Consider the following 54,940-nt stretch of genomic DNA (forward strand, 5'->3'; position numbering starts at 1 on the left):
CACCGGGGCCCGGTGCGTGCTCACGAGCTCCGCGATGACCTCGTTCAGCGGCTCCAGGACGTAGGAGAACGTCAGCGGCACCGGCCGCTCGGCCCCCGCGACCTCGGCGACGGGACGGCCGGTGCGCTCCGTGACGTCCTCGCGCAGCCGCGTCGTGTCGCCGAGCGTCGCCGACATCAGCAGGAACTGCGTGTGCGGCATCTCCAGCAGCGGGACCTGCCACGCCCAGCCGCGCTGCGGGTCGCCGTAGAAGTGGAACTCGTCCATGACGACCTGGGTGATCGCGTCGTCGGCGCGGGACCCGTCGGGCCCGGCCGCGTCGGAGCCGTCGGTGCCGGAGCCGCGCAGGGCGAGGTTCGCGAGGATCTCCGCGGTGCAGCAGATGATCGGGGCGTCCGCGTTCACGGCGGAGTCACCCGTCATCATGCCGACGTTGCGAGAGCCGAACGCGGCGACGAGGTCGAAGAACTTCTCGCTCACCAGCGCCTTGAGCGGCGCGGTGTAGAACGTGCGGCCGCCGAGCCCGGAGCGGCGCGCGGCCAGCGCGGCGAACTGCGCGCCCATCGCGACCATCGACTTGCCCGAGCCGGTGGGGGTGGCCAGCACGACGTGCGAGCCCGTCATGATCTCGAGCAGCGCCTCCTCCTGGTGCGGGTACAGGTCGCGGCCGGTCGACGACGCCCACTCGCCGAAGCTCTCGAAGAGCACGTCGGGGTCGGGAGCACCTCCGGTCGGGGCCGGCAGGTGCGGCAGGAGGGTCCCGGCGGGGCGGGGCGCGGGGGTGGTCTCGGCGACGTGGGCGGAGGTCGGGGAAGTCATGGTCGGGCCAGTCTTCCAGGCCGCGCCCGGAAACAACGAGCGTGCTGGCTTGTTCCTCATGTCGGCCGGATGCGGAACAAGTCAGCACGCACGTTGCCGTGGGTCTCAGCCGAGGTCCCAGAGGTGGCGGTAGAAAGCGATCCGCCCGGCGTCGGGCGCGATGCCGTAGGCGTCGAAGAACGCGGGCTCGTACCCGTCGCCGTAGTTCCACTCCAGGCTGTAGCTCGCGACGGCGAGGTCGGCCCACCGGTCGGCGACGCCCAGGGCGTCCAGGTCCACGTGCGCGGCCCACGAGCCGTCGTCGGCCACCAGGGTGTTGGGCGCGCAGGGGTCGCCGTGGCACACGACGAGGCGGTCGACGGGCGGCAGCTCGCCGACCTCCCGGCGGGTGTCCGGGGACAGGCGGGCCACGCGGTCGCGGATCGACCAGGTGAACGGGCAGTCGCCGGTGGGCAGGGCGTCGTGCATCGCGCGCAGGCCGGCCCCGACGGCGCGCGCCGCGGCCTCGGGCCGTGCCCGCCAGTACGGGTCGACGGCGGACCGGCCGGCGAGGGCGGCCGTCACCAGCCAGGCGCCGGACGCGTCGTGTCCCTGCGCGAGCACCCGCGGGACGGGCGTGTACCGGCCGGCCCACGCGAGCCGCTCGGCCTCGGCGCCGAGGTCGAGCTCCGGCGTCCCGGCGGGGACCCACTTGACGAAGCGGCCGTCGCCGGAGCCGGTGAGCCGGAACGTCAGGCCGCCCAGCTCGTTGCGCCACACCGGCACGACCTCGTCGCCCGCGGCGAGCTCGCGGACCGCGTCGGGCACGGCGACGGGTGCGGTGGGGATCTGGGCGATCACGCGCGACATGCGGGCATCGTCGCATCTCCGGGGTGTCGGGGTCCCGCGCTCTCGGCCCGGCAGGATCGGCCGGACCGGGGTGTCAGTCCGGTGCGGCGACGGGCTCGACCGTCCCGCGCGGGGCCGCCCGCCGGGTCGCGGCCTCGCCCTGCTGCACCACGACGACGCCGGTCAGCAGCACGAGCCCGCCGAGCAGCTGGACCGGGCTCGGCAGCTCGCCGAGCAGGAGCCAGGCGAAGAAGACGGCGCTCACCACCTCGAGCAGCCCGACGAACGACGACGGGCGGGCGCCCAGCCGTCGGCCGGCCCCGACGCCGGTGACGTAGGCGACGCCGGCCGTCACCACGCCGAGCACCGCGAGCACGAGCCACGTGGGCACGACCGCGCCCGCCAGGTCGACCGGGTCGGCGGACGCCGTCACCGGCATGACGCCCACGGCGGCCAGGAGCCCGAGGACGGCGGCCCCCACGACGAGGCCGCCCGCGGCGAGGCTCAGCGGCGGCAGCCCGGTGTGGGCGCGGGCGTTGAGGAGGAAGTAGGCGGAGACCCCGACCATCGCGCCGAGCGCCCACGCCACGCCGACCGGGTCGAGCCGCGCCCCGGTGAGGTCGAGGACGAGCACCAGGCCGACGGCCGCGAGCGCGATCCCGGCGACCGTGGTCCGCCCCGGGCGCTGGCCGTGCCGCAGCCAGAGCCACGTGACGACGGCGGCGGGCGACGAGTACTCGATGAGCAGCGCCGGGCCGACCTGCATGTGCTGCACGGCCGCGAAGTAGCAGAACTGCGTGGCGGCGACGCCGAGCGCGCCGTAGACGAGCAGGAGGCGCACGTTGCGCCGCACGGGCCCCCAGTCGCCGCGGAGGGCGACGACGCCGAACGGCAGCACGACGAGCGCCCCGATCCCGACGCGGACGAGCACGACCGCCCCGGGGCTCCAGCCGGTGGCGAAGAGCCCGGCGGCGAACGGGCCGGAGAGGCTGAAGGTCACGGCCGAGACCGCGGCCAGGATCAGCCCGGTCCCCAGGGCGGACCGTGAGGTGTCATGTGCCACGTCGCTCATGGGTCATGACGCTAGGTCCGTCTCATGTAACGTGTCAACATGGTCTTCGCGCATGACACCGAGAGCTCGCTGCTGGCCGCGGTGGACCTCGTCAACGCCGAGGAGCCGCCGTCCACGATGACGACGGTCGCCGAACTGGAGGCGTTCTACGCCCGCCACGGGTACACCGGCCGCCTCGACGGGACCGACCACGAGCTCGCGCGCGTGCGGGCGCTGGCACCGCGGCTGCGCCGGCTCCTCCTGGCGGACCGGGACCACGCGCCCGGGCTGGTCAACGAGCTGCTCGCCCAGGAGCACGCCGTCCCCCGGCTGGTGCGGCACGCGGGCCAGGACTGGCACCTGCACGCCGTCGCCGCCGACGCGCCGCTGGACACCCGCATCGTCGTCGAGACCGCGATGGCGATGATCGACGTCGTGCGCGCCGACGAGCACTCGCGGCTCGCGGTCTGCGCCGACGCGGACTGCGACGGCCTCGTGCTCGACCTGTCCCGCAACCGCTCGCGGCGCTACTGCTCGGTGGCGTGCACCAACCGCAACGCCCAGGCGGCGCTGCGCGCCCGCCGCGCGGGGGCGGCCGCGGGCTGAGCCCGCACCCCGCCGGCACCTGCTCGCACCGCCCGGACGTATCTGCGACCGGGGCCGGGCGCTCCCTCGCAGGCGAGGACGCCGGGTCCCGCGGACCGAGACTCGTCCGGCCCGGCGCCGTGAAGGAGACCACCCATGTCCGTCACGACCGACAAGGCCCTCGACCCGTGGCCGATCGTCAAGAGCGGTGCCCGCTTCCACCCGGTGGCGTCCGTGCAGCACCTGCTGAACGAGCACGGGCACGACCTCGAGGTGGACGCGTCGTTCGGCCCGCTCACCGAGGCCGCGGTGCGGGCCGCGCAGCGCGACTTCGGCCTCGAGGCGGACGGCGTCGTCGGCCCGCTCACCTGGCAGGCGATCGTCGTGACCGTGCGGCACGGCAGCCGCGGCCACGCCGTGCGCGGCGCGCAGCAGGAGCTCGACACCCGCGACGGGTTCGACGTCGTCGTGGACGGGGTCTTCGGGCCCCGGACCGAGCGCGCCGTGCGCGCGTTCCAGTCCGCGCTGTCCGCGTTCGGCGTCGAGGTCGACGGGATCGCCGGGCCGGTGACCTGGCGGGCGATGGTCAGCGGCATGGTCTCCCACTGACGGCGGCCCGCCGACGCGGCTGGGCAGACCCGGCTGGGCAGGCCCGGCCGCAAGCCCGGGCGCTCGGACCAGGAGTAACGTCCACGCTCGATGACCGCCACCGCCACCGCCCTCGTGCTCGTCGCGGCGGTGCTCCACGCGGTGTGGAACGTCGCCGCGAAGCGCGTCGAGGGCGGGTCGCGGGTCTTCGTGTGGTGCTACGCGACGGCGGGCGCCCTGCTCTGGCTGCCCGTCGGGCTGGTGCTCCTGGCGCGCGACGGCTGGCAGGACGTGCCGCAGCTCCTGCTCGCCTCGGCCGTCTCGGGCCTCCTGCACAACGTGTACGGGATCGTGCTCAACACCGGGTACGCCCGGGCGGACCTGAGCGTCGTGTACCCCACGGCCCGCGGAGCCGGGCCCCTCATCACCATGGGCGTCGCGCTCCTCGTGCTGGGCGAGCACGTCGAGCCGCACCACGTCGCGGGCGGCCTCGTCGTCGTCGCGGGCGTGGCGGTCGTCGCCGGCGCGGGCGCCCCGAAGCTCGTGGCCGACCGCGGCGGCGCCGGCCTCCGCTGGGGCGTCTACACCGGCGCCACCATCGCGGCCTACACGCTGTGGGACGGCTTCGCCGTGACGACGCTCGGCCTCGACCCCGTCGTCTACTTCGCGTTCTTCGCCGCCTGGCAGTCCATCACTCTCACGCCGGTGCTCGGGGGACGTGCCCGCCGCGCCGAGGCCCGCGACATGGTCCGCCGCCACCTGAGGGAGATCGTCCTCATCGGCGTGCTCTCCCCGCTGGCGTACATCCTGGTGCTGGTCGCGATGCAGACGGCGCCGATCGCCCTGGTGGCCCCCGCCCGCGAGTCGAGCATCGTCGTCGGGACGCTGCTCGCGTGGTGGCTGTTCAAGGAGCCCCGGCCGGCCGCGAAGATCGCCGGGTCGGTGGTCGTCGTCGCGGGCATCGCCCTGCTCTCGGTCTGACGTCCTCGGCCCGGCGCTCGCGGGCCGACGCCGGTCTACGGCGCGGGCGGCAGCAGGGCGTCGCAGACGTCCAGGAGCCGGGCCCGCAGCCCCTGGCCGCGCTCGGCGAAGGCGCGCTGGCGGCGGACGTATTCCGCCTTGCCGTCGGGCGTCTCGATCGGCACGGCCTCGACGCCGTAGGCGGACACGTCGTACGGCGCGGCCGCCATGTCCGTGTACCGGACGTCGCGCGCCAGCTCGAACGAGTCGAGCAGCAGGTCGCCCGGGACGGCGGGCCCGAGCTTCTGGGCCCACTTGTACAGGTCCATGGTGGCGTGCAGGCAGCCCGGCTGCTCCATCGCGGGCTGGCGCTCGCGGGTGGGCCGCAGCTGGTTGCGCTCGCGGGCCTCGGGGGTGAAGAAGCGGAACGCGTCGAAGTGCGAGCAGCCGATGCGGTGCGACTCGACGACGGCGTCCGTGCCCTCGTGGCCGAGCCGCAGCGGCAGCGGGTGGCGGTGGTCGCGCCCCGCCGCCCGGTCCCGGTAGACCATCGCCCACTCGTGCAGCCCGAAGCAGCCGAACGTGCCCGGCCGCGACGCCGTGGCGCCGACCAGGGCGCGCACGTACCGCACGGTGTCCCCGCGGTCCGCGAGGAACGCGTCCGCGTCGAGCGTGGCGCCCGTGCCGCCGCCGGGCAGCGCGACCTCGCGGTACCAGCGCCACCCGGCGTGCTCGGCGGCGTCGGCGAGGACGACGCCCGCCCCGGGGTGCCAGCGGCGCAGGTGCGACACGCGGGTCGGGTAGTAGGTGAACAGGAAGTCCTCGATCGCGTGCGCCTCGCCCCGGTCGCGGGCGTCGCGCCAGACGGCCGTCAGGGCGTCGGCACGCTCCGCGTGGGCGGCCGCCGTCGGCCCCCAGGCGCTCGCGGGCACCGCCGCGTCGCCCGCTGCGCGGGGCGCGCGGCGGGTCGTCGGGGACGCGGGGGAGGGCACCGTCCCAGGGTACGAGCCGCGCGCCGGGCCGGTGGCCGCGGACGGGGCTAGCGTGTGCGACATGCCGCACACGCTCGGGCTCCGCCAGGTCGACGTCTTCGCCTCCGGTCCGTTGACCGGCAACCCGGTCGCCGTCGTGCACGACGCCGACGACCTCACCGACGACCGGATGGCGGCCTTCGCCCGGTGGACCAACCTGTCGGAGACGACGTTCCTGCTCGCGCCCACCCACGCGCGCGCGGACTACCGCGTACGGATCTGGACGCCCGGCGGCGAGCTGCCGTTCGCCGGCCACCCCACGCTCGGCACGGCGCACGCGTGGCTCGAGGCCGGCGGCGTGCCCCGCACGGAGGGCGCCGTCGTGCAGGAGTGCGGGGTCGGGAACGTGACCCTCCGGCGCGGCGCCCCCGGCAGGCCCGACGACGGCCGGCTCGCCTTCGCCGGACCGCCGCTGCTGCGCTCCGGGTCGGTGGCGCCCGAGGACCTGGCGCACCTCGCGCGCGCCCTGCGCGTCCCGGTGAGCGACGTCGTCGACGCGGCCTGGGTGGACAACGGGCCGGGCTGGGTCGCGGCGCTGCTGCCGGACGCGGCCGCGGTGCTGGCGGTGGAGCCCGACCTCGCCGCCTTCGGCGACCTCAAGATCGGCGTCGTCGGGCCGTACGAGCCGGGGGAGTCGGACGCGGCCGTCGAGGTGCGCGCGTTCGTGCCCGGCCTCGGCGTGGCGGAGGACCCGGTCACGGGCAGCCTCAACGCCGGGATCGGCGAGTGGCTCGCCGGGCCGGTCCTGCCGGAGTCGTACGTCGCGTCGCAGGGCACGGTCCTCGGCCGGCGCGGGCGGGTCCACGTGCGTCGTGACACGGACGGCGTCGTGTGGGTCGGCGGGGACACGGTGACCACGATCAGCGGGTCGGTGACGCTCTGACGTCCTCTGCCCGGTCGGCCGCCCGGTCGGCTGCGTGGTCGGCCACCGACCCGAGCAGCCGCTCGAGGGGCCCGCGCCCGAGCAGGAACCGCCACGCCGTCGCCGCGACGAGGGTCACGACCACCAGGAGCACGAGCGGCCCGTTCGTGGTCGACTCGAGCAGGTCCCAGCGCCAGATGGCGACGATCTGCAGCGAGTAGACGGTCAGGGCCATGGCGCCGGTCGCCGCGAGCGGCGCGAGCACCCACCGTCCGACCCGCCCCACGTACAGGCACAGCCCCACGACGGCGACGGCGAAGCCGCCGGAGCCGACGACCTCGAACGTCGTGTCGTGGTGCGGGCCCGCCAGCGCGAGGTACGCCGCCGCGGGCCACGGGTCGTCCCAGCCGTAGGGCGTCGTGGTGAGCAGGCTGGACGTGGTGGTGACCTGCAGGTCGATCGCCTCGGCCCCGCCCGCCGCGGCGACGAGCCGCTCGGACACGATCCCCGCGACGGCCACGGCGGCGAGCCCGCCGACCAGCAGCCCGCGCCGCAGCCGGGGCGAGCGCAGGTCGCAGCGGCCGATCGCCATGCCCGCCAGCACGTACGCCATCCAGACCACGGCCGGGTAGTGGCCGGTGAGCACGAAGTCGGTCACGGAGCCCGACCCGTCGCGCGGCAGCCGCAGGCCCGCGCGGGCGAGCACCTCCGGGCCCCAGTGCGCGAGCACCGGCCCGACGAGGGCGATCGTGGTGGCGAGCGCCGCGAGCCGCGGTGGGCGCCAGCGCAGGAACGGCAGCGCGAGCACGAAGTAGGCGGCGTAGAAGCCGAGGATCAGCGCGACCCGCGTCCCGAGCAGGTCGAGCAGCGCGACGAGCCCGAGCAAGAGCGCGGCCCGCACCAGCAGCCGGGTGCGCGCGCGGGTCAGGGCGGCGCCGGTCGCGGGCCGGGTGCCGCCGGAGACGATCGCGATCGAGACCCCCGCGACCAGCGCGAACAGGATGGACGAGCGGCCGTGCGCGATCGACAGCCAGCCGGACAGGGTGCCCAGGTCGTCGGAGGTGACGCCGACGTGCGCGGTGAACATGCCGAGGACGGCGATCCCGCGGGCGACGTCGATGCCGGGCACGCGGCCGGGCCCGCCGGTGAGGTTCGCGGTGTGGCGGCGCCACCAGCCGCCCGCCGGCGTGGGCGGAGCGGTCGGGGCGGGGTCCGCGACGGGTCCCCGGGGCGCGCCCATGGCGCCAAGGATGCCACCCGGAGCCGTCCCACGGCAGGCCGCGCGTCGTCCGCAGGGTGAGAACCCGCCGGTGGGGAGGCGTCCGGGTCACTACCGTGGGGCCCATGAGCGACCAGCCCTCGGCGTCCGCCCCCGACCTGACCGGTTCGGAGTTCGCCGGCGCCGATCTCAACGACGCGATCGAGGCCCCCAGCACCCACCACACGGTGCCCAGCAAGGAGTCGGAGTCGTACACGCACGGCCACCACGAGTCCGTGCTGCGCTCCCACCGCAGCCGCACCGTGCAGAACTCGGCGGGCTTCCTCATGCCGCACCTGCGCGACGACATGTCCCTGCTCGACGTCGGTTGCGGCCCGGGCACGGTCACCGCCGACTTCGCCCGGATCCTGGCCGGCGGCGACGTGGTCGGCGTCGACGCGTCCGAGAACGTCCTCGACGCGGCGCGCGAGCACGCCGCGGCGCTCGGCTACGCCAACGTCCGCTTCGAGCAGGCCAACGCCTACGAGCTGCCCTTCGACGACGACGTGTTCGACGTCGTCTACGCCCACCAGCTGCTGCAGCACCTGTCCGACCCGGTCGCGGCGCTGCGCGAGATGAAGCGGGTCGCCAAGCCCGGCGGGCTGGTCGCCGTGCGCGACGCCGACTACGCGGCGATGGCCTGGTACCCGGAGTCGAACGGCCTCGAGGAGTGGAACACCCTCTACCACGAGGTCACGCACGCCTACGGCTTCGAGCCCGACGCCGGACGCCGGCTCATGTCCTGGGTGCAGGAGGCGGGCCTCGGGGGCATCGTGCCGTCGGCGTCGTCCTGGTGCTACGCCACGCCCACCGACCGGCAGTGGTGGGGCGAGCTGTGGGCCGAGCGCTGCGTGGAGTCCAACTTCGCGGTCCAGGCCAAGGAGTCCGGCCTGGCGGACGACGTGGCGCTCGAGCAGATCGCGCAGGACTGGCAGGCCTGGGCGCAGGCGCCCGACGGCTGGTTCGCCATCCTGCACGGCGAGGTGCTCGCCCGCGCGTGAACCGTCGCGCCAGTACGCTGGGCGCGTGCGCATCGCGAGATTCACCACCGGAGACGACCCCCGCTTCGCCCTGGTCCAGGCCGAGGGCGACAAGACCTTCCTCGCCGTGCTGGGCGGTGACCCGCTGTCCATGCCGGCGATGCCGACGGGGGAGCGGATCGAGCTCGGCGACGGCGTGCGGCTGCTGGCGCCGGTCATCCCGCGCTCCAAGGTGGTCGCGGTGGGCAAGAACTACGCCGACCACGCGAAGGAGATGGGCGGCGAGGTGCCGGCCACGCCGCTGCTGTTCTTCAAGCCGAACACGTCCGTCGTCGGCCCGGACGACCCGGTCGTCCTCCCCGAGTTCACGCGCGAGGTCAGCTACGAGGCCGAGCTCGCCGTCGTGATCTCCAAGGTGTGCAAGGACGTCGAGCCCGAGAACGCCCGGTCGTACGTGCTGGGCTACACCGTCGCGAACGACGTGACCGCGCGTGACGCCCAGCGCACCGACGGCCAGTGGGCGCGGGCCAAGGGCTTCGACACCTCCTGCCCGCTGGGGCCGTGGATCGACACCGACCTCGACCCGGAGGACGTCGGCGTGCGCAGCTACGTCAACGGGGAGCTCAAGCAGGACGGCCGCACCGCGGACATGGTCTTCGACGTCCCGTTCCTCGTGTCGTACATCAGCAAGGCGATGACCCTGCTGCCGGGCGACGTGATCCTCACCGGCACCCCCGCCGGCGTCGGGCGCATCGACCACGGCGACCGCGTCGAGTGCGAGGTCGAGGGGATCGGCACGCTCGCCAACCCCGTGTTCCGCCGCGACTGACGTGACGGACCTGCGAGCCGACGCCCGGTCCGTGCTCCGGCGGGCGGCGCCGGCCACGGAGCACCAGCGGGCCCTGCGCGACCGGTTCGTCACGCACCTCGACGACCACCCGGACGGCGCGTGGCGCACCTGCCGGCCGGACCACCTCACCGCGTCGACGGTCGTGCTCTCCGCGGACGGCGCCCACGTGCTGCTCACCCTGCACGCCAAGGCACGCCGGTGGTTCCAGCTCGGCGGCCACCTCGAACCGGGGGACCGCACGCTGGCGGGTGCCGCCCGGCGGGAGGCGGTGGAGGAGTCGGGGATCGACGTCGAGCTCGATCCCGTCCCGGTGCACCTCGACGAGCACGCGGTGCCGTTCTGCGGTCCTGACGCCGAGGCGCACCATCTGGACGTGCGCTTCGTCGCCGTCGCCGCCGACGGCGCCCGACCCGCGGCGAGCGACGAGTCCCTCGAGCTGCGCTGGTGGCCCGTCGCCGACCTGCCGAACCCGGACCTGGCGGAGCCGGTGGCGCTCGCCGTCGCTCGCGTGGGCGCCCGACAGGGGCTCGCCGACCGCGGCTCGCGGTAGCGGTCCCCGCCGATGCCGGCCGGGGCCCGGGGCCAACTACGCTGTTCCCGTGATCCCCGCACCTGGTTCTTCCGACGTCCGTGTCCGCTTCGCCCCGTCCCCGACGGGCATGTTCCACGTGGGCGGCGGCCGCTCGGCGCTGTTCAACTGGGCGATGGCCAAGCAGTCGGGCGGCACGTTCGTGCTGCGCGTCGAGGACACCGACGCGGCGCGGAACAGGCCCGAGTGGACCGACGGCATCCTGACGGCGCTCGCCGCGCTCGGCATGCACGCCGACGACCCGACGTTCGAGGGCCCCTACTTCCAGTCGCAGAACGTCGAGAAGCACCGCGCCGCCACCGGGCGCCTGCTGGAGGCGGGCCGCGCCTACTACTGCGACTGCACGCGCGACGACGTCGCCGCCCGCACGGGCAACCCGCAGTCGGGCTACGACGGGTTCTGCCGCGACCGCGGCCTCGCCTACGAGCCCGGCCGGGCGCTGCGCTTCCGCACGCCGGACGAGGGCGAGACGCAGGTCGTGGACCTCATCCGCGGCAACCCGGTCTTCCCGAACTCCGCCATCGAGGACTTCATCGTCGCCCGCGGCGACGGGTCGCCGGTGTTCCTGCTCGCCAACGTCGTCGACGACCTCGACGAGGGCATCACGCACGTCGTGCGCGGCGAGGAGCACCTGTCGAACACGCCCAAGCAGCAGCTGCTGTGGGAGGCGCTCGGCGCCACGCCGCCGGTCTGGGCGCACCTGCCGGTCATCGTCAACGAGAAGCGGCAGAAGCTGTCCAAGCGCCGCGACAAGGTGGCGCTCGAGGACTACCTCGCCGAGGGCTACCTGCCCGACGCGATGGTCAACTACCTCATGCTGCTCGGCTGGGCGCCGGGCAACGACGAGGAGATCCTGCCGTTCGACGAGCTGGTCTCCCGGTTCCGCATCGAGGACGTGAACAGCGCGTCGGCGTTCTTCGACGTCAAGAAGCTCACGTCGTTCAACGGCGAGTACATCCGGGCGCTGTCGCTCGACGAGTTCGTCGCCGCCGTCGACCCGTGGCTGCACGCCCCGCACGCGCCGTGGACGGAGGAGCAGTACGACGCCGCCGCGTTCGCCCGTGTCGCGCCGCTCGCGCAGTCGCGCGTCGCCCTGCTGGCCGACATCACCGACAACGTCGACTTCCTGTTCCTCGACGTGCCGGTGGACGACGAGCGGTCGTGGGCCAAGGCGATGAAGCCGGGCGCCGCGGAGCTGCTCGCGGACGCCCGCGAGGCGATGGCGGCGCTCGGGACGTGGGAGGCCGAGCCGCTCAAGGACCTCGTCACCCAGGTGGGCGAGAAGCACGGCCTCAAGCTGGGCAAGGCGCAAGCGCCGGTGCGCGTCGCGGTCACGGGCCGGACGGTGGGGCTGCCGCTGTTCGAGTCGCTCGAGGTGCTCGGGCGCGAGCGCACGCTGTCGCGGGTCGACGCCGCGATCGCGCGCCTCGCCGCCGCACCGGCAGCGGACGCCCCGGCGTGACCGGGCGCGTCGACGGCGTCCTGCTCGACGTCGACGACACGCTCGTCGACACCAAGGGCGCGTTCGCTGCGGCGCTCACCGCCGTCGCCGTGGAGCACCTGCCGCACGTCCCGGCCGACGAGTACCCGCGGCTGCTGGCGCACTGGCGCTCCGACCCGGGCGGCCACTACCGGCGCTACACGCGCGGCGAGACCGACCACCGCACGCAGCGACTGCTGCGCGCCGACCTGCTGCACCGCACGTTCGGCGGCGAGCCCGTCACCGAGCACACGTTCGCCGACTGGGACGCCCTCTTCTGGGGCACCTTCGAACGGTCGTGGCGCCCGTTCGACGACGCCCGCCCCGCGCTCGACGCGCTGCGGGCCGGCGGGGTCGCGGTGGGCGTCGTCACCAACGCCGCCACCGAGCTGCAGGAGCGCAAGCTGCGCGTGGCCGGGCTGGCGGACCTGCCCGTGCTCGTGGGCGTGGACACCCTCGGCTACGGCAAGCCGCACCCGGACGTCTTCACCCAGGGCGCGCGCCTGCTGGGCACCTCCGCGGCGCGCACCGCGTACGTGGGCGACGAGCCGGAGGTCGACGCGCGCGGCGCGCACGACGCCGGCCTGGTCGGCGTCTGGCTCGACCGGCCGGGCGCGCGCCGGGACGGCGAGCACGACGTGGACGTCGCGGCGATGCGGGGTGCCGGGATCGTCGTCGTGCCCGGACTGGCGGACCTGGCCGCGGCCCTCGGCCTCTGACCCGCGGCCGTCAGGGGGCGAGCAGGAGGACCGCGGCCAGCCCGATCCCGGTGACGGCGACGGCGCCCAGCGCCCCGAGCAGGAGCGGCCGGCGGGCGGTGCGCGCCAGGCGCGGCACGTCGACGCCCATGCCCAGGGCGAACATCGCGGCCACGAACAGGACGGTCGTGACCTGGGTGGCGGCGTCCGTCACCGCCTCGGGCAGGACGCCCGTGCTGCGCACCAGCACCGCCGCGAGGAAGCCGAGCACGAAGCCGGGGACGGGCGCCGCGCGCGACCCGGTGCCGCGACCGTCCTCGGCCGCGCCGCGCGTTGACCGCCGCGCGAGCACCGCGCCGGTCCCGGCGACGATCGGGGCGAGGAGCACCACGCGCGCGAGCTTGGTGACGGTCGCGGTGGCGAGGGCCGCCGCCGAGACGGTCCCGGCCGCGGCGACCACCTGCGCGACCTCCTGCACGCTGGCGCCGATCCACAGGCCGGCCTGGTGGTCGGTGAGGCCCAGCGCGCCCGCGAGCAGCGGCAGCGCGACGATCGCCACCGTCCCGTAGACGGTGACGAGCGCGAGCGCCGCGGCGACGTCGTCCCGCAGCCGGGCCGGTGCGCCCGGCCCCGACCGCGGGTCGCGCTCGAGGACGCTGGTCATCGCCGAGACGGCCGCCGCGCCGCAGATGGAGAAGCCTGTGGCCACGAGCAGGGTGGTGCGGTGCGGGACCTTCAGCAGGCGGCCCAGCGCGAGGATCGCGGCGAACGTCCCTGCCACGGTGACGACGACGACGGCGATGCCGCGCCAGCCGAGCGCCAGGACGTCCGGGATCGCGAGCTGCAGCCCGAGCAGGACCACTCCCGCCCGCAGCACCGTGCGCGCCGTCCACTCTGTGCCCGGCGCGATCCGTGCGCCCACCAGCGCCGCGGTGCCGCCGTTCCCCACGAGCCGGCCGAGCACGGAGCCGACGACGGCCCCGGCGACCAGCGCGAGGACCAGCGGGGACAGCGCCCCGCCCGTGACGGGGCCCAGGAGTCGGCTGCCCGCCAGCAGGACGGCCGTCGCGGCCGCGGCGAGCGCGAGGCCGGGCAGCAGTCGTGCGACGGCGGTGCGCCGGGTCGCCGCGCCGGTGTGCGGGGGATGGTGGGGTGGTGCGGTCGGGGGAGTGGTCGTCACGCCCCCAGGCTGGTCGCTCGCGCGGTGCGGCCGGAAGCGCCAGGTGCCGATCGATCCATAGACTGGCGCTATGGCAGATCGTCCACCCCTGGCCGCCCTCGAGCTGCTGGTCGCCCTCGACCAGCACGGGTCGATCAGCGCCGCGGCGCGCGCGGCGGGCGTCTCGCAGCCGACCGCGTCGGCCGGGCTGCACCGGCTGGAGCGGCGCCTCGGCCTCGAGCTCCTCGTCCGCGGGCCGCGCGGCTCGGAACCCACCGCCGTCGGGAGGCGCGTCGCCGAGGCGGCCCGCGACGTCCTGGCGGCCGTGGACCGGTTCGAGTCGGCCGCGGGCGCGCTGCGCGAGGAGCCGGTCGAGGGCCTGCGGGTGGCGGCGAGCCTCACGATCGCGGAGTACCTGGCGCCCCGGTGGCTGGCGGCCTTCGCCCGGGCCGAGCGGGAGAGCGGCGGCGCGGCGCCCGACGTCGAGCTCGTGGTGCGCAACTCCCGCGAGGTGATGGAGCTCGTGCTCGACGGGACCGTCGAGCTGGGCTTCGTGGAGAGCCCGACGGTGCGGCCGGGGCTGCGGGCGCGGACCGTCGCCCGCGACGAGCTCGTGGTCGTCGTGGCCCCGGGTCACCCCTGGGCCAGGCGGCGGTCGGTCGGCCCGGCCGAGCTGGTCACGGGAGGGCTCGTGCTGCGCGAGGCGGGCTCGGGCACCCGCGACGTGCTCGAGGAGGCGCTCGGCCAGGCGGGGGCGCGGCTGCCGGACCACGTGACCGCGCTGGGCTCCACGGTGGCGGTGAAGACGGCGGTGCGGCACGGCGACGGCGTCACCGTGCTGTCGGCGCTCAGCGTGGCGGACGACGTCGCCGCGGGGCACCTGGTGACCGTGCCGATCGCCCAGCTCGACCTGTCGCGCCGGCTGCGCGTCGTGTGGCGCGACGGGGCCGTGCTGCCGGCGTCGGCGCGACGGCTGGCCGCGGTCGCGGGGGCTCGCTGAGCGCGGCGTGGGCGTGACGCACGGCACCCGTGCTCCGTTTTGGCTGGCGGGCCCGAGTCCGGTAATGTTCTGCGTCGTTGGGCCGAACGCGGCACGCCGGCGATAGTCGGATTTGCCCGGAACGTCCGATCCCTTGGGGTATGGTGTAATTGGCAGCACGAGTGGTTCTGGTCCACTTAGTCTAGGTTCGAGTCCTGGTACCCCAGCGCAGTGCCCTCGCCCGCCGGCTGGCGGTGTGTAGAGTTTTTGCACGGCACGGAGACCCCTCGGGGTCGCCGAGTCATAGGCCCCCATCGTCTAGCGGCCTAGGACGCCGCCCTCTCACGGCGGTAACACGGGTTCAAATCCCGTTGGGGGTACGCAGGTCGCCGGTCCGCCGGCGCCGCAGCTGGCCTCTCGCCCCGGCGCGAGGTCGTTCCAGGCCCCCATCGTCTAGCGGCCTAGGACGCCGCCCTCTCACGGCGGTAACACGGGTTCAAATCCCGTTGGGGGTACCACGCAAGGCCCGGTCCATACGGATCGGGCCTTTGTCGTGCCCGTCGACTCGTGCGCCGCCGCCTGGTGCCCGGCGGTTGCGGGGCCCGGGCTGCAGCGGGGCCCGGGCCGCAGCGCGGAGGGGCTCAGAGGAACGGGTCGGGCACGTACGCGCCGCCGCCGTGGCTCTTCGGCGGGGCGAAGCGTGGGCCGGGGTCGGTCGTCCGCACCGCGTCGATGTCGTCCGGGCGGGGCGAGCGCCCCGCGGGGCTCACCCGGATGGGCTGGGTGATCGGGCGCGGCTCCGAGCCGTCGCCGGGCGAGCCGTCGTCCGGGCCCCCGCCGCCGGGCGCGACGGACGGCGGCGGGCCCGGGAGGTCGTCGTCGTCCATGCTGCTCCCGCTGCCGGGGGTGAAGATCGTGTCGCACAGGGTGCGGTACGTGTCGTCGGGGGACGGGACGAAGTTGATCGTGCGCAGGGCCTGGTCCTGGCCCGCGGACTCCATGTCGAAGCGCCCGTAGCCGAGCACCTGGCCGAGCGGGCTGCGCGAGTAGCCCATGTCGGTGACCTTCTTCAGGGGCATCATCGACACCCGGTGCACCACCAGCCCGTACAGGAGCAGCAGGCGCTTGTCGGTCGCGACGAACCATTCGTAGCGCCACTCGAGCCACTTCCAGGCGAGGCGGCCGGCCACGAGGAACCACGCGACCCAGAGCCACTGGACGGTGCCGCGCACGTCCACCGGCGTGGACATCACGACGGCCCCCACCAGGAAGAACGCCGCGACGGTCGTGAGGATGGGCTCGAGCAGCCGAGCCCAGTGCCGCCGGGTGGCGATGACCACGTTCTCGTGCGGCAGGACGTAGCGACGCAGGTGGCGGTGCGTCCGCACTGCGTCGCGTGGTCGAGCCTCGCCGAGGAACATGGCAGCGCTCAGGAGGAGATGGTCGAGAAGAACTCGCCGAAGCTCGAGATCGTGTTGGTGATGAAGTCCCAGATCGACGTGACGATGTTGCCGGCACGGTTCGGGTCGTTCACGATCGCGAAGATCAGGAAGATCACGACGATCCAGATCAACAGGGTCTTGGCCTTCGCGGGCATCAGGTCCTCACGCCTCTCGGGTCGGGGAGCGGAGTTGCCCCGTCAGCCAGGAGCGTACTGACCTGGGGCGGGGCCCGACAGTACCGTGCCCGGCGCGCCGCCCGGAGCGGGCGGCGCGCCGGGCACGAGGGCGGCGGGATGCGGTGGGGGTGTCACTCTCCGGCGCGGCGCAGCACCTCGGTCAGCCGGTTCGCGGCGGCGACCACCGCGGCGGAGTGCAGGCGCCCCGGCTGCCGGGTCAGGCGCTCCACCGGCCCCGAGACGGAGACGGACGCGACGACGCGCCCCGACGGGCCGCGCACGGGGGCGGAGACGGAGGCGACGCCGAGCTCGCGCTCGGACACCGACTGCGCCCAGCCGCGTCGCCGGACGCCGGAGAGGATCGTCGCGGTGAAGACGGCCTCGCGCAGGCCGCGGTGCAGGCGGTCCGGCTCCTCCCAGGCGAGCAGGACCTGCGCGGCGGAACCCGCATGCATGGTGAGCGTCGCGCCGACCGGGATCGAGTCGCGGAGCCCGACCGGCCGCTCGGCGGCCGCCACGCACACGCGGTGGTCGCCCTGGCGGCGGTAGAGCTGCGCGCTCTCGCCCGTGTGGTCGCGCAGCGCCGTCAGCACCGGGTTCGCCGCGGCGAGCAGCCGGTCCTCGCCGGCGGCCGTGGCGAGCTCGTTGAGCCGTGGTCCGAGCACGAATCGTCCCTGCATGTCGCGCGCGACGAGGCGGTGGTGCTCGAGCGCCACCGCGAGACGGTGAGCCGTCGGTCGTGCGAGGCCGGTCGAGGAGACCAGCTGCGCGAGGGTGGCCGGACCGGCCTCGAGTGCGCCCAGCACGGACGCGGCCTTGTCGAGTACGCCGACTCCGCTAGTATCGTCCATAGGTCGATACTGACGTCTCGCCCACTGAGATCGCAAGTCGAGGACGAGATCTCACTGGACGAAACCGCGGGACGGTAGCACGACAGGGTCCTACGAGGTAGTCACGAGAGCCGCGCACACGCGGCGGACGAGGAGCGCATGATGGCCGGCACGCTGGCGGAGAAGGTCTGGGAGGCGCATCTGGTGCGCCGCGGCTCCGACGGGTCGCCGGACCTCCTGTACATCGACCTGCACCTCGTGCACGAGGTGACCAGCCCGCAGGCCTTCGAGGGGCTGCGGCTCACGGGCCGCCCGGTGCGGCGCGCGGACCTGACGATCGCCACCGAGGACCACAACACCCCGACGCTCGACATCGACCTGCCGATCGCGGACCTCACGAGCCGCACGCAGATCGACACGCTGCGCAACAACGCGCGGGAGTTCGGCGTCCGCATCCACTCGCTGGGCGACGCCGACCAGGGCATCGTGCACCAGGTCGGGCCGCAGCTCGGCCTGACGATGCCGGGCCTGACGGTCGTCTGCGGCGACTCGCACACCTCCACGCACGGCGCGTTCGGCGCGCTGGCGTTCGGCATCGGCACGTCCGAGGTGGAGCACGTGCTCGCCACGCAGACGCTGCCGCTGACGCCGTTCAAGACGATGGCGATCACCGTCAACGGCGACCTGCCGCCCGGCACCACCAGCAAGGACATCATCCTCGCGATCATCGCCAAGATCGGCACCGGTGGCGGCCAGGGGTACGTGCTCGAGTACCGCGGCGAGGCCATCCGCAAGCTGTCGATGGAGGCGCGGATGACCATCTGCAACATGTCCATCGAGGCCGGCGCCCGCGCCGGGATGATCGCCCCGGACGAGACGACGTTCGAGTACCTCGCCGGGCGCCCGCACGCGCCCGAGGGCGCCGACTGGGACGCCGCCGTCGAGTACTGGAAGACGCTGCGCTCCGACGACGACGCCGAGTTCGACGCCGAGGTCGTGCTGGAGGCCGCCGACCTGGAGCCGTTCGTCACCTGGGGCACCAACCCCGGTCAGGGGCTCCCGCTGTCCGCGTCCGTCCCGGTGCCGGCCGACATCGCCGACGAGGGCGACCGGGTGACCGCGGCGAAGGCGCTCGAGTACATGGGTCTCGAGGGCGGCACGCCGCTGCGCGACATCACCGTGGACACCGTCTTCATCGGGTCGTGCACCAACGGCCGTATCGAGGACCTGCGCTCGGTGGCGAAGGTGCTGCGGGGCCGCACGAAGGCCGACGACGTCCGAGTCCTCGTGGTGCCGGCGTCGGCCCGCGTGCGGCTGCAGGCGGAGGCCGAGGGCCTGGACGTCATCTTCAAGGAGTTCGGCGCCGAGTGGCGCAACGCCGGCTGCTCGATGTGCCTGGGCATGAACCCCGACCAGCTCGCGCCGGGGGAGCGCGCGGCCTCGACGTCGAACCGCAACTTCGAGGGGCGGCAGGGCAAGGGCGGCCGGACCCACCTGGTGTCCCCGCTGGTGGCGGCGGCCACCGCCGTCCGCGGCACCCTGTCGTCCGTGTCGGACCTCGATCTCGACGAGGACGTCGACCTCGCCACCTTCGACGGCACCCCGCTGGCGCCGCTGTCCGCGCCGTCGTTCGTCTGACCACCCCGCAGCTCAGGAGACCACCATGGAGAAGTTCAGCACGCACACGGGCGTCGGGGTGCCGCTGCGCCGCAGCAACGTCGACACCGACCAGATCATCCCGGCCGTGTACCTCAAGCGCGTCACGCGCACCGGCTTCGAGGACGCGCTGTTCGCCGCCTGGCGCGGCGACCCGTCGTTCGTCCTCAACCAGGAGGCGTACTCGGCGGGCTCCGTGCTCGTCGCCGGGCCGGACTTCGGCACCGGCTCGTCCCGCGAGCACGCCGTCTGGGCCCTGAAGGACTACGGCTTCCGCGTCGTCCTCGCGTCGCGCTTCGCCGACATCTTCCGCGGGAACTCGGGCAAGCAGGGCCTCGTGGCCGGCGTCGTCGCCCAGGAGGACGTGGAGCTGCTCTGGAAGGTCCTCGAGACCCGGCCGGGCACCGAGGTGACCGTCGACCTCGAGGCGAAGACCGCGACCGCCGACGACGTCACGGTGCCCTTCCAGATCGACGACTACACGCGCTGGCGGCTCATGGAGGGCCTGGACGACATCGGCCTCACCCTGCAGCACGAGGCCGACATCACGGCGTTCGAGGAGCAGCGGGCGTCGTGGCGCCCGAAGACGCTGCCCGCCAAGCACCTGCCGAGCGTGCCGATCGAGCCGGCCCGACCCGTCGGCTGAGCCCGGTCTCACATCGAGCGTGCTGATTCGTTCCTCAAACAGGCCGTTTGAGGAACGAATCAGCACGCTCGTTGCGTGTCAGAGGGACGGCGGGCCCTGCCGCACGCGCTCCAGGAGCCACTCGGGCGTGACCGACGTCGGGTCCCACCACGACTCCAGCCACCAGGTGGCGCCCGCCTCGGCGACCTCGCGGGCCTGACGGGCGGCCGTCTGCGGGTCGGCGTCGAGGCGCCCCTGGTAGACGACGTCGTACGGGCCGGCGTCGGGGCCGCGCTGCGCCACGATCCAGTCGACCAGCTCGCGGATCTGCTGCGGGCCGGCCTCGGCGTCCTCCGGCGACTCGCCGCGCACCTGCGGCACCATGCCGTCCCAGCGCAGCGCGCGGTCGAGGCTGCGTCGCGGCGGGCGCTCGGCGTCCCACACCGCGACCGGCCACACCGGGATCCGCCCGTGCACGGGCGGCTGCGAGAACCGGAACTGGCCGGTGGTCACCTGCGCGCCCTCGTGGGTGAACGTCTCGCCCGACCACGAGCGCTCGAGCCACGCGAGCACCTCGTCGAGCGCTTGCGCGCGGTCGCGCAGCGCCGTCGGCTGCCCGGGCACGGAGGTGAACGCGCGGTCCGTCGGGACGCCGACGCCGACGGGCAGCACGAGCCGACCGCCGGACAGGTGGTCGACCGTCAGCGCCCGCTGGGCGAGCTCCCACGGCCGGTGGCGGGGGAGGGCGAACACCATCGCCCCGAGGGTGATCCGGTCGGTGACCGCCGCCGCGGCGGCCAGGAGCCCGAACGGGTCCCAGGTGGGATGGGCGTCGAAGCCGGGCTCGTCGAGGCTCACCCCGTCCCAGGTGAAGAAGCCGTCCCAGCCGTGCTCCTCGCACTCGCGCGCGAGCCGCACCTGCTGCTCCGGGGTGCCGTAGCTGCCGATGAACCCGAACTTCATGTCGCCGCCCTCCGTCGTCGTCCGTCCGACCGACGCTAGCCACGACCACCGACACCGGCCGGCCCGGCGCCGCATAGGGTGTGCGGGTGCCAGACGAGAACCCCGACACCACCGACCAGCCGCTCGTGGAGATGTGGACCGACGGCGCCTGCAAGGGCAACCCCGGGATCGGCGGCTGGGGCGCGCTGCTGCGCTTCGGCCCGCACACCAAGGAGCTGTTCGGGGGCGAGGCGGTGACGACCAACAACCGCATGGAGCTGACGGCCGTCGTCGAGGCCCTGCGGGCGCTCACGCGGCCCAGCACGGTCGTGGTCCACGTGGACTCGTCGTACGTCATGAACGGGATGAAGACCTGGATCGCCGGCTGGAAGCGCAACGGCTGGCAGACGTCGGCGAAGAAGCCCGTGAAGAACGTCGACCTGTGGCAGGCGCTCGACGCCGAGGTCACCAAGCACGACGTGCGCTGGGTGTGGGTCAAGGGGCACGCGGGGGACCCGGGGAACGAGCGGGCCGACGCCCTGGCGAACCTGGGCGTGGACTCGGTGCGCTGACCGTCGCCGAGCGGTGCGACGGATGTCACGCCGCGGGGCTTCCGCGCGGCTAATAGGCTGACCCCATGGCTTCCCACTACGACGTCGTCCTCCTCGGAGCTGGCCCCGGCGGCTATGTCGCCGCGATCCGTGCGGCACAGCTCGGCAAGTCCGTCGCCATCATCGAGGAGAAGTACTGGGGTGGTGTGTGCCTCAACGTGGGCTGCATCCCCTCGAAGGCCCTGCTGCGCAACGCGGAGCTCGCGCACATCTTCAACCACCAGGCCGACTTCTTCGGCATGTCGGGTGACGTGACGTTCGACTTCGGCAAGGCGTTCGACCGGTCCCGCGAGGTCGCGGACGGCCGGACCAAGGGCGTCCACTTCCTCATGAAGAAGAACAAGATCACCGAGCTCGACGGCCGCGGCACGTTCCGCGACGCCAACACCATCGAGGTCGCTCTGAACAAGGGCGGTACCGAGACGGTGACGTTCGACAACGCGATCATCGCGACCGGTTCGCAGGTCAAGCTGCTGCCGGGCGTCGAGCTGTCCGAGAACGTCGTGACCTACGAGAAGCAGATCATGACGCGCGAGCTGCCGAACTCGATCGCCATCGTCGGCGCCGGCGCCATCGGCATGGAGTTCGCCTACGTCCTCAAGAACTACGGCGTGGACGTCACGATCATCGAGTTCCTCGACCGTGCCCTGCCGAACGAGGACGCGGACGTCTCCAAGGAGATCGCCAAGCAGTACAAGAAGCTGGGCGTCAAGATCCTCACGTCCACCGCCGTGCAGACGATCAAGGACAACGGGTCGTCCGTCACCGTCTCCTACAAGGGCGTCAAGGACGACAAGCCCGGCGAGATCGTCGTGGACAAGGTCCTGTCGGCCGTCGGCTTCGCGCCCAACGTCGAAGGCTTCGGCCTGGAGAACACCGGTGTCCAGCTCACCGAGCGCGGCGCCATCGCCATCGACGACCACATGCGCACCAACGTGCCGCACATCTTCGCCATCGGCGACGTCACCGCCAAGCTCATGCTGGCGCACGTCGCGGAGGCGCAGGGCGTCGTCGCGGCCGAGACCATCGGCGGCGCCGAGACCATGACGCTGGGCGACTACCGGATGATGCCGCGCGCCACGTTCTGCTCCCCGCAGGTCGCGTCGTTCGGCCTCACCGAGGCGCAGGCCAAGGACGAGGGCTACGACGTCAAGGTCTCCACCTTCCCGTTCATGGCCAACGGCAAGGCGCACGGTCTGGGCGACCCGACCGGCTTCGTCAAGATCGTCGCGGACGCCAAGTACAACGAGCTGCTCGGCGCCCACATGATCGGCCCGGACGTCTCCGAGATGCTGCCCGAGCTCACCCTCGCGCAGAAGTGGGACCTCACGGCCGACGAGGTCGCGCGCAACGTGCACACGCACCCGACGCTGTCGGAGTCCGTGCAGGAGTCCATCCACGGCCTCGTGGGGCACATGATCAACTTCTAGAAATCGGGACGAATCGGTCACCGATCGATCGCCTGGTCAGAGGCCCGGATCTGCGAGTTTCCGCAGGTCCGGGCCTCTTTTCTGTCGTGGTGAGGCCTGGACACCTAGAGACAGAAGGACCCCCGCCGTGCCACGAGATGTGGCACGGGGGTGGCACGAACCAGGAGGATCGAGATGGCCACGAAGGGTGCGGCGCGACAGCGTCGCGAGGCATGGGGCATGCTCCGTCAGCTGCCGTCGAAGCGGTGGCAGGCGCGGTACAGGGGCCCCGACGGGAACGTGTACTCGGCGCGCACGGCTGACGACCGGCCGCTGACCTTCCTCACGAAGACCGACGCGCGAGGGTTCCTCAATCGGACGCAGGCCGCGATCGCGCGCGGCGAGTGGGAGTCGCCCGAGGACGCGGCGCGACGGCGCGAGGCGGAGGCCGCGGAGGCCGCGCGGCGGGACGTCACGTTCCGGGACTATGCGCTGGCCTGGCTGGAGCGCGTCCAGCACGAGCCGGGCAAGGGCGGCCGGCCCCGGCGTCCGGGCACCGTGATGGTCTACCGCGGGCGGGTGCACAACTACCTGCTCGAGCCGCTCGGCGACGTCCGGGTACGGGACATCGACACCGCCGTTGTCCGGGAGCTGACGGCGCAGATCGTCGCGCGGCCGTCCGCGCTCAAGCCGGGCGCGACGCACAACGGGTCGCCGGCGACGCCGTCGACATGCTCAAGATGATCCTGCGTGCCGCCGTGCGCGACGGTCTCCTCGAGACGATGCCGGACGTGCCCACGCCGTCGCGCCGCTCCGTCCGGCACGACGCCGACCACACGCCCGAGGACGACGTCGCGACGCCGCAGCAGGTCGACGCGCTGCACGACGCGCTGCCGCAGCCGTGGCGGATCGCCGTGCTGCTCGCGGCGTGGTGCCAGCTGCGCCGGGGCGAGGTTCTCGGGCTGCAGCGGCGCGACGTCGTCTGGGATGCCGACCGCACCGCCGCCACGCTGTACGTGCGACGGCAGAAGAACGGCACCACCGGGCAGCTCGCCGACCCGAAGTCCGAGAAGGGCGTGCGGTCGATGGCGGTGCCGCCGCTGATGATCGCGCGGCTGTGCGAGCACCTCGACGCGCACGTGGCCGCGGGGCGGACCGCGCCGATCGTGCCGCTGAGGTCCCGGGGCGCCGAGCACATGTCGTCGACGACGTTCCACTCGGCCTGGGCCGCTGCCCGGGTCGAGGTGCCCGGGCTGCCCGAGGGGTACAGGTTCCACGACCTGCGGCACACCGGGCTGACGCGGTTCGCGCAGGAGGGCGCGACGCTCGCCGAGCTGATGCGGCGCGGCGGGCACTCCGACGTCAACGTCGTGCTTCGGTACCAGAAGGCCACCATGGCGCGGGACATCGACCTCGCCGCGCGGATGAGCGCCACCGTGCTGTCGGAGCTCGAGTCCGCTCGTGGGGACGCGTGAACACCTGAGTTGTGAGGGCGGCACGAGGGCGCCGCCGGCAAGGAGCAGGACCATGGGAACCGCCACGATCCAGGAACGCCCCGGAGGGCACGGGCGGCTCGTCGATCTTGCGGCCGCCGCCGAGGAGTTCAGCGTGTCGGTAAAGACCGTCCGCCGGCGCATCGCCGACGGCACGGTCACCGGATACCGCGTGGGCAGACTCATTCGCGTCGACCTCGACGAGCTACGCGAGCAGCTGGCTGTCGCCATCCCGACCGTGCCCAGAAGGTTCGGGTCCTGACCCGACCCGACGGCAGAGGAAGCCCCACGGCGCTGCGGAGTCCGCAGGGCCGTGGGCTCCGCCGCGGAGCGCCGGAGCCGGCCACCTCCACGGTGGTGGGGAGTCACCACCACCGTGGGCTCCGCTGCGAAGCGCCAACGCCGTCGACGGTCCGGTGGTGAGGAGTCCTCACCACCAGGGGGGTCCGCGCACGATCCTGGCCGTTGCTTCCGATCCTCACGGTGGCGGTCAGCGTGCCCGTGCCCGACGTGCGGTGGTGCGGAGTCCGCACCACCGTGGGCTTCCCCACGAAGAACCGGCACCGTCGGCACGCCGGTGGTGAAGAGTCATCACCACCGGAGGGGCCGCCGCAGGCGGCTCGGCGCGACCGGTGGCACGACCGCCCTCCCGAGCAGAGGCGCAGACCGCCCGACGCCGGGCGGTCCGACGTCCGGACCGACGCCCACGCGCAGAACTCGCGGCTGCGGGAAGATTTCATGCCGTCGATGGTGGCCCGGGTGCGTTACCGGAAACGTACGGGGTAGCCACCCCGTACGCACCCCGTACGCACCCCGTACGCACTCTCCGTGGTCGCATCATCGCAGGCCAGGGTGCGTACGGGGAGAGCTCGAGGAATTTTCCGATCGGGGACTGACGCTGTTCTCGACGGGACCCGGTTTGCGGTGGCCTGCTCGGGCCACACGTTCCTCACCGTATGCAGGTCTACCCTTGCCGTAGACAGTAAGGAGGTGGTCCGGGTGTCGGTCCTGACGATCGAGTCGGCACGCGCGGCAGGGCTGCGCAAGGACGAGGTCTACCGCATGGCCCGGTCCGGGGAGCTGGAGCGGATCGGGCGCGGGGTCTACATCCGGCCCGGTGAGCTCGATCCCGCCGTGGCGTCGCTGGCGGGCGCGACGGCGGTCAAGCCGGCCGCGACGATGTGTCTGACGAGCGCGCTGGTCTACCACGGGCTGAGCGACGAGATCCCGGTCGCGACGGACATCGCGCTGCCGCGCGGCACCAGGTTTCCTGCGGGCTTCGAGCACGTGACGTGGCATGCCTTCGGGCAGGCGACGTTCGACGTGGGCCGCACCGTCATGTCCGAGCACCCGGAACTGCGGGTGTACTCGGCCGAGCGGACCATCGTGGACGCGTACCGGATCGCGCATCTCGAGGGAATCGACCAGGCCAACGAGGCGCTGCGTCGCTGGGTACGACGCTCGGGGAGCTCACCTGCTGAGCTGCTTCGCACTGCAGGGCACTTCCCGCGCACCGTCGCCGTCATCCATCGGGCGCTCCAGGTGCTGCTCTGAGGTCGCTTCATCCGGGTGCGACGACAGGCGCGCGCTGGAAGGAAACTTGGTGGGGAACAGTCGAGCGCGCGTGCTTCGTGTCCGTGCACCCGCCAGTTCTGCGGACCCTCGTCAGCGTGAGGTCGCTCGCCGAGGTGATCACCGTGCCGTGCGCCAGAGTTCCGCTCACTCTCTTTCGTTGAGTCGTACGTTGTAATACGCTATGTGAGTGTTCGAGACGGCGGACTGGTCGCAACGTGCCGACCACATGTGGGACGGGCATGGCGTCCGCCCTGCTGAGGCCGATGAAGCGCTGGGTGACCCGAACCGGGTAGTAATCGACCCTGATTACAACAGTCGCAGCGGCGAGGGAGTTCGGATCATCGGCTTCTGCGCCAGTCGAGGCGAGGTGCTGACCGTCCTCGTGCACAAGCCGACGGGCTACGGCATCAACGGATGGCGGTCCAATGCGAAGGACCGCCGGATCTACCGAGAGGAAGGAACGCCATGACCAAGGACATCGCGCAGATCCTCGCCGCCGAGTCGCAGGCGGCTGAAGACGCCGAGGCGCGGGACGGGCAGCTCCGTGACCTGTCGGAGGTCAGGGTGGCCCGGGGGCACTCGCGTTCCCGGGTGCTGCAGATCCGGCTCAACAGCGACGAGCTGGAGCGGCTCGAGAGTCTCGCCGAGGAACGTGGCCTTCCGACGTCCACGGTGGCGCGGGCGCTGCTGCTGCAATCGCTGGAGAGTGGCCGCGCAGACCTTCCCGACGTCGAGGCGGCCGTGCGTCATGCGCTTCGAGCGACCCTCCGTCAGGATCTGCTCGCACCCGCGTCCTGATCGGCTCACTCGGGCGCGCGCGTCGACTCATCCCCAGAAGATCGGGTCCTCGTGGCTACCGATGTGGTCGAGCAGGCCCTGCACGTTCTTCGTCGGTCGCTTGCGCTTGTACTCGTGGAACTTCAGGTTCCGGTCGCGCCAGTAGATGCTCCAGTGGCCGGTCGTGGCGGTGTAGCGCAGCCGGGCGACGGGGAAGCGGGTCCAGTCGCCCTTACCGTCCCACGGCGGGCGCGTCTCGATGATCGTCACGTGCCGGTCGGCGATCTCGGCCTCGACACGCACCTGGTCCCACAGGTGCTCGGGGACCTGCGCCCGGCACCACCGTCCGATGCGCAACAGGTCGGTCTCGGGCATCGTCATGGTGGTCATCCTGGACGACGGCGCCGACGGGCACGCGCAAGAACCTCCCGCCTCGCGACATGATGTCGACGACGGACCATGTCGGGAGGAGAGATGGCACCAACCGCCAGTGACGGGCCGCCGACACCGGAGCGTCGGCGTCTCGTGCGCATGCCGCTCTGGGCGACCGCGGGTGCGTTGGCCATCGTCGCGCTGACCGTCCTCGCCGCCGTCGTGCGCCCGGACTGCAGCAGGCGTGCCCCGCGATCGGCTACTCCAGCCTCCTCACGGTGACGCTCGAGGGAGACGCGTCCGAGGTGGCCGTCATCCAGGTGCGCGACGACGACCAGTGGCAGCCGCCGTACCCACCGGACGCGGAGGTGCCCACGATCCCGACCACGCACGACGGCGACACGTGGACCTTCACACTGTTCTCCTCGCCGCGCTCGGTCATGCTTCGCGCGCTGGACGACGACGGGGACGTGGTCGAGCAGACCGAGGTCGACGTCGGCTGGGAGCGCGTGGGCGGGACGGCCGAGTGCGGCGGTCCGATGGAGGCGCGCGTCGACTGGACGATGTGACCGTAGGCCGCGCCGGCGGTGCAGCTGACGCACTGCCGAACGGGTCAGGCCGTCTCCGTGTGGGTCCCGACGTTGATGACCCGGCCGTCCAGCCCGCGGTAGAAGAACCGCGTCACGCCCCACGGCTCGCGGGTCAGGGGATGCACGATCTCGACGCCCGTCGCACGGGCGCGCTCCAGCGCCGCGTCCACGTCGTCGACGAAGACCGAGACGTCGGGGTTCACCGCTGCCGAGGCATCGCGCGACATCAGGCTGAGCTGGTGGCCGTCGTCGTCGGCCAGCGTGACGATCCACCCGTGGTCCATGACGACCTCGAGCCCCAGCACCTCCCGGTGCTCGCGCACCGCCTGCCGCACGTCCGGGACCCTCAGGATCGGCACCACTCGCTCCACGCGCACGGGTCCAGGGAAGCATGGATGCCTGGTCGTCGGCGCCTCGGGGGGCCGTGCGGATCCGCCCGTACGACCGCACGCCGGGTGGTGCGGGGAGAATGGCTCTGTGGACGCGAGCGAGTTCGTCATCGAGACGCCCGACGGCGACGTCGGGTTCGCCGGCGCCGGACCGGCGGCGGAGTTCCTCCTGGACAATGGGTTCGCGAACGCGGACCGTGAGCCGCACTGGCACCTCCGCTGGTGCCTCGACCGTATGACGGTCGGCGAGCAGCTGGATGTCGGCCCTGCGTTTGTCGCCCGCGGCGGGCCGTCGGACTGAGCTCGCTATACGCGACCGGCGCCGACCATCGCCTGGCAGACCGCGAGGACGGCGGGCGACGTGCGCTCGGGCAGCCGCGCCACGATGCGACGGCGGACCTCCGGTGGCACGCCCTCGACGCGGACCAGGGCGATGTCGGGGACGAGCGACGGGGCGAGGTGGGACCCGACGGTGGTGACACCGTGGCCGGCGGCGACGAGGCGGAGCTTGGTGAGCCAGTCGCGCACGCTGTGGGCGACGCGCGGTCGGCCGGGCAGGCCGGGCCAGACGCCGAGGAGCGGCTCGCCCGCCGGCGACGGGCTCGCGATCCAGTCGACGTCGGTGAGCTCGTCGGCGTGCACGGCGTCCCGTCCCGCGAAGCGTCCGGTGCGCGCGACCGCGAGGCGCAGCTCGCCCTCGTCGATCGTCTCGGTGTGCAGCGGGGGAGCCTCGTCGTCGGGGGAGCGGTGCGGGGGTCGCGAGGTCAGGACGGCGACGTCGAGCGACCCGGACCGCAGTGCGCGCACCAGCGCCGGCGTCGTGCCCTCCCGGGACGTGACACGCACGAGCGGGTCGGTCTCGGCGAGTCGGGTGAGCACCTGGGGCAGCAGGTCGAACCCGCCGCTGACGTAGACCCCGAGCCGCACCTGCTCCGTCGCCGCCGGCTCGCCCCCGAGCTCGCCGGCCGCGGCGTCGAGCGCGTCGAGGGCGACCCGGGCCCGGCCGAGCAGGACCAGCCCGGCGCTCGTCAGCCGGACGCCGTCGTGGCCGCGCTCGAACAGGGCAGCGCCGGCGGCCCGCTCGAGGGCCGCGGCCTGGCGCGACACCGCCGACTGCGTGTACCCGAGCCGTTGGGCGGCGGCGCTGAAGCTGCCGGTCTCGGCGACCTCGCGCAGCGTGCGGAGGCCGACGGTGCTCACGTCCATGCGGCGGTAGCATACCCATGATGCTCGATCATCGCTTCACGCATGACCTGCCCGTCACTAGCGTCACGCAGGACGAAGGAGGAGCGAACGTGCGAGCAGCAGTCTTGGAACGGTTCGGCAGCCCACTCGTGGTGCGTGAGCAGGACGACCCGGTGGCCCATGGCGGAGAGGTACTGGTGCGGGTGCTGGCGACCTGCATCCTGCCGTACACGGCGGAGGTGTTCAGCGGCCGGCGCCGGTACCCGCTGGTGCCCCCGGTCGTGCCGGGGGCGGGCGCCGTCGGACGAATCGTGACCGTCGGGCCGGACGCCACCCGCCTGCGGGCGGGCGACCTCGTCTGGTGCGACCCGACGGTGCGGTCGCGCGACGACGCCCGCACGCCCGACGTCGCGCTGCAGGGGCTCAGCTCGCGCGGGGACGGCGGGGCGAGGCTCGCCGAGCACCTGCACGACGGCGCCTTCGCGGAGCTGATGCGGGTGCCCACCGAGAACGTCTACCGGCTGCCCGAGGCCGCCGCCCAGGACCCGGCGCGCTGGTCCACGCTGACCGTGCACCTCGTCCCGTACGGCGGGCTGCACGCCGTCGGCCTCGCCGCGGGGGAGACCGTGGTGGTCAGCGGCGCGTCCGGGAACCTCGGCGGCGCGGCGGTCGCCGTCGCCCTCGCGATGGGTGCTGGGCAGGTCGTCGCACCGGGCCGGAACCGGTTCGCGCTGGACGCCCTGGTCGGACGCTTCGGCGACCGGGTCCGCCCCGTCGTCCTGAGCGGCGACGAGGACGCCGACCGGGCGGCCGTCGTCGCGGCCGCCGACCACCCGGTCGACGTCGTGATCGACCTGCTGCCGCCCTCGGCGCCGAGCACCGTGACCCGCGCCGCCGCGATGACGGTGCAGGAGGGCGGCCGAGTGGTGCTCATGGGTGGCGTGGGCATGCTCGGCGGACCCGACCTCGCCCTGCCGTACCCCTGGCTCATGCGGAACTCGGTGACCGTGCGCGGGCAGTGGCTCGGCTCGCGCACGGACAACGTCGCGATGATCCGGATGATCGCCTCGGGAGTGCTGGACCTGGGCCCGGAGACCGTCACGACGTTCGGCCTGGACGACGTGAACGACGCCGTCGCCTTCGCCTCCGAGCACGGCGGTGCGTTCGACCGCACCGTGCTCGTCCCCGGCTGAGCGGCCGGCCGACGTCTCCCGCCGGCGGTGGGGTAGCCACCGGCACGGTCGGAGGCGGGCCTCATGGCCGGGGCCGGCGCGGGGACACGACGGTGGAGCCATGTCTCGTCAGCCCCGGGCCGACCTGGCCTCGTTCGGAGTCGTCACCGTCGCGCTCTCGTGGATCCCATGGATCGCGCTGGGCGTGTCCGGTGCCGACGTCTCCCGTGGGGCGGGGGAGATCGTGTTCGCCCTGGCGGCGGCAGGGCCGTCGTTGGCGGCCGTCGCGCTGTGGTGCCGCCGGCCACGCGACCGGGTCGCGCCGCGGGTGCGCCCGCGCGTCTCGTGGGTGCTGGTGGCCCTGGTGGCGGGAGGCCTGGGGCCGGTGGTCGCCTCTGTCGTGCTCGCGCCGGGGGACATCGGCGCTCACGCCTCGACGACGGTCGCGAGCGTGGGCGGGGTCGCCGGCGTCGTCGCCTACACCCTCGTGTCCGGGCCGCTGTCGGAGGAGCTCGGATGGCGCGGCTACCTCCAGCCCCGCGTGCGGCTGCTCGTGCCGCGCCGGTGGGCGGCGGCGCTCGTCGTCGGCGTGGCGTGGTGGGCCTGGCACCTGCCGCTGTTCTTCCTGCCCGGCACCAGCCAGCACGACAAGGGGCTGCTGACCGTCGAGGGGCTGTGCTTCTTCGCCTCGCTCCTGCTGCTGAGCTACGTCGCGTTGTTCCTGGTCGAGCGGCTGCGCGGCGGCGTCGCGTCCGCGGTGCTGCTGCACGCCGCCTGGAACGTGACCGACGCGCTGATGCCGCCGACCGGGGCCGCGGGCGCCGCGATCCAGGTGGTGGTGATGGCCGCGACGGCGGCCGCCATCGCCGCGTGGTGGCGTCGGGCCGAGGCCGCAGGCCCGGCCGTCGCGCGGGTCAGGTGACGTCGCCGCTCACGGGGTCGCGTCAGTATCCGGCGACCGGGTCGACGATGGCGTCCACGCGGGCGCGCTCCGGCAGGTGCCGCAGCGTCGCCAGGGTCAACGCGAGGGCGTGCTCGGCCACGGGGCGCGCGAAGGAGCCCTTCGCGGAGGTCCAGGCGATGCCGGGCGCCGGCTCGCTCATCATCTGTTCGGCCTCACCTTCACCTCGGGTGCGCAGGGTGGATCCCACCGGCCTCGTCAGACGGCGGTGTGGGTGCCCACGTTGACGACCCGGCCGTCGTGCCCGCGGTAGAAGAACCGCGTGACACCCCAGGGCTCGCGCGTCATCGGGTGCACGATCTCGACCCCCGCGGCCCGGGCGCGCTCGAGGGCCGCGTCGACGTCGTCGACGAACACCGAGACGTCCGGGTTCACCGGGGCTGACGCGTCCCGGGACATCAGGCTGAGCTGGTGGCCCTCGTCGTCGCCGAGGGTGACGATCCACCCGAGGTCCATGAGGACGCGGAGCCCCAGCACCGCCTCGTGCTCGCGCACTGCCTGGCGTACGTCCGGCACGGTCAGGATCGGCATCACTCGCTCCACTCCCATCGGCCCAGGCAATCACGGATGACGTCGAACATCCCGGCCGGACCCCGTGGTGACGCCGATCATGGTCGCAGGTCAGGCCCCTCTCACCGAGGGGGACGGCCCGGGCTGCGCATGGGTCGTTTGTGGTATAACCGTGACCGACGGATCCGGTCGCCGGCGCGCTGCGCCGCACTACGCCGCCCCCTGAGGAAGCCCGATGCCACGTCGCGTCGGCGCCCCTGGCGCGAGCCCACGGTCCCGTCACCGCCTCGCCGGCCCGGTCTCGGGTGTCGGCGCCTGAACGCCTCGGCCGCGGCGCAACGCTCTGCGCTCGGACGACGCCGCTGAAGAACGGAAGGAGCTCTGTGCTGTCGACCCAGCCGGCTCGGTACGCGCGACCCTGTGCGTGCCGCCCCGCCTGTCCCCGACGAGTCCCGCCCGGCTGACGGCCGTTCCCCACCCGTCCCTCCCGGAGCTTCACCTGGCTTCCGGTTCCCTGACGAGAGAGTGAGAACGCCTTGGGCGAGCTGCAACAACTTCCTGGGTCCGTCGTGATCCTCATCTTCCTGCTGTTCTTCGGCGGCAGCTTCTACATGTCGGTCCGCATCAGCCGCAAGAAGGAGAACGCGGACGGCTACATGACCGGCGGCGGCAAGATCGGGTTCGGCATCTCCGCCGCGTCGATGACGGCCACCTGGATCTGGGCGTCGTCGATGTACGCCTCGGCCACGTCCGGCTACACCTACGGCGTCTCGGGCCCGATCCACTACGGGCTCTGGGGCGCGCTGATGATCCTGCTCATCTACCCGTTCGGGCGCCGGATCCGCGCGGTGGCGCCGCGCGCGCACACGATCGCGGAGGTGATGTTCGCCCGGCACGGCCGTTCGAGCCAGCTCATGCTCGCGGGGTCCAACGTGCTCGGTAGCGTCATCAGCCTCACGTCCAACCTGATCGCCGGCGGGGCGCTGGTCGGCATGCTCACGCCCTACACGTTCACGCAGGGGGTCGTCGCCATCGCGGCCGGCGTGCTCCTGTACACGCTGTGGTCGGGTTTCCGGGCGTCGGTCCTCACCGACTTCGCGCAGGTGGTGGCGCTGCTGGGTGCTGTCGTGGTCATCATCCCGGTCGTGTTCTTCGCCGCGGGCGGTCCCAGCCTGTTCGAGACAGGCGCGGCGAACCTCACGCCCCAGCAGGAGAACTTCTTCTCCTCGGACGCGTTCTTCAACCAGGGCGCCCCGTACATCGCCGCCGTGCTGGCCTACGCGATCGGCAACCAGACCATCGCCCAACGGCTCTTCGCGGTCCGGGAGGACCTCATCAAGAAGACGTTCGTCACGGCGACGTTCGGCTACGGCGCGACGATCATCGGCATCGGGATGCTCGGCGTCATCGCCCTGTACGCGGGGATCCAGCCCCTCGACGGCGACGTCAACAACCTCATCCCGCAGCTGGCCGCGACCTACCTGAACCCCCTGCTGCTGTGCCTGTTCTTCGTGATGATCATCGGGTCGCTGTCGTCGACGGCGGACTCCGACCTGACGGCGCTCTCGGCGATCGTCATGGCGGACGTCTACGGCCAGAACGTCGCGGGCAAGAAGCGGGCGAACCCGCGCACGATGGTCCTCATCGGCCGGATCACGATGGTCGTCGCGATCGCCGCGGGGCTCGTGTTCGCCGGGGGCAGGTTCAACATCCTGGACCTGCTGGTGTTCGTCGGCGCGCTGTGGGGTGCGCTCGTGTTCCCCGTCATCGCGAGCTTCTACTGGGACCGTGTCACGAACGTCGCGTTCAGCGTGGCGGTCGTCGCGGGCCTCGCGGTGTTCCTGCCGGTGCGGTTCTCGTGGGTGGACCTGTCGGGCGGTCTGGGGATCGCCTCGGACGTCCTGTCCACCCTCGGCATCGGGGTCGTGCTCGGCCTCATGGCCTTCGGCTTCTTCGGCACGCGGGTCGCGCTCGTCGTCGGGATCCTCGCCACGGTGGTGGCCGCGCCGTTCGCGATCGGGTTCCTGCACACCTACCCGGTGCTGTCGGGGTCGCTCGTGGCCTACGCGGCCAGCACGGTCGTCTGCGTCGCCCTGACGATGCTGAACAAGGACCGGTTCGACTTCGCGCTCATCAAGGAGCGCACCGGTGACTTCGACAAGGAGCCGGCGGCCGTGAGCCAGCCGGTCGACGAGCCGCGACGGCCCGAGCCCGTCGCGGCAGGAGAGGGGATCTTGTGACGTTCCTGCTGACGCTGTACGTGCTCATCTGGCCGGTCGTCGTGGCCGGCGTGCTGTTCGTGATCAGCCGCGCGTTCTTCCGGGAGCTGCGCGCGGCGAAGGCCGAGGGGCGCAGCGTCATCTGACGTCAGCGCAGGCGCAGCGTGGCGGTGAGGCTCGCGCCGTACGCCTCGCGCGTGCGGGCCCGCACCTCGGTGCCGCCCGGCACCCGTCGCACCTCGACGTCGTCGTCCGCGGAGACGGCGTCGAGGTGCCGGCCGCGAATCGTCAGCGTGACGGCGTCGCGCAGCATGGTCGGGTCGGACAGCGCCACGGCCGTGCCGCCGCCGTCCTCGCGCACGAGGACGGACGCCGGGCCGTCGATCGTCAGGTTCCGCACGTGCGCACGGCCGGAGAACACGTTCGCGGCGAGCAGCCCGAGGCCGGAGTGCCGCACCGCCTGCACCCGCTCGTCGTTCGCGAGCACGGCCAGCGGACCCCGGCGCCCGTAGCCCGCCAGCTGCTCCTCGGTCGCGCCCGGCACGATCGCGTAGGCGAGCTCCGCGCGGCGCCGGCTGTGCTCGTCGCTGTGCTCGACGGTGGCCGTGAACACCCGCTTCGTCACCGCGGTGTCCGGGTTGGACGTGCGGACCACGCGGCGGCTGCGCGTCACGTCCTCGAGCGTCACGCGCACCGGCTCGGACTCGTGAGGGGAGCCGAGCAGCGCGTACCCGACGGCCACGCCCTGCGCGGGGTTGTCCCACCGCAGCCACGCGAGCCGCTCCGCGCCGTCCTGCGGCGACCACGAGCCGCCGTCCGCGCGGCGGCCGGTGACGACCACGCCGTCGCCGGGCGCGGCGATGCGGGCATCCAGCGTCGTGACGACGTCGCGGCCGTGCTCGTCACCGATGCCCGCCGCCAGCACGACCACCTCGTCGTCGAGCAGGAACCACGACTTGGTCGCGCGCGCGTTCGCGTAGACCACGAAGTCGTCGGGCAGGACACCGGCCTGCGCGTCGCGGTAGGGGACGTCGTCGGACAGCACCATCCCCGCGGCGCCGAACGTGCCGAGGGTCGCGCCGCCGGAGAAGGAGTTCGTGGCGCGCGGGAAGTAGACGTACGTGTTCTGGGACTCCGACGACGACGTGAACCCGAGCGGGTGGCCGGGGTTCTCGTACCAGAGCCGCCCGTACGCCTCGGGGACGGTCTGCCGCTCCTCGACCGGCACGGTGGTGCCGGGCAGGCGGTACGGCGAGACGGTGGTGTAGAAGTCGACGCCGAACGCCTGCGCGTGGTCCTGGCCGGCGAGGTAGAGGTGGAACGCGCCGTCGCCCTGGAACCACGGCATGAGGTTCTCGCCGCTCATGTACTCGTACTTGCTGATCCGGCCCGAGCTGCGCGCCAGCGCGAACGTGTACCCGGGACGCCGGTGCACCGTGCGGTCCATCGCGTTGAGCGCGACCGAGCGCTCGGGCGGGTTGAGGTCGGCGGCGGGCGCGCCGGCGTCCGCGAGGAGGTCCGCGTAGCGGACGATGCTCACCGGCGAGACGAACCGGGCGGGGTCGGGCGGCGTGGGCGACGCCGTCGCCAGATGGCGGACGTACGCGCCCAGGGCGGCCGCGTGGCCGGGGCTCGTGTAGGCGCTCAGGTCGACCACGGCCTCGATGACCGTGGCGACGTCGGCGTACCCGCCGCCGGTGCGCACCACGGAGCGGCCCTTGACGATCTCCATCATCCAGCCGTCGACGATGACGGGCGCGAACCCGTCGCGCACCCAGCCGTGCACGACGTCCGGCAGCTCGGTCCCGGGTGCCGCGGCCGTGCCGTCGAGCAGCTTCACGGTCTGCACGACGCGGGTCAGCAGCGTGCGCCCGTACGAGCCGGTGTAGGCCACCGAGTGGTGCTGGATGAACGAGCCGTCGGCGTAGTAGCCGTCGGTGTTGCCGTGCTGGAGGTCGTACGGGTCGATCGTCGTGAACACTGTGGACTGGTCGGCGATCGCCTTGGACACCCGGGCGTCGTCGCCGGTGAGCGCGCCCTGCAGGATGCGGTTCGTCGTGATGTCGGCGAGGTTCGCGCCGGTGTGGAAGCGGGAGTCGAGGTCGACGTCGCCGTTCTTGCCGTTGCGCAGGTACGCGTCCATCGAGGCGACGTACGTCGCGATCAGGCCCGGTCGTTCCGCCGCCGTCAGGTCGGCCAGGAGCGCGAACGTCTTGCTGACGCTCGCGGGGATGCCGATCTCCCAGTGGAACCAGTTGCCGTAGTAGCCGGCGCTCTGGTCGCCGTAGTAGCTGGCGTGCAGCCACTCGAGCCCGTCGAGCACCCGACGCTGGACGGCGGCGTTCCCCACCAGGTCGGACGCGTAGCCCGGGGTGCCGGTCGCCAGCGCGATCTCGTACAACCGCAGGAACGACGTGGCGAGGTTCGGGTCGCTCGTGCCGAGCGGGACGCCCGCGAACAGCTCGCCCGGGCCGGCGGCGTCCAGCCCGGCGAGGTGGGAGCGCGCCGCCGCGTGGATCGCGGCGAGCTTGGCCGCGGCTTCCGGCCGCGAGTTCGACTCCGACGTGCCGGCGAAGATCCCGCGGGCGTTCGTCAGCAGGCGGGCATGGTCCGACGGCACGTCGGCGCGGGCGCTCAGCGGCGCCGCGACGGCCACGAACGCTCCGGCGGGGACCATCGCCAGGACCTGGCGGCGGGACAGCTGCGGCATGACGAACTCCCTTGTTCGACGATGTCGACATCCAACCAAGATCGTGCCGTTGCTGGCAATCGTTTCCCTGGGATTCGACGGTCAGCAGACGGCACCGGCGTCGAGGTCGTCGCAGACCAGGCGGGTGCGGGCCTCGGTGACCGTCGTCGGGTCGGTGGTGCTGGTGGTGGTGACGTTGCCCGGGATCTCGGTCCAGGTGCTGGTGCCCTGGACGCGGAAGCGGCCCTGCCAGGTGGTGGTGAGCGAGGCGGCGACGCCCGTGCGGTAGGTGTTGCCCTTGTCGTCGACGGCCGTGCCCGCGTCATCCCCGGGCGTGCCGAGGCGGCTGTAGGTGTGCCCGACCCACGAGCTGTCCGGGGTGGGGTCGCCCTCGTGCCACGCCCGGCCGGGGGACGTGGTGGTGAGGGTGCTTCCGCCGGCGGAGTGCGGGTCGTCGAAGTCCCACGTGTACTCGGTGGGCTCCGCGCGGATGACGACCGGCACGCCCAGCAGCGTGACCGTGCGGTCCTGGGGTGTCGCGGAGGTGTAGGCCGGATAGTGCACGTTGACGACCATCGGAGGGTTGCCCTGCACCGTCGCCTCCGGCGCCGCGATCTTCATCGACCTGAACTGGCGCTGCGCCTGGGCGGCGAGCTCGGCGGGGGAGACGCACTCGTCCTCCGACAGCTGCTCCGACTCGCCGTACGTGCCGTCGTCCTGGACCCGCTGGACCCAGAGCGCGCTGAGCTCGTACTCGTCGTCCTCGCACGGCACCGTGATCTCGACGACGTCCTTGCCCTCGGGGCATGCACCCGGTGCGGTCACGATCCCGCTGATCGCGTCGATCTCAGCGCCCAGCGTCCCGCACATCACCGCGTCGGTGCGCGCATAGCGGTCCTTCGGCTCGTCGCTGGCCGGCTCACGCCCACTGGCGGTTTCCACCCAGCCTTGACCGCGGCCCTCCACGCTGTACTCGTTGTCGTTGTCGTTCGCGCGACTGTCGTAGTCGGCGTTCGGCACAGCCAAGGCAAGCGTTGCGATCAGGGCCATTACCATTGACGACCTGAGCATCAGGACTCCGGAATGTCGGGCACGCCGACGATGACCCAACGACCGTCGCTACGAGTGGTCTCAACTCGTGCCGTGCTCGTTTGCGCCGGTTGTTCGAAAACCACCTTGCCCTTGACGTCGGTAATCGTCGAGCGAGACTCCTTGATCTCAACATCGATCGGCCAGATCCCCGTTGCCGCGTCTTGCTCGTACGTATGCAGGATCCGGATCCGGGCTTCGCCTCCTTCGAACGTGTCCCCACGTTCGGCGATGAGGTTCGCCTGGTCGAGACGATTGGTGCAATACCCGCAGCTCTTGTGCGACATCGCTTCCCACTCCGCGGTGTCGCCTGTCTTCATGATGTAGTCGTCGAGCTCGAGGAAGTACACCGCGGCGGCCTCGGCGCCGGCGGGGCCGTCGTCGTCCATCGCCTGGGGCCGCTCGGGCGCGACGACCACGGAGGTGGAGGTCGGCGACGGGGAGGGTGACGCGTCGGCGCTCGCGGTGGCGGTGGGCTCTGGCGACGGTGTCGCAGGCGTGTCGTCGCCGCAGCCGGCGACGAGGAGCGCGGCGGCCGAAGCGATGGAGGTGGCGGCGAGGATGGCCCGGGCTCGGGTCATGACGGGTCTCTCTGTCGGCGGTGACGTCGGGCGTCACTGTAGAGCAAACGACGAGACGGTTGCCCGGGGGTCTGTGGACAACGGTGTTGCTGCAGGTCGCGTGCGACGCGGGCCCGACCGCTGAGCTGGCCGCCACCGCACGCCGGGGAGCGGGCCGTCGTGCCAAGCTGGCCCCGTGGACACCGACGCCGAGCACCGGGCATGGCTGCTCATGGTGGCGGGCGACGACCGCGGTCATGCCGGGAACTCGGGTTACGACGACCAGGTCGGCGCGTACTACTCCTGGGACAGCAAGGTCCAGAACCACAAGAACGTGCAGGTCGGGGACGTCGTCGCCCTGTGGGACAGGAAGCGACTGCTCGGCGTGTCGGTGGTCGAGGCGATCGAGGCGGAGCCCGGTACCAAGGAGCTTCAACGCTGCCCCGCCTGCGGCCTGACACGAGTCAAGCGACGCGCGGACCGTTCATGGCGCTGCGACAAGTGCCGACACGTCTTCGCGACGCCGGTCTCCGAGCTGGTCGACGTGACGAGGTATCGCGCCCGGTACGACGCGGCGTGGACGTCGCTGGACGGCCTTCTGTCTGCGGCGGAGATCCGGCCGCTGACCGAGAGGCCCCAGGGCTTCAACGCGATCCGGGAGCTGAGCTGGGAGCGGTTCGGCGCGGCGCTCCAGGCGCGAGACGCGGTGCAGGCGGTCAGTCGGCTGGCGTCGCGCTCGGCGGACTTCGTGTGGCCGGGCCTCGACGTGCGGGCCGAGTTCACCCATGGGCACGGCCAGGCCCTGGTGCGGGTGCGGCGGGGTCAGCGGGCCTTTCGGGAGCACCTGTTGGCGAACCAGGGAGAGGCGTGCGCCTTCACGGGTGGTGCTCCGGCGCGGGTGCTCGAGGCCGGACACCTCTACAGCTACGCCCGCCTCGGAGAGCACCACGAGCACGGCGGACTGATGCTGCGCCGGGACATCCACCGGCTGTTCGACGATGGCATGCTCGCGGTCGACCCGGACCTGCTTCGCGTCGACGTGTCCCCCGAGCTGGAGCGGTTCTCGCAGTACTCCCGGCTCCACGGAGCCGGTCTGACGGCACGGCTCCGCGACTCCCAGGTCGATTGGCTGGCCCGGCACTGGGACGAGCACCGAGCTCACCTCCAACTCGGTGGGGGACCAGCCGCAACGTCCCCCGGTCAGCTCAGCGAGTCGCTCGCCCGCGGAGCCTTGTGGCGCAGGTAGTAGCGGGCGACGCGGGCGCGGTTGCCGCAGATGTTCGGGGTGCACCAGCGGCGGCGGGGGTTGCGGGGGAGGAACAGCATCACGCAGGCCGGGGCGTCGCAGCGGCGCACGTCGAGGATGTCCGGCGTGGCCAGGAGCTGGACCGTCTCCTCGGCGAAGGTTGCCGCCAGGCGGGTGGCGAGGGAGCCGGCCCGGCGGGGCTCGGCGGTGACCGAGGCGCCGTCCCACCGCGCGTGCACGGTGGCCGGCGCCGCGCGCACGGCCTCGTTGAGCCCGGACAGCGCCCGCGCCGGCGGCTTCCTGCCGTGGCGGGCGGGTTCGACGGCGGCCGCAGCGTGCTCGCGCACGGCCTTCAGGGCCTCCGCGTCGCCGTCGGTGACCGCGGCGGCGTCCTCGGCTCCGATGTCGAGCCGCGGTGCGAGGGCGCCGAGCCACGCGTCGCGTTGCTCGCGACCGTCGAGGACGTCCATCCAGGTGTCGGAGTCGGTGAGGTAGAGGCGTGTGTTCACTAGGTCGAGCGCCAGCGGTTCGGTGAGCAGCACCGAGGGGATCGCAGGCGTCGTCGTCATATGGCTAATGGTAACCAGATCCCTTGACCCATGAGGTGTCCGTGTGGTGACGTGGACGGGCCACTATTCCTGGCGCGGCCCCTTCGGCCGCTGCCCGCTCACCCCGAGAGGTCGTGACGATGGCGACGACGCCAGCTTCGGTCGCAGCAGAACCTGGGCGTGCCGACGACGGCTGGGCCGGATTCCAGGCCGCGCAGAGGTCGGCGCTGGACGCGCTGGTGGCCGGGGACCCGGAGCCCTTCCAGGGGCTGTGGGACCAGACCTCGGAGGTCTCGTTGCTCGGGGCCTTCGGCGGCGTCGCGCAGGGCTGGGACGAGGTGCGCGACCGGCTCGCCGCCGTGGCCGCCGTCTACCGCAACGGCGTCTACCGGCGGCTCGACCAACTGGAGGAGCGCGTGCACGGAGACCTGGCGTACACGGTGCACGTGGAGGAGATCCACTCGCGTGCGCCGAACGGGGAGCGCGAGGTCCGCGAGCGTCGCGTCACCAAGGTCTGCCGACGCGGCGAGTCGGGGTGGCGGATCGTGCACATGCACTCCGACCCGCTGGTGACCACCGCCTTTCCTGACCGCGACCACCCGACGGAATCGCCCCTTGGAGGTTGAGATGGCGACCGAGACCGGCACGAGGACCGACACGACGAACGGCACGACGAACGGCACGGCGACGGACACCCGGTACCTGTTCGAGACCGGCTCCGACCACGGGCGCGTGCAGGTGGACTGCCTGTCCGCCATGCTCGACAGCACGACGACGGGCGTGCTCGACGACCTCGGCGTGCGCGAGGGCTGGCGGTGTCTCGAGCTGGGCGCCGGGAACGGCTCGGTCGCCCGGTGGATGGCGCAGCGCGTCGGCCCCGCCGGGTCCGTCGCGGCCGTCGACATCGACACCCGCCACCTCGACCCCGCACCCGGCGTGACCGCCTACCGGCACGACATCAACGACGGCCTGCCGCAGGACGGGCCGTTCGACGTCATCCACGCCCGGATGCTCCTGGTCCACCTGCCCCGGCGCGAGCAGATCCTCCGCACGCTGGCGGGCGCGCTCGCACCCGGCGGGTGGCTGGTCGTCACCGACATCTCTGACCGCCTCCCCACCGCGGCCGCGGGCACCGACCCCGGCCCCGCGGAGCTGTTCGACCGGGTGCTCGACGCCGGCATGAACGGCCTCGGTCGTGCGGCCGGGATGGACCTCGAGTGGGCCCGCGACGTCGGCCGGCACCTGCGCGACGCCGGGCTGGAGGACATCCACGGGCTCGAGGACGCCTTCACCGCCCGCGGCGGAACACCGGCGCTGCTGTACTACCGCAGCCTGATCAAGCAGCTCGAGCAGCCGCTCCAGGCCGCCGGGCTCACCGCGGACGAGGTGCGCCGGTTCGGGGACCTCATGCTCGACCCGCAGTTCAGCGCCTGGTCGTACCAGTTCGTCACGACCTGGGGTCGGCGGCCCAGGTGATCTCCGCCGGCCCGAACGCACCAACCGGCTGCGCCCCTACCGAACTCGGACCCCGAACGTCTCGAGTGTGTGGACAAGCCGACGCCAGGCGTCGTCGGAGGCAAGCGACCTTGCGCGCTCCGCGACCGCGTTGATGTCGTCGACGAGCCTAGCCGTCTCATCGTCGCGTCCGTCGGCGTAGCGATGGTCCAGGAGGTAGGGCGATTCACGTACGGAGTGCATCGCCACGGCGTCAAGGAAGACGGTGAGCGAGCGGGCGGCCCGTCGACGTTCCAGGGCCTGTCTCTCGTCGCGCTCGTCCGTGGTCTCTTCGCCATGCGGCGTGAGCTCTGGACGACCGTCGTCAGCATCCAGCTGGGGAACCACGACCTTGAACCGGCCCTCCCACAGTCGGCTGAACGCCTCGTCGACGGCGAGGCCGATCACCGTGCCGATCTCGGGACGGCTGTGATCGGTCGTCTCGATCGACTCCCGGAGGCCGGCCACCTCGTAGGCGAACCGGAGCAGGTTGTCGTCCGTCATCGACGCGCCGACGACGAGAAGGTGCTTGGTGAGCATGAGTGACTGCACGAGCGAGCCGACCGGTTTCCAGCGGCTGTCGTAGTGCACGAACGAGCTGCGTGACAGGACGATCGACTCGTGATGCTCGACGTCACCGTGCATCTTCAGCAGCCAGGGTCGCCCGCTCGACGTTCTGGCCCACGGAAGAACGGCGATGGGAGAGTCGTCCTCGGTCTCGCAGGCCGCCGTCACGGCACGTTCGTAGAGTCGGTCGTAGTTGGTCGTGACCGCTTCCCGCACCTGAAGGCTCGCGAGCAGGGTATGGGCGAGGCTCGGCCGTGCCGCGTGGTCGCCGACGACCTCGGCCACCATTCGGCCGAGCTCTGCCTGCGAGCCCGCAGGGTCGGCCTGGCGGGCCGCCGCGAGGGTCACCTGGACGAGCTCGGCCTGCTCGAGTGGGCCGAGCTTTTCGATCTTGTCCTTGATCTCGTCGAGCCCCAGCCGATGGACGAGCTCGTCGAGCAGGCCGCGCCACGAGGGGAGGCCTGCAGCGATGCTCACACCGGCACCGAAGAACAACGCCACCTCGCCTCGACGAACGCGTTGCCCGAGCTCTTCGGCGATCGTGGCGTCGGCCAGGGTGGGAGGGGTTCCGCTGTCTCGACGCCGGTGCTGCAGGGCCGCGTAATCGGAACGCTCTGAGGCGACAAGGGCGACGTCGACGCCGAGCCGGTCTGTGGCGTCGCGCAGGGTGGAGACCAGCGCGGCGATGACCTGTCCTCGTCGCCGGCTTTGGCCCCCAGCGCCTGTCCCGACGACGGGCATGGCGATGAGGGGTAGGTCGCGACCGGCTGAGTTCGCGGACCGGATCAGGATCTCGCTTGAGTGCTCGACGATCGCTTCGACGACGCGGAGTGCCGCTTGGCCCACCTCGGACGGCGAGCCCGCGACGACATCGAGGAACCACACCTCGGGCACGGATTCGGCTGTCCGCTTCTGACGTGCTGGTAGTGCAGCGCCGCGGGCCCAGCCCTCAGGACGCAGGTTGTTCCAGGTGTCGCCTGGACCGAGGCCGACGGTATCGCGCCACCAGTTCCTGACGGCGAACCGTGCGTCCGTGGGAATGACGACGGCGTCGGCGCTCAGCGCGTCGAGCCGGCCGTTGACCACGAAGAGGTGCCCGGGCTTCATGCGGGAACGCTAGGGGAACACGGCCGATGCGCGGCGGTCAGATACTCCGTTGAGCGGGTGAATTGTCTCCTGGCACCCTTCTACTGCGTCGTCACCTGTTCCGATTCTCCGCCACGTTCGGTTCCCGAAAGGGCGGACGCCGACACCACTGCCCGCTTGCGTCGGAGCAGCGATCCCACGGCGCCGGCGGTACCTGCCGCGGCGTTCTTGAAGGCCGATCCGGCGTCTTCGGCAGCGGACCGGACGCGAGGCTTGTCCGGAATCCCGTCGCCGTCGAGGTCGACAGCGCGGAACGCCTCAGTGGCACGCTCGAGAAGAGCCGCGGCGGGGATCTTCGCGGCGTCCGGTTCGTCCGGGCCGAGCCCCGCCGTGCTCAGGTGAACCAGGGCACGGTCGATCGTCTTCAGCTTGCGCTCGAGCTGCTTGAGGGCTGGCGCGCCGTCGTCCGAGATCGGCGCGAGCCGGGCAAGATCCCGGCGCAGCTCGATCCCTGTCTCGGCGAGGCTCTCCCATGTCGTCAGGTCCCTGTCGAAGCCTTGCGACTTCCGCAGGAGCGCGGCAGTGAGTTGGCTCGCCACGTACGCCTCGACGGCTTCGGTGGTGGTTGCAGGACTCGCGAGACCGACCGCCACTCCGCCGCCGCCGGCGCCGACGAGTGCACCGGCCGTCAACAACCCACCGACCATCCCGCCGGGGCCGAACGCCGCGAGCGCGCTGGTGATGGCTGCCGCTCCCGCGACCCCGGGGGCGACAGAGAGAACGAGCCCTCCGGTGGCGACGACGAGAGACGCCGCTCCGAGGCCGACGGCGGCCCACTTGATCCAGTTCGTGCCGTCGCCGGAGAGCGCCTTGTCCGCAGCCTCTTCGGCAGCGACCAGGTCACGAGCGAACTGTCTCCCCAGACCCATCTCGATGGTCAGGTCCTCGAGTGCCTCAGCCCTGATCGCGGGGGAAACGTTGATCTCGAAGGGCTGGACGATATTCGTCGTCATGATGCCGATCAGCGGGACGACGCTCTCTTCCTTCGACAGTTGGAGGAGCCGCGCCGGCTCCGGCGCGACCGACGTGGAGTCGCTGAGGTCGACCGCCAGCTCGCCCACAGCGCCTGGGAGCGGCCTGCCCTCCTGCTCCCTCCGTGTGATCATCGCGTCGACCGCCGTGGACTGGACATGTCGCCGCGCCTCGGCGTACCGAACCTTCCGGGCGCCGTCGAGCTTGGTCTCGATGAGGAACGCGTACCGCAATGCCAGGAGCATGAGGGTCTCGGGGGTGTCGACTGGGACGTCGACGCCGGGGTTCGTGACGGTGAGCTCCTTGGACAACGATCCGTGCAGCGCGTAGCCGATCGCGCGTGCCACCAACTCGCTCTGCAGATAGGTCACGGCGTCGTGCACGCGGTGGTCCACGCGCGCGTTGACGCGATAGTCGGTCATCCACGGGAAGACCGACGAGACACCCCGGTGTGTCGTCACCGCGTCCGCGGGGTGCCAGAAGCTGACCCACCAGCCCAGGTTCGTCGGGGGCTCCTTCAGCGCCTCTCGCAGCCCATCGACGTGGAAGAGCGAGCTGGACAGCGGGCTGCCGATGGTCACCATGCCCACCACCTCGACTTCGGCCGGCAGTCGGCGCAGGACGTCCGCGGCGATGACCGATCCCAGGCTGTGGCCCACGACGACGAGCCGACCCGAGGGCGGCACCTTCGCGAGGACCTTGTTCAGGACGTGGGCCCGGATGCGAGGATCCTTGAGGTAGTTCGCGGCCTGCCGGAACTTCGAGAGCCTGAGCGATGCCGCGGCGATCGGGTCGCCGCCGAACCATGCGGCACCGGGGTCGTGCGTTCCAAGCATGACTTCAACCGCGCTCTCGCGACGCTCGAATTCGCGGCGGTTCTGCTTGGCCGCCTCCCCGGTTGGGGGCTTGACCGTCAGGGCGGGCAGTGGCTCGTCGTCGTCCACGCCGTGCAACGCGTTCGGGTACTTCGGGGCGATCACCGTCACCCCGTCCAGACTGGGGTACCCCAGCCGGACCATGGCCGCCTCTAGGGCGGTCTTCCACCCATCATCTTGGTCGCCAGTGCCGACGCCGTGCAGGAACAGGAGGGTGGGCTTCTCTGGCAAGGCGGACTCCTGCGGACATGGTGAGGGACTGACTGCGAATAGTCGGGCTGGGTCATGAACGGGGGAGGCGCCGTGCCCAAGCCAGCTGGCAGGACGAACGTAGTAGAAGGCAGGCTCGTACCCGGACGGAACGCCGGGTGAATTCCAGCCGAACTGGGTCCGCACCGCAGGGAGTCGACAAGCTTCCCGGAGGGGTGCCAGGTTGGCGTACCGGTCCAGTGCCGAACTCAGAGGTACGCAGGGAAGATCGCGGCGAACCTCTCGGCCGTCGTCACGAGCCACTCTGCAAGCTGTGGGGCCTGATCAGCGTCTCGAAAGTCGCCGTTGCCCCGGACGATGATTCGGCTCGCCTTCCTGGTCGGCAGTTCTAGCCAGTCGAGCCTCGATCCGACCGCAGCTTCGATCTCCGCGCGCTTCGCGTACAACTCGGTAAAGAGTTGCTTGTCGTTAACGATGTACAGCTCGCAACCGGCTGTCGGCGTGCGCGAGCTCACGGTGAGACTCAGGTGCGCGCGTCCGGTGCCGATGCTGATGTCGAGCCAGTGCTGGGGCTGAGGCTTCGGCCAGTACTTCACGACTGTGCCGGTCGCTCGGCCGAGGTCGCGTACGCGACCGAAGAATTCGAGTTGTTGGGCCTTGAGATTGTTGGTGCGACCTGACTCTGATGATGCGTCGGAAGTACGCCAACCGGCTTGGTCTACGTCGAGGCCGGTGAGCGAGGCGAGCTCCGTCGCATCGATGAACTGTTCTGGAGAAGCATGTCCAGCGTCATCGAAGTTCAGCCCCTCGGATTCGAGGTGGGCCTTCGGGTCGTCCGTGCGACTGGGCTCGTGCCAGCGGAACCCGGGAGAGATGGTTCCCCCGGTCTGTAAGACGCGCCACGCGTTCGCCATTGAGTAGCTCCCGAGGAGTCCTGCAACAGGCTGCGGATACGTGCCCGCGACGAGGGCGACCTCGCCATACGAGGTCCAACGGCCTGCCGGGATCTCGGCGACGATCGAGGCAACCACAGCGCGGATGGCCGAAGGTTCGTCAGCGACCGACCCGACGACGGTCTCGTCGGGGCCAGGCCATAGGTCGATGATCTTCGCAGCAAGCGCCGCGCCACGAGCCGCAATCTCGGCGGTTCCCCAAGTGTCGTGCGCAGCGATCTCCTGATTCATCCGGAGGCCGCTCTCAGCGAGCATCGTCCTCTTGCTGTGGAAGCCCTTGTTGGAGAGCTCGCTGTTGTACCCGCTGAGAGTGAGGTTCCCCAAAGTGTGTACGACCCGCTCGTGCTCGTATGTCACGTCTGCCCCGTCGGGAAGCCCGGTGGCGAACGTCTCACGGACTGCCTGGGTGAGGGTCTGAGGCAGGACGTGTTCGATAGTGAGGTTTGCCGGGTCGACGGCTTCTTTGGAGCCGTACGACTCTTCGATCCACTGCAGGATGAGCTTCTTCTGAGCTGCCCGGCCCTGCCAGTAGAACGGGACCGTGCTGGCCGCGTCACGGACCTGCTGGTCGGTGGCGTAGTACTTGCGGCCACGGGAAAGAAAGTCGCGGAGTGCGACGTCCACCGGATCATCGCCCGAGATGGCGCCGACGGCCTGCAGAAGGGTGCGGTTGAGGCTCGCCGTGGCTCGCCCGATGACGATGCGGCGCACGAAGTAGGACTCGAGATAGGTCAACGCCCGGGCGACTTCCTCCACAGTTGCGGTGCTCGACGCGCGACGGTCGAGGAGCCGCATCACGACCGGATACGCCGTCGTCGAGCCCCAGGCCTTGATCCGGCCGAGGCGCCGGCGGATCTCGCCGTCGTCCTCTCGGGCCGGCTCGAGGATCGTCGCCAAGACGTCTCCGAGCTTGGCGACACGCAGAACCTCGGCCTCGATCTCGTCGACGCTCTTGAGCCGCTCCAACCGCTTCTGCTGGCCGACGTACGTGTCGGACTGCTTGGCACGCTCGTCTGTCTGGACGAGGTCGAGCCAGAACAACAGTTCGAGGTTTTCTCCGTCGAGTTTCTTCTCCAGCGGCAGCCACACGCTCTCGTAGACGACGTCTGCTTTCTCGCCGAGTCGCATAAACAAGTAGTTCTTCAGCAGGTCGGACTGATTGAGCTGCAGGCCGGTGTTGTTCAGCGACTCGAAGATCCGATGGGCGTTGTCGCCCGCCTCCGCGGTCACGACAACGATGGCGAGTCCGCGCACGACTGCGTTCTCGATCTCTTCCAGGTCGTGTGGGTCGTCCGGGTCGTCCGCCGCCGAGATCTTCGAGCGGAAGTGGTTGTACGCCTCGCCGACCGCGTCGCTCCCACCTGCCTCCGGCGCAGAGTGCACGACCGCGAGGTAAGCCTCGCGGTCAGCTTGGGTCGGAAGGATCTTCGTCGGCTTGCCCTTGTCGTACACGTTGACCAGGTACTGCGCGTACACGCCCTCTGCCCGTTCGCGGTCGCCCGTTTTGTTTAGGTGGTCGCGCAGCGCCGCAAGGAGCAGCGTGAGTGTCGTCAGTCGCTGCTGTCCGTCGACGACGAGCAGCTTGGAGACCCCGACGACTGAGAAGTCGGGGCTGGCAGCGAGGACAAGCGAGCCGATGAAATGCGTAGCGCCGGGGTCTGTCCGACGCGTTTCGGCGAGCTCGACGATGTCGTTCCACAGCTGGTCGAGCTGCTTCTTCCCCCACGAGTATGTGCGCTGGTAGAGGGGGACTTGGTATTGCTTCTTGCCCTCAAGTACACCCGCGAGGTTTGTCTCCGTTGCCTTGACCACGCACGCCTCCGTGTTCTCAACTGGCCAGCATTGTTGTTCACCATATCGCCCGGTGCGTCTGCCGACACGTGTCCTCCAGTGCGGCGTCGCGTGAGTCGTGCAAGGGACCTCGACGACCTGGGGCGGTGGAAGAATTCCGGGGCAGGTTCACAGGGCCACGACGCTGGATGGGACGACGGCACCCGGCGTGGCAGACGCCGGGCCGGTGGCCGCGGCGCTGGCGTGGCTGCGCGGGCTGTGCTTCGACTCGCGGTTGGGTGACGCCGCGGGAGGTGCTCGAGGCGCTCGGCCGATTTCGCCGTCGGTCGGCGGATGCTGGAGGCTGCGGTGGCCGACCCGCGGTCGCGGGACGTGTGGCGGCGGCTGCGGTTCGTGGTGGACCGGGCGCGGGCGTGGGGCGAGGTGTCGCACGGCGGGCTGCGCGCGTACCTCGCGTGGGCGGCGCATCAGGGCACGGAGACCACGCAGGTGGCCGAGTCCGTGCTGCCGGAGACTGACGTCGACGCCGTGCGCGTCATGACGGTGCACGCCGCCAAGGGGCTGGAGTTCCCGATGGTGGTGCTGTCCGGGATGACGTCGCGGCCGGTGCGGCGGCCGGGGGTGAAGCTGCTGTGGCCCGACGGCGGCGGGTACGCCGTGCGGTTCCGTGCCGGCGTGGAGACGGACGACTTCGGCGTGGTGCAGCCCGTCGACGAGCAGATGGACGACCTGGAGAAGCGGCGCCTGCTGTACGTGGCGGCGACGCGGGCGCGCGACCACCTGGTGGTGTCGCTGCATCGGGCCGGTGGCGCGGAGTCGGCGGCGAAGCTGCTCGCCGAGACCGGTGGTGCCGGGTCGCTGGGGGAGGAGCGGTTCTCCGCTTCGCCTGACGCTGGTGGCGCGCCAGGAGCTGGCGCCGGGGAGGAGGCCGTGGAGCCACCGCCGCCGTACGACGTGTGGCTGGCGGGCGTGACCGCCGCGCGGACGAGCAGCGAGCGGGACGCCGCGATCAGCGCGTCCGGGCTGGAGGGTACCGAGCCGGCGCTGGTGCTGGCCGAGCCGGACGACGTGGCCGAGGGGCAGGCGAAGGGCGGCCGCGACCTGGAGCTGCCGCCGTGGTCGAAGGGCCGGTACGGGTCTGCGATCGGGCGGGCCGTGCACGCCGTGCTGCAGGCGGTGGACCTCGCCACCGGCGACGGCGTGGACGAGGCCGTGGCCGCGCAGTGCGTGGTCGAGAGCGTGGTGGGTACCGAGGACCTGGTCGGCGCTCTGGTGCGGTCCGCGCTGGCCAGCGACCTGGTGCAGCGCGCGGCGCAGCGCGAGCACTGGCGGGAGACGTACGTCGGGACGCTGGACGACGACCCAGATCCTGATGGCACCGTGCTCGAGGGATACGTGGACCTCGTCTTCCGCGACGACGACGGCACGCTCGTCGTCGTGGACTACAAGACCGACGCCGTCCCGGCGGGCGCGTACCCCAGCCGGGTGGAGTACTACGCCCCGCAGCTGCGGGCGTACGTGCAATGCCTGGGCGACGCGAATGGCGCGACTGTGCGTGCGGAGCTGTTGTTCCTGCACCCGCAGCGGGCCGTACCAGTGGGTGTCGCCTCAGTTGGAGCAGCGCAGCCCTCAACTGGCTCATAACCCAGAGGCCGCAGGTTCAAATCCTGCCCCCGCTACGAAAAAGGCCCCTGGCCAGCGAAAACGCTGACCAGGGGGCCTTCCCTTTTGCTCCGAAACCGCCTGGCTACGGTCTGCGCTACGGTCTAGCGATCACGGGGTCGTCTCGGGCTCCCACGGCCACCACCACACTGCCCCTCCGCGCCAGGCTTCAAGGCCGGAGCTGGCGTAGCCCCGCTGCAGGGAGCCCAGGGCCGCGTCCCGCTCGGGGCCGTCCTCGTAAGGCCCGCCAGTGGCCTTCTGCGGTTCGGGCTGCAGGACGACGACCGTGGAGTCGCGGTCGAGGCGCAGCAGGTCGAGGAGGTCGGCCAGGATCCGGCCGCTGAGGCGCTGATGCCGCCACTGCGGGTCCAGGTGCATCCGGTCGACGAGCACGACGGTGTCAATCCACTGCTCAGGATGGACGCGGATGATGTGGGCGGCGGTGGCACCCAGGGTCTCGGCGTCGGTGCTCACGGCATCGGCGGCGTCGTGGACGTCCTCCTTGAGTGCGTCCCAGCCGATCCAGCCGCGCACCGTCCCGATCTCAACGGTCCGGAGCGCGTCGTAGGCGGTCACGACGGCGGAGAACTGACGGAGGAAGACGTCGGCATCGGCCTCGGGACGGTCGATGCTAGTGATGCGCACGAAGAAGTCGGTGTCGTCGGGGTCGAAGGCCTCCGGACCGACGTCGGTGTCCGTGGTCATGTCCGCCAGTCTCACAGGCGGACCCGCGTCCTGGTGGCCATCGGCCTCGTCTGCAGGCCGCTGTCAGCGCTCACCGGTAACCTGACCTCACGGATGATGCGCCCCGCTCCCGGCAGTGCAGCAGGGGCTGGTGAGGAAGGGCAGGCATGGCGGCTCAGGTTGGAACGTCTACGAAGCAGCAGAGCCTCGCCGACGCCAAGGCTGCTAAAGATGATGAGTTCTACACGCAGCTGAGCGACATCGAGAAGGAGCTGCGGCACTACAAGAAGCATTTCAAGGGGAAGGTTGTCTACCTCAACTGTGATGACCCCCGAGAGTCGGAGTTCTTCCATTATTTCAGCTACAACTTCGAGAAGTTGGGTCTGAAGAAGCTTATCGCTGCGTGTTACAAGAGTCAGAACGTCGACCTGTTCTCGCAGGAGGACAGTGAGCAGGCCGTCTACCTGGAGTACGAAGGTGATAAAGACGGTGATCGCGTCCCTGGGCGCGACGAGATCGAGGTGGAGTACTTCGAGGGGGACGGCGATTTCCGCTCGAAGGAGAGCATTGCCCTCCTAGAGCAGGCGGACATCGTCGTGACCAACCCTCCGTTCAGCCTGTTTCGCGAGTACATTGCCCAGCTCATTGAGCACGAGAAGAAGTTCCTGATTATCGGGAATATGAACGCGATCACGACGAGAGACATCTGGCCGCTCGTCCAGCAAGGAAAGTTTTGGCTTGGTGTCACACGTACGGGCACGGGACAGATGTGGTTCCGGGTTAGCGAAGATTTCCCAGCCAAGAGCGGTCAACGGATCGGCGAAGACGGGCATCGGTACCAGACGATCGGCAACTCTGCCTGGTTTACGAACTTGGACCACGCGAAGCGGCATGAGGATCTCATCCTCTATAAGACGTACGACCCAGATCTGTATCCGGCGTACGACAACTTCGACGCCATCAATGTGTCAAAGGCTGTCGATATACCTATGGACTTCGATGGCGTGATGGGGGTACCAGTCAGCTTCTTGGGGAGACATAATCCTGACCAATTCGAGATTGTCGGCATCACCAAGACCTGGTTCGGTGCCGCGACGAAGAAGTACCCAACTCAGATTCAGGTCAGTGCCAATGGTCGAACGAGCGAGGTGTCAAAGCTCAACGACGGAGCGGTGCTCAAGGTGACAACTCCTCCTCTGGGAAAGACCTACTACAAGATTGATGACGAGTGCTTCATCCAGACGTATCCGCGCATCCTCATCCGACGCAAGGACACCGCATGATGGAGATCAAACTCCACGAGATCACGGTCCGCGACCTCGTCGAGGACTACGAGGACAACGACGAGCTGGGCGTGAGGGCCTACGGCGGCAAGCTCGACGTCCGCCCGCCCTACCAGCGGGAGTTCGTCTACAAGGACAGGCAGCGAGACGCCGTGATCGAGACGCTGCGCCGTGATTTCCCGCTCAACGTCATGTACTGGGCCGTCCAGGACGACGACACGTTCGAGATCATCGACGGCCAGCAGCGCACGATCTCGATCTGCCAGTACGTCGAGGGCGACTTCTCAATTCCCATAGACGGGCACCAGCTTGCCTTCCACAACCTGCAGAGCGATCAGCAGGAGCAGATCCTCAACTACAAGCTCATGGTCTACTTCTGCCAGGGCACGGACTCCGAGAAGCTTGATTGGTTCAAGACGATCAACATCGCGGGTGAGGAACTCACCGACCAAGAGCTGCGCAACGCGGTATACCACGGCCCGTGGGTGTCGGCGGCCAAGAAGTACTTCAGCAAGAACGGCTGCCCGGCATATCAGATCGGCAGTGACTACATGACCGGCGTGGCGATCCGCCAGGACTATCTCGAGACCGCGATCGAGTGGATCAACGACGGCAAGGTCGACGAGTACATGCGCGACCACCAGCACGACACCAACGCCAACGAGTTGTGGCTCTACTTCATGGGTGTCATCAACTGGGTCAAGGCGACCTTCCCGAAGAAGCATGCCCAGATGAAGTCGGTCAAGTGGGGGCCGCTGTACAACCAGTACAAGGATGCTCACCTCGATCCGGCCAAGCTCGGAGCCCGCGTCGAGGCCCTGATGGGCGACTTGGACGTGAAGAACAAGCGCGGTATCTATGAGTTCGTGCTCGGCGGTGAGACCGACACGAAACTGCTTCAGGTCCGTGTGTTCGACGAGAAGACTAAGCTCGCGGCCTACGAGAAGCAGACGAAGAAGGCCAAGACCGATGAGGTGTCCAACTGCCCGCTGTGCGCGGTCGGCACCAACGCCAACGCCACACGGATCTACGAACTCAGTGAGATGGACGCCGACCATGTGACCGCGTGGTCCAAGGGCGGCTCGACCGACCTGTCCAACTGCGAGATGCTCTGCGTTCCGCACAACAGGTCGAAGGGCAACAGGTAGTTGGGAGATGGTTCTCCCTGCCGACGACTCCCAGCGAGAAGCGATCCGGGACGAGGTGTCTCGGATCCACGAGAGCGCCGTCTACTCCGCACAGGGGCACTTCGAGGCCGCGAAGGTCTGGCGGTATGTTCACTGGGGTCTCGGTGCGCTGGCTGCGGCACTGAGCACCGCGGCGGCCGTGATCACGTTCGCCTCCGACATGCAGGTCCTCTCGGGCGTGATAGCGATCCTTGCGGCCATTACGGCGGCCATCGTGACCGGTAGCCGGCCGGACAAGCTCGCCGAGCGGGCGCAGAGCTCCGGCAACGACTACACGACCCTGCGCAACGATGCTCGCCGGCTCCGCGACATCGCCGTACCCTCCGACCCGGTACTCGAACTCCGTGATGCCCTGGCCGAGCTCTCGGGCCGAGCTTCCGAGCTCGACCACGCGGGGGACGTGATCCCGCGCTGGGCCTACAAGCGCGCCAAGCGCAACATCGAGAGCGACGGCGGTCAGCGATTCGAGGTGGATGGCTCATGACGGCTACGGCTGGCTCGACGTTGGACTCGATCATCCGGGATGTGACCCCCGACGAGGACGCCCGGAGCACCGCGGCCAGCCATCGCGCCTCCGTCGAGTCGTGGCTCACGCAGGATCTGAACATCGTCAGGATGCGTGAGACGGGCTCGTGGCATCACGGCACCGCGATCACCGGTTCCAGCGACGTCGACTATTTCGTGACGATGCCGGGTTCGAGGCCGGAGTATTCGTCGACCGCCTTGGAGAAGCTGCGCGACTCGCTCCTGCGCGGGCTCTCGAACTGCGTGGTGCGCATCGACCGGCCCGCGGTGCGTCTGGTCTACTTCGATGGCGGTCCCGACGTGGAGATCACGCCGGCCTACTACAGGGACACCGACGACTACGACATCCCTGACCCGGACGGGATCGGCTGGATCCAGAGCAATCCTGCCGTCCACCTGGACTACGTGAACGAGGCTCAGCAGAAGACGAACGGCAGAGCGAAGAGCTTGATCCGGCTGGTGAAGACGTGGAAGGCGCGGAACTCGGTCCCGCTGTCGTCCTTCTACCTCGAGATGCGCGCTGCCCAGTACGCCCTTGCCAACGATCCCCTCATCTACGACTGGGACCTCCGGAACTTGTTCAGGGGGCTCTCCTCGGACGGCCTGCGCGAGATGAACGATCCGACGCACTACGGCCGGCGTATCTCGACCGGGACCGGCGGCAACGACTTCATGGCGAAGTACGCGGTCGACGAGGCTGCGCGACTGTCCGCGCTGGCCAAAGTTGCCTCCGACGCTGACGACCATGCCACGGCTGTGAACTACTGGGTGCAGCTGTTCAAGGTGCGGGCATAGAGGCGCAACGTCGTCCTTTGTGGAGCGGTAGCGCTTAAGACTCGACGTCACGACTCGACAGGCTCCACCCCATCAGCTCGGGGTGCTGGTCAGCCCACTGCTCCAGCGGTGAGTCGTCGAGCCCGAGATAGCTGATGACGTGCTGCGCGGCCGAATACACGCTGCCGCAGGCGACAGCCATCTGCCATCGGATCACCTCCGGCTCCGCGATGAACGCCTGGTGCAGTCGATTTTCCAGCTGGGTCACCCGCGTCTGCTCCTTGAGTCGGGCCAGAGCCGGGTGCGTGAAGGACGAGAGCATGTCGTAGAGGCCGGGTCGATGGAGGCGTTCACGGCCGAAGTCGTTGACAGCCTTGCGCAAGCTCGAATACTGCTCACCGCCGACGATCCACTCGTTGGGGCCGTCTTCGCCGTACAGCACGATGTCCGGGAACATCGTGCGAGCCTGGGCGATCGTCGCCTCTCGCGCCTTCCTGAACTCCTTTGCTCGAGCACGGTGCCCGATGTTGTTCTCGGACACGCGGGCCATGTGCAGACCGACGATCCGCTCCATGTAAAACCGTGCGACCCGATTGATCGGCTCCACATCGGTAGCCAACAGCCACGCCACGCGGCCGCAGTACTCGTCCACCGATCTGGTCACGGTCCAGCCCGTGAGGACGACCTCCGGCCCGAGGAGTCGTGCCAGAGCACGCACATGCTGGGCCGCGGCCGTGACGTACACGGCGGAATCCTGAGCGATTGACCGGGTCAGCTGTTCGGGGGCCTCCACCGAGGACGGGAGCACCGTGGCCTCCAACGCGCACCTGCTTGAAGGTGGAGTCGGGTCGCCGCAGTGGTACGCCACGGCGTCCCATGCCGCCGCGAACTCTCGCATGCCGTCGGCCAGACCGTCGAAATCGATGCCCTCATCGCTCACACGGACAATCCTGGCACCCCGCGCAGGGTTTCCCTTCAGTACTGCGGCGTCGAGCGCTGGGCATGCAGCTTCAACACGGACTCGGTCAGGTTGG

General features: G+C 71.2%; 58 protein-coding genes, 3 tRNA genes and 1 pseudogene (2 of these 62 only partly in view). 37 read left to right on the top strand and 25 right to left on the bottom strand.

Features of this window, described 5'->3' with window-relative positions:
• The 3 genes from IEW03_RS04490 to IEW03_RS04500 form a co-directional block, all read right to left on the bottom strand.
• Positions 1-819 carry the 5' end (the start) of a DEAD/DEAH box helicase gene (locus IEW03_RS04490; protein ID WP_188522478.1) on the bottom strand. The gene continues 1,950 nt to the left of window position 1, outside the view, so only the first 819 of its 2,769 coding nucleotides appear in the window; it begins with the start codon at positions 817-819; the stop codon falls past the left edge of the window.
• Between the two features lie 105 nt (positions 820-924).
• Complete coding sequence (locus tag IEW03_RS04495) at positions 925-1,668, bottom strand: aminoglycoside 3'-phosphotransferase (protein ID WP_188522479.1); 744 nt, start codon at positions 1,666-1,668, stop codon at positions 925-927.
• A 73-nt stretch (positions 1,669-1,741) separates the two neighbouring features.
• Positions 1,742-2,719 carry an EamA family transporter gene (locus IEW03_RS04500; RefSeq protein ID WP_188522480.1) on the bottom strand — a complete coding sequence of 326 codons (978 nt, stop codon included), beginning with the start codon at positions 2,717-2,719 and terminating at the stop codon, positions 1,742-1,744.
• Between the two features lie 39 nt (positions 2,720-2,758).
• Here IEW03_RS04500 and IEW03_RS04505 point away from each other — a divergent pair, with 39 nt between their 5' ends.
• From IEW03_RS04505 to IEW03_RS04515, 3 genes are all read left to right on the top strand, one after another.
• Positions 2,759-3,304 (top strand): CGNR zinc finger domain-containing protein, encoded by a 546-nt coding sequence (locus tag IEW03_RS04505; protein WP_188522481.1) that lies wholly within the window; start codon positions 2,759-2,761, stop codon positions 3,302-3,304.
• A 135-nt stretch (positions 3,305-3,439) separates the two neighbouring features.
• Positions 3,440-3,892 (top strand): peptidoglycan-binding domain-containing protein, encoded by a 453-nt coding sequence (locus tag IEW03_RS04510; RefSeq protein ID WP_188522482.1) that lies wholly within the window; start codon positions 3,440-3,442, stop codon positions 3,890-3,892.
• Positions 3,893-3,982: 90 nt separating this feature from the next.
• Complete coding sequence (locus tag IEW03_RS04515) at positions 3,983-4,852, top strand: EamA family transporter (RefSeq protein WP_188522483.1); 870 nt, start codon at positions 3,983-3,985, stop codon at positions 4,850-4,852.
• Between the two features lie 35 nt (positions 4,853-4,887).
• Here the strand turns inward: IEW03_RS04515 and IEW03_RS04520 are convergent, their stop codons facing one another.
• The gene (locus IEW03_RS04520) at positions 4,888-5,823 is read right to left on the bottom strand and encodes a 3-methyladenine DNA glycosylase (RefSeq protein ID WP_371870591.1); all 936 of its coding nucleotides are present in this window, start codon (positions 5,821-5,823) and stop codon (positions 4,888-4,890) included.
• A gap of 61 nt (positions 5,824-5,884) precedes the next feature.
• On the opposite strand from IEW03_RS04520, the gene IEW03_RS04525 reads away from it, so the two are divergent.
• On the top strand, positions 5,885-6,745 hold the full coding sequence (locus IEW03_RS04525) for a PhzF family phenazine biosynthesis protein (RefSeq protein WP_188522484.1): 861 nt from the start codon (positions 5,885-5,887) through the stop codon (positions 6,743-6,745).
• On the opposite strand, the gene IEW03_RS04530 is transcribed toward IEW03_RS04525, so the two are convergent.
• Positions 6,723-7,964 (bottom strand): heparan-alpha-glucosaminide N-acetyltransferase domain-containing protein, encoded by a 1,242-nt coding sequence (locus IEW03_RS04530; protein WP_188522485.1) that lies wholly within the window; start codon positions 7,962-7,964, stop codon positions 6,723-6,725. The genes IEW03_RS04525 and IEW03_RS04530 overlap by 23 nt on opposite strands.
• 104 nt (positions 7,965-8,068) lie before the next feature.
• Between IEW03_RS04530 and IEW03_RS04535 the strand changes: the two genes are divergently transcribed.
• From IEW03_RS04535 to IEW03_RS04555, 5 genes are read left to right on the top strand one after another with little or no spacing between them, the layout of a single operon-like run.
• A complete protein-coding gene (locus tag IEW03_RS04535) occupies positions 8,069-8,983 on the top strand; it encodes a class I SAM-dependent methyltransferase (protein WP_188522486.1) in 915 nt (304 codons plus the stop codon).
• A 25-nt stretch (positions 8,984-9,008) separates the two neighbouring features.
• Positions 9,009-9,791: a fumarylacetoacetate hydrolase family protein gene (locus IEW03_RS04540; protein ID WP_188522487.1), complete on the top strand. Its 783-nt coding sequence runs from the start codon at positions 9,009-9,011 to the stop codon at positions 9,789-9,791.
• 1 nt (position 9,792) lies between these two features.
• The gene (locus IEW03_RS04545) at positions 9,793-10,362 is read left to right on the top strand and encodes an NUDIX hydrolase (protein WP_188522488.1); all 570 of its coding nucleotides are present in this window, start codon (positions 9,793-9,795) and stop codon (positions 10,360-10,362) included.
• Positions 10,363-10,411: 49 nt separating this feature from the next.
• Complete coding sequence (gene gltX / locus IEW03_RS04550) at positions 10,412-11,863, top strand: glutamate--tRNA ligase (protein WP_229737442.1); 1,452 nt, start codon at positions 10,412-10,414, stop codon at positions 11,861-11,863.
• The gene (locus IEW03_RS04555) at positions 11,860-12,600 is read left to right on the top strand and encodes an HAD family hydrolase (protein WP_188522489.1); all 741 of its coding nucleotides are present in this window, start codon (positions 11,860-11,862) and stop codon (positions 12,598-12,600) included. The genes gltX and IEW03_RS04555 overlap by 4 nt, the downstream gene beginning before the upstream one ends.
• A gap of 10 nt (positions 12,601-12,610) precedes the next feature.
• Here the strand turns inward: IEW03_RS04555 and IEW03_RS04560 are convergent, their stop codons facing one another.
• Positions 12,611-13,759, bottom strand: coding sequence for a YeiH family protein (locus IEW03_RS04560; RefSeq protein WP_188522490.1), 1,149 nt, complete (start codon positions 13,757-13,759; stop codon positions 12,611-12,613).
• Positions 13,760-13,829: 70 nt separating this feature from the next.
• On the opposite strand from IEW03_RS04560, the gene IEW03_RS04565 reads away from it, so the two are divergent.
• The 4 genes from IEW03_RS04565 to IEW03_RS04580 all read left to right on the top strand — a co-directional run bounded on the left by IEW03_RS04565 (position 13,830) and on the right by IEW03_RS04580 (position 15,235).
• Positions 13,830-14,738 carry a LysR family transcriptional regulator gene (locus tag IEW03_RS04565; RefSeq protein WP_188522491.1) on the top strand — a complete coding sequence of 303 codons (909 nt, stop codon included), beginning with the start codon at positions 13,830-13,832 and terminating at the stop codon, positions 14,736-14,738.
• Positions 14,739-14,872: 134 nt separating this feature from the next.
• Positions 14,873-14,944, top strand: a tRNA-Gln gene (locus tag IEW03_RS04570).
• An 80-nt stretch (positions 14,945-15,024) separates the two neighbouring features.
• Positions 15,025-15,097, top strand: a tRNA-Glu gene (locus IEW03_RS04575).
• Between the two features lie 62 nt (positions 15,098-15,159).
• A tRNA-Glu gene (locus tag IEW03_RS04580) sits at positions 15,160-15,235 on the top strand.
• A gap of 123 nt (positions 15,236-15,358) precedes the next feature.
• On the opposite strand, the gene IEW03_RS04585 is transcribed toward IEW03_RS04580, so the two are convergent.
• From IEW03_RS04585 to IEW03_RS04595, 3 genes are all read right to left on the bottom strand, one after another.
• Positions 15,359-16,105 (bottom strand): PH domain-containing protein, encoded by a 747-nt coding sequence (locus IEW03_RS04585; protein WP_188522492.1) that lies wholly within the window; start codon positions 16,103-16,105, stop codon positions 15,359-15,361.
• A gap of 41 nt (positions 16,106-16,146) precedes the next feature.
• Positions 16,147-16,314 (bottom strand): hypothetical protein, encoded by a 168-nt coding sequence (locus IEW03_RS04590; RefSeq protein WP_188522493.1) that lies wholly within the window; start codon positions 16,312-16,314, stop codon positions 16,147-16,149.
• A 152-nt stretch (positions 16,315-16,466) separates the two neighbouring features.
• Positions 16,467-17,186 carry an IclR family transcriptional regulator gene (locus IEW03_RS04595; RefSeq protein ID WP_188522494.1) on the bottom strand — a complete coding sequence of 240 codons (720 nt, stop codon included), beginning with the start codon at positions 17,184-17,186 and terminating at the stop codon, positions 16,467-16,469.
• A gap of 141 nt (positions 17,187-17,327) precedes the next feature.
• Between IEW03_RS04595 and leuC the strand changes: the two genes are divergently transcribed.
• Both leuC and leuD read left to right on the top strand, forming a co-directional pair.
• Positions 17,328-18,803: a 3-isopropylmalate dehydratase large subunit gene (gene leuC / locus IEW03_RS04600; protein ID WP_188522768.1), complete on the top strand. Its 1,476-nt coding sequence runs from the start codon at positions 17,328-17,330 to the stop codon at positions 18,801-18,803.
• Between the two features lie 25 nt (positions 18,804-18,828).
• Complete coding sequence (leuD, locus tag IEW03_RS04605) at positions 18,829-19,467, top strand: 3-isopropylmalate dehydratase small subunit (protein ID WP_188522495.1); 639 nt, start codon at positions 18,829-18,831, stop codon at positions 19,465-19,467.
• A 78-nt stretch (positions 19,468-19,545) separates the two neighbouring features.
• On the opposite strand, the gene IEW03_RS04610 is transcribed toward leuD, so the two are convergent.
• Positions 19,546-20,409: an LLM class flavin-dependent oxidoreductase gene (locus tag IEW03_RS04610; RefSeq protein WP_188522496.1), complete on the bottom strand. Its 864-nt coding sequence runs from the start codon at positions 20,407-20,409 to the stop codon at positions 19,546-19,548.
• Between the two features lie 86 nt (positions 20,410-20,495).
• On the opposite strand from IEW03_RS04610, the gene rnhA reads away from it, so the two are divergent.
• The 8 genes from rnhA to IEW03_RS04645 all read left to right on the top strand — a co-directional run bounded on the left by rnhA (position 20,496) and on the right by IEW03_RS04645 (position 26,274).
• Complete coding sequence (gene rnhA / locus IEW03_RS04615) at positions 20,496-20,960, top strand: ribonuclease HI (protein WP_443093548.1); 465 nt, start codon at positions 20,496-20,498, stop codon at positions 20,958-20,960.
• Positions 20,961-21,025: 65 nt separating this feature from the next.
• Positions 21,026-22,429 (top strand): dihydrolipoyl dehydrogenase, encoded by a 1,404-nt coding sequence (gene lpdA, locus IEW03_RS04620; protein ID WP_188522497.1) that lies wholly within the window; start codon positions 21,026-21,028, stop codon positions 22,427-22,429.
• Between the two features lie 219 nt (positions 22,430-22,648).
• Entirely contained in the window at positions 22,649-23,152 is a 504-nt protein-coding gene (locus IEW03_RS20290) for a hypothetical protein (protein ID WP_229737443.1), read from the top strand.
• Positions 23,140-23,883, top strand: coding sequence for a tyrosine-type recombinase/integrase (locus tag IEW03_RS20295; protein ID WP_229737452.1), 744 nt, complete (start codon positions 23,140-23,142; stop codon positions 23,881-23,883). The genes IEW03_RS20290 and IEW03_RS20295 overlap by 13 nt, the downstream gene beginning before the upstream one ends.
• 52 nt (positions 23,884-23,935) lie before the next feature.
• Positions 23,936-24,163, top strand: a complete 228-nt coding sequence (locus IEW03_RS04630) for a helix-turn-helix domain-containing protein (RefSeq protein WP_188522498.1) — start codon at positions 23,936-23,938, stop codon at positions 24,161-24,163.
• A gap of 737 nt (positions 24,164-24,900) precedes the next feature.
• On the top strand, positions 24,901-25,455 hold the full coding sequence (locus IEW03_RS04635; protein WP_188522499.1) for a type IV toxin-antitoxin system AbiEi family antitoxin domain-containing protein: 555 nt from the start codon (positions 24,901-24,903) through the stop codon (positions 25,453-25,455).
• A 208-nt stretch (positions 25,456-25,663) separates the two neighbouring features.
• Positions 25,664-25,945 carry a BrnT family toxin gene (locus IEW03_RS04640; protein WP_229737454.1) on the top strand — a complete coding sequence of 94 codons (282 nt, stop codon included), beginning with the start codon at positions 25,664-25,666 and terminating at the stop codon, positions 25,943-25,945.
• Positions 25,942-26,274 carry a ribbon-helix-helix protein, CopG family gene (locus IEW03_RS04645; RefSeq protein ID WP_188522500.1) on the top strand — a complete coding sequence of 111 codons (333 nt, stop codon included), beginning with the start codon at positions 25,942-25,944 and terminating at the stop codon, positions 26,272-26,274. The genes IEW03_RS04640 and IEW03_RS04645 overlap by 4 nt, the downstream gene beginning before the upstream one ends.
• Before the next feature lie 27 nt (positions 26,275-26,301).
• On the opposite strand, the gene IEW03_RS04650 is transcribed toward IEW03_RS04645, so the two are convergent.
• Entirely contained in the window at positions 26,302-26,634 is a 333-nt protein-coding gene (locus tag IEW03_RS04650) for a DUF3024 domain-containing protein (protein ID WP_188522501.1), read from the bottom strand.
• 269 nt (positions 26,635-26,903) lie between these two features.
• On the opposite strand from IEW03_RS04650, the gene IEW03_RS04655 reads away from it, so the two are divergent.
• Positions 26,904-27,194 carry a hypothetical protein gene (locus tag IEW03_RS04655; protein ID WP_188522502.1) on the top strand — a complete coding sequence of 97 codons (291 nt, stop codon included), beginning with the start codon at positions 26,904-26,906 and terminating at the stop codon, positions 27,192-27,194.
• A gap of 44 nt (positions 27,195-27,238) precedes the next feature.
• Here IEW03_RS04655 and IEW03_RS04660 read toward each other — a convergent pair whose 3' ends face one another.
• On the bottom strand, positions 27,239-27,574 hold the full coding sequence (locus IEW03_RS04660; RefSeq protein WP_229737456.1) for a VOC family protein: 336 nt from the start codon (positions 27,572-27,574) through the stop codon (positions 27,239-27,241).
• A 118-nt stretch (positions 27,575-27,692) separates the two neighbouring features.
• On the opposite strand from IEW03_RS04660, the gene IEW03_RS04665 reads away from it, so the two are divergent.
• The gene (locus IEW03_RS04665) at positions 27,693-27,905 is read left to right on the top strand and encodes a hypothetical protein (protein WP_188522504.1); all 213 of its coding nucleotides are present in this window, start codon (positions 27,693-27,695) and stop codon (positions 27,903-27,905) included.
• 5 nt (positions 27,906-27,910) lie between these two features.
• Here the strand turns inward: IEW03_RS04665 and IEW03_RS04670 are convergent, their stop codons facing one another.
• The gene (locus IEW03_RS04670; RefSeq protein WP_188522505.1) at positions 27,911-28,810 is read right to left on the bottom strand and encodes a LysR family transcriptional regulator; all 900 of its coding nucleotides are present in this window, start codon (positions 28,808-28,810) and stop codon (positions 27,911-27,913) included.
• Between the two features lie 89 nt (positions 28,811-28,899).
• Here IEW03_RS04670 and IEW03_RS04675 point away from each other — a divergent pair, with 89 nt between their 5' ends.
• Both IEW03_RS04675 and IEW03_RS04680 read left to right on the top strand, forming a co-directional pair.
• Entirely contained in the window at positions 28,900-29,982 is a 1,083-nt protein-coding gene (locus IEW03_RS04675; protein WP_188522506.1) for an alcohol dehydrogenase catalytic domain-containing protein, read from the top strand.
• 100 nt (positions 29,983-30,082) lie between these two features.
• Positions 30,083-30,883, top strand: coding sequence for a CPBP family intramembrane glutamic endopeptidase (locus IEW03_RS04680; protein ID WP_188522507.1), 801 nt, complete (start codon positions 30,083-30,085; stop codon positions 30,881-30,883).
• Between the two features lie 58 nt (positions 30,884-30,941).
• Here IEW03_RS04680 and IEW03_RS04685 read toward each other — a convergent pair.
• A pseudogene (locus IEW03_RS04685) lies at positions 30,942-31,043 on the bottom strand (hydroxyacid dehydrogenase); the annotation flags it as partial.
• 77 nt (positions 31,044-31,120) lie between these two features.
• Positions 31,121-31,453: a VOC family protein gene (locus IEW03_RS04690; RefSeq protein WP_229737463.1), complete on the bottom strand. Its 333-nt coding sequence runs from the start codon at positions 31,451-31,453 to the stop codon at positions 31,121-31,123.
• A 590-nt stretch (positions 31,454-32,043) separates the two neighbouring features.
• Here IEW03_RS04690 and IEW03_RS04695 point away from each other — a divergent pair.
• Both IEW03_RS04695 and IEW03_RS20300 read left to right on the top strand, forming a co-directional pair.
• Positions 32,044-33,672, top strand: coding sequence for a sodium:solute symporter family transporter (locus IEW03_RS04695; protein WP_188522771.1), 1,629 nt, complete (start codon positions 32,044-32,046; stop codon positions 33,670-33,672).
• The gene (locus tag IEW03_RS20300; protein ID WP_229737465.1) at positions 33,669-33,797 is read left to right on the top strand and encodes a putative transporter small subunit; all 129 of its coding nucleotides are present in this window, start codon (positions 33,669-33,671) and stop codon (positions 33,795-33,797) included. The genes IEW03_RS04695 and IEW03_RS20300 overlap by 4 nt, the downstream gene beginning before the upstream one ends.
• 2 nt (positions 33,798-33,799) lie before the next feature.
• Here the strand turns inward: IEW03_RS20300 and IEW03_RS04700 are convergent, their stop codons facing one another.
• The 3 genes from IEW03_RS04700 to IEW03_RS04710 all read right to left on the bottom strand — a co-directional run bounded on the left by IEW03_RS04700 (position 33,800) and on the right by IEW03_RS04710 (position 38,010).
• A complete protein-coding gene (locus IEW03_RS04700) occupies positions 33,800-36,361 on the bottom strand; it encodes a polysaccharide lyase family 8 super-sandwich domain-containing protein (protein ID WP_188522509.1) in 2,562 nt (853 codons plus the stop codon).
• Positions 36,362-36,442: 81 nt separating this feature from the next.
• The gene (locus IEW03_RS04705) at positions 36,443-37,282 is read right to left on the bottom strand and encodes a hypothetical protein (protein WP_188522510.1); all 840 of its coding nucleotides are present in this window, start codon (positions 37,280-37,282) and stop codon (positions 36,443-36,445) included.
• A 128-nt stretch (positions 37,283-37,410) separates the two neighbouring features.
• Complete coding sequence (locus tag IEW03_RS04710; protein ID WP_188522511.1) at positions 37,411-38,010, bottom strand: DUF6318 family protein; 600 nt, start codon at positions 38,008-38,010, stop codon at positions 37,411-37,413.
• 175 nt (positions 38,011-38,185) lie between these two features.
• On the opposite strand from IEW03_RS04710, the gene IEW03_RS04715 reads away from it, so the two are divergent.
• Positions 38,186-39,235, top strand: coding sequence for an HNH endonuclease (locus tag IEW03_RS04715; protein ID WP_188522512.1), 1,050 nt, complete (start codon positions 38,186-38,188; stop codon positions 39,233-39,235).
• On the opposite strand, the gene IEW03_RS04720 is transcribed toward IEW03_RS04715, so the two are convergent.
• Positions 39,190-39,804, bottom strand: a complete 615-nt coding sequence (locus IEW03_RS04720) for a CGNR zinc finger domain-containing protein (protein WP_188522513.1) — start codon at positions 39,802-39,804, stop codon at positions 39,190-39,192. The two genes, IEW03_RS04715 and IEW03_RS04720, sit on opposite strands and share 46 nt — an antisense overlap.
• Before the next feature lie 119 nt (positions 39,805-39,923).
• Between IEW03_RS04720 and IEW03_RS04725 the strand changes: the two genes are divergently transcribed.
• Both IEW03_RS04725 and IEW03_RS04730 read left to right on the top strand, forming a co-directional pair.
• Complete coding sequence (locus tag IEW03_RS04725) at positions 39,924-40,409, top strand: YybH family protein (protein WP_188522514.1); 486 nt, start codon at positions 39,924-39,926, stop codon at positions 40,407-40,409.
• 1 nt (position 40,410) lies between these two features.
• Entirely contained in the window at positions 40,411-41,259 is an 849-nt protein-coding gene (locus IEW03_RS04730; RefSeq protein WP_188522515.1) for a class I SAM-dependent methyltransferase, read from the top strand.
• 36 nt (positions 41,260-41,295) lie between these two features.
• Here the strand turns inward: IEW03_RS04730 and IEW03_RS04735 are convergent, their stop codons facing one another.
• The 3 genes from IEW03_RS04735 to IEW03_RS04745 all read right to left on the bottom strand — a co-directional run bounded on the left by IEW03_RS04735 (position 41,296) and on the right by IEW03_RS04745 (position 47,812).
• A complete protein-coding gene (locus IEW03_RS04735) occupies positions 41,296-42,951 on the bottom strand; it encodes an SIR2 family protein (RefSeq protein WP_188522516.1) in 1,656 nt (551 codons plus the stop codon).
• An 80-nt stretch (positions 42,952-43,031) separates the two neighbouring features.
• The gene (locus IEW03_RS04740; protein WP_188522517.1) at positions 43,032-45,068 is read right to left on the bottom strand and encodes an alpha/beta hydrolase family protein; all 2,037 of its coding nucleotides are present in this window, start codon (positions 45,066-45,068) and stop codon (positions 43,032-43,034) included.
• A gap of 227 nt (positions 45,069-45,295) precedes the next feature.
• On the bottom strand, positions 45,296-47,812 hold the full coding sequence (locus IEW03_RS04745; protein WP_188522518.1) for a DUF4268 domain-containing protein: 2,517 nt from the start codon (positions 47,810-47,812) through the stop codon (positions 45,296-45,298).
• Positions 47,813-48,124: 312 nt separating this feature from the next.
• On the opposite strand from IEW03_RS04745, the gene IEW03_RS04750 reads away from it, so the two are divergent.
• Positions 48,125-49,435: a 3'-5' exonuclease gene (locus IEW03_RS04750; RefSeq protein WP_229737467.1), complete on the top strand. Its 1,311-nt coding sequence runs from the start codon at positions 48,125-48,127 to the stop codon at positions 49,433-49,435.
• 129 nt (positions 49,436-49,564) lie between these two features.
• Here IEW03_RS04750 and IEW03_RS04755 read toward each other — a convergent pair whose 3' ends face one another.
• A complete protein-coding gene (locus IEW03_RS04755) occupies positions 49,565-50,158 on the bottom strand; it encodes an N-acetyltransferase (RefSeq protein ID WP_188522519.1) in 594 nt (197 codons plus the stop codon).
• 146 nt (positions 50,159-50,304) lie between these two features.
• Here IEW03_RS04755 and IEW03_RS04760 point away from each other — a divergent pair, with 146 nt between their 5' ends.
• The 4 genes from IEW03_RS04760 to IEW03_RS04775 are packed head-to-tail and all read left to right on the top strand — an operon-like array spanning position 50,305 to position 53,927.
• On the top strand, positions 50,305-51,420 hold the full coding sequence (locus IEW03_RS04760) for an adenine-specific methyltransferase EcoRI family protein (protein ID WP_188522520.1): 1,116 nt from the start codon (positions 50,305-50,307) through the stop codon (positions 51,418-51,420).
• Positions 51,417-52,568 carry an HNH endonuclease family protein gene (locus IEW03_RS04765; RefSeq protein ID WP_229737469.1) on the top strand — a complete coding sequence of 384 codons (1,152 nt, stop codon included), beginning with the start codon at positions 51,417-51,419 and terminating at the stop codon, positions 52,566-52,568. Before IEW03_RS04760 ends, IEW03_RS04765 begins: the two co-directional genes overlap by 4 nt.
• Before the next feature lie 7 nt (positions 52,569-52,575).
• On the top strand, positions 52,576-53,091 hold the full coding sequence (locus IEW03_RS04770) for an SLATT domain-containing protein (RefSeq protein ID WP_188522521.1): 516 nt from the start codon (positions 52,576-52,578) through the stop codon (positions 53,089-53,091).
• On the top strand, positions 53,088-53,927 hold the full coding sequence (locus IEW03_RS04775; protein ID WP_188522522.1) for a nucleotidyltransferase domain-containing protein: 840 nt from the start codon (positions 53,088-53,090) through the stop codon (positions 53,925-53,927). Before IEW03_RS04770 ends, IEW03_RS04775 begins: the two co-directional genes overlap by 4 nt.
• Positions 53,928-53,961: 34 nt before the next feature.
• Here IEW03_RS04775 and IEW03_RS04780 read toward each other — a convergent pair whose 3' ends face one another.
• Together IEW03_RS04780 and IEW03_RS04785 are read right to left on the bottom strand one after the other, a co-directional pair.
• Entirely contained in the window at positions 53,962-54,846 is an 885-nt protein-coding gene (locus IEW03_RS04780) for a hypothetical protein (protein WP_188522523.1), read from the bottom strand.
• A 35-nt stretch (positions 54,847-54,881) separates the two neighbouring features.
• On the bottom strand, positions 54,882-54,940 hold the end of the coding sequence (locus tag IEW03_RS04785; RefSeq protein WP_188522524.1) for a hypothetical protein. It continues 727 nt past the right edge of the window; only the last 59 of its 786 coding nucleotides appear in the window; its start codon lies off the right edge, out of view — the gene reads right to left on this strand; its stop codon occupies positions 54,882-54,884.

It is taken from the genome of Isoptericola cucumis (assembly GCF_014635665.1).
In the GTDB taxonomy this organism is placed as follows: domain Bacteria; phylum Actinomycetota; class Actinomycetes; order Actinomycetales; family Cellulomonadaceae; genus Isoptericola; species Isoptericola cucumis.

Coding starts and splice junctions, on each gene's coding strand:
- IEW03_RS04495 (WP_188522479.1), bottom strand. CDS start 1,668: ATGTCGCGCGTGATCGCCCAGATCCCCACCGCACCCGTCGCCGTGCCC.
- IEW03_RS04500 (WP_188522480.1), bottom strand. CDS start 2,719: ATGAGCGACGTGGCACATGACACCTCACGGTCCGCCCTGGGGACCGGG.
- IEW03_RS04505 (WP_188522481.1), top strand. CDS start 2,759: ATGGTCTTCGCGCATGACACCGAGAGCTCGCTGCTGGCCGCGGTGGAC.
- IEW03_RS04510 (WP_188522482.1), top strand. CDS start 3,440: ATGTCCGTCACGACCGACAAGGCCCTCGACCCGTGGCCGATCGTCAAG.
- IEW03_RS04515 (WP_188522483.1), top strand. CDS start 3,983: ATGACCGCCACCGCCACCGCCCTCGTGCTCGTCGCGGCGGTGCTCCAC.
- IEW03_RS04525 (WP_188522484.1), top strand. CDS start 5,885: ATGCCGCACACGCTCGGGCTCCGCCAGGTCGACGTCTTCGCCTCCGGT.
- IEW03_RS04530 (WP_188522485.1), bottom strand. CDS start 7,964: ATGGGCGCGCCCCGGGGACCCGTCGCGGACCCCGCCCCGACCGCTCCG.
- IEW03_RS04535 (WP_188522486.1), top strand. CDS start 8,069: ATGAGCGACCAGCCCTCGGCGTCCGCCCCCGACCTGACCGGTTCGGAG.
- IEW03_RS04565 (WP_188522491.1), top strand. CDS start 13,830: ATGGCAGATCGTCCACCCCTGGCCGCCCTCGAGCTGCTGGTCGCCCTC.
- IEW03_RS04590 (WP_188522493.1), bottom strand. CDS start 16,314: ATGCCCGCGAAGGCCAAGACCCTGTTGATCTGGATCGTCGTGATCTTC.
- IEW03_RS04595 (WP_188522494.1), bottom strand. CDS start 17,186: ATGGACGATACTAGCGGAGTCGGCGTACTCGACAAGGCCGCGTCCGTG.
- leuC (WP_188522768.1), top strand. CDS start 17,328: ATGGCCGGCACGCTGGCGGAGAAGGTCTGGGAGGCGCATCTGGTGCGC.
- leuD (WP_188522495.1), top strand. CDS start 18,829: ATGGAGAAGTTCAGCACGCACACGGGCGTCGGGGTGCCGCTGCGCCGC.
- IEW03_RS04610 (WP_188522496.1), bottom strand. CDS start 20,409: ATGAAGTTCGGGTTCATCGGCAGCTACGGCACCCCGGAGCAGCAGGTG.
- lpdA (WP_188522497.1), top strand. CDS start 21,026: ATGGCTTCCCACTACGACGTCGTCCTCCTCGGAGCTGGCCCCGGCGGC.
- IEW03_RS20290 (WP_229737443.1), top strand. CDS start 22,649: ATGCTCCGTCAGCTGCCGTCGAAGCGGTGGCAGGCGCGGTACAGGGGC.
- IEW03_RS20295 (WP_229737452.1), top strand. CDS start 23,140: ATGCTCAAGATGATCCTGCGTGCCGCCGTGCGCGACGGTCTCCTCGAG.
- IEW03_RS04630 (WP_188522498.1), top strand. CDS start 23,936: ATGGGAACCGCCACGATCCAGGAACGCCCCGGAGGGCACGGGCGGCTC.
- IEW03_RS04645 (WP_188522500.1), top strand. CDS start 25,942: ATGACCAAGGACATCGCGCAGATCCTCGCCGCCGAGTCGCAGGCGGCT.
- IEW03_RS04650 (WP_188522501.1), bottom strand. CDS start 26,634: ATGACGATGCCCGAGACCGACCTGTTGCGCATCGGACGGTGGTGCCGG.
- IEW03_RS04670 (WP_188522505.1), bottom strand. CDS start 28,810: ATGGACGTGAGCACCGTCGGCCTCCGCACGCTGCGCGAGGTCGCCGAG.
- IEW03_RS04680 (WP_188522507.1), top strand. CDS start 30,083: ATGTCTCGTCAGCCCCGGGCCGACCTGGCCTCGTTCGGAGTCGTCACC.
- IEW03_RS04690 (WP_229737463.1), bottom strand. CDS start 31,453: ATGCCGATCCTGACCGTGCCGGACGTACGCCAGGCAGTGCGCGAGCAC.
- IEW03_RS04695 (WP_188522771.1), top strand. CDS start 32,044: ATGTCGGTCCGCATCAGCCGCAAGAAGGAGAACGCGGACGGCTACATG.
- IEW03_RS04700 (WP_188522509.1), bottom strand. CDS start 36,361: ATGCCGCAGCTGTCCCGCCGCCAGGTCCTGGCGATGGTCCCCGCCGGA.
- IEW03_RS04710 (WP_188522511.1), bottom strand. CDS start 38,010: ATGACCCGAGCCCGGGCCATCCTCGCCGCCACCTCCATCGCTTCGGCC.
- IEW03_RS04720 (WP_188522513.1), bottom strand. CDS start 39,804: ATGACGACGACGCCTGCGATCCCCTCGGTGCTGCTCACCGAACCGCTG.
- IEW03_RS04725 (WP_188522514.1), top strand. CDS start 39,924: ATGGCGACGACGCCAGCTTCGGTCGCAGCAGAACCTGGGCGTGCCGAC.
- IEW03_RS04730 (WP_188522515.1), top strand. CDS start 40,411: ATGGCGACCGAGACCGGCACGAGGACCGACACGACGAACGGCACGACG.
- IEW03_RS04735 (WP_188522516.1), bottom strand. CDS start 42,951: ATGAAGCCCGGGCACCTCTTCGTGGTCAACGGCCGGCTCGACGCGCTG.
- IEW03_RS04750 (WP_229737467.1), top strand. CDS start 48,125: ATGCTGGAGGCTGCGGTGGCCGACCCGCGGTCGCGGGACGTGTGGCGG.
- IEW03_RS04755 (WP_188522519.1), bottom strand. CDS start 50,158: ATGACCACGGACACCGACGTCGGTCCGGAGGCCTTCGACCCCGACGAC.
- IEW03_RS04760 (WP_188522520.1), top strand. CDS start 50,305: ATGGCGGCTCAGGTTGGAACGTCTACGAAGCAGCAGAGCCTCGCCGAC.
- IEW03_RS04765 (WP_229737469.1), top strand. CDS start 51,417: ATGATGGAGATCAAACTCCACGAGATCACGGTCCGCGACCTCGTCGAG.
- IEW03_RS04770 (WP_188522521.1), top strand. CDS start 52,576: ATGGTTCTCCCTGCCGACGACTCCCAGCGAGAAGCGATCCGGGACGAG.
- IEW03_RS04775 (WP_188522522.1), top strand. CDS start 53,088: ATGACGGCTACGGCTGGCTCGACGTTGGACTCGATCATCCGGGATGTG.